Annotated in this window: 60 protein-coding genes (2 of these 60 cut by a window edge); 37 read left to right on the top strand and 23 right to left on the bottom strand. The window is 63.8% G+C overall.

The window, feature by feature from the left end:
• Positions 1–324, bottom strand: partial view of a transcription initiation factor IIB gene (locus tag LDB05_RS06705; RefSeq protein WP_006184711.1) — the beginning only. 639 nt of this gene lie to the left of the window's left edge; only the first 324 of its 963 coding nucleotides appear in the window; the start codon lies at positions 322–324; its stop codon lies off the left edge, out of view.
• A gap of 162 nt (positions 325–486) precedes the next feature.
• Here LDB05_RS06705 and rnhA point away from each other — a divergent pair, with 162 nt between their 5' ends.
• Positions 487–1080, top strand: coding sequence for a ribonuclease HI (gene rnhA, locus LDB05_RS06700; protein ID WP_226007151.1), 594 nt, complete (start codon positions 487–489; stop codon positions 1078–1080).
• Positions 1081–1155: 75 nt separating this feature from the next.
• A complete protein-coding gene (locus tag LDB05_RS06695; RefSeq protein WP_226007150.1) occupies positions 1156–1788 on the top strand; it encodes a DUF7108 family protein in 633 nt (210 codons plus the stop codon).
• Here LDB05_RS06695 and LDB05_RS06690 read toward each other — a convergent pair.
• Positions 1785–2144, bottom strand: a complete 360-nt coding sequence (locus tag LDB05_RS06690; protein WP_226007149.1) for a PadR family transcriptional regulator — start codon at positions 2142–2144, stop codon at positions 1785–1787. The genes LDB05_RS06695 and LDB05_RS06690 overlap by 4 nt on opposite strands.
• 205 nt (positions 2145–2349) lie before the next feature.
• On the opposite strand from LDB05_RS06690, the gene LDB05_RS06685 reads away from it, so the two are divergent.
• From LDB05_RS06685 to LDB05_RS06645, 10 genes are all read left to right on the top strand, one after another.
• On the top strand, positions 2350–2880 hold the full coding sequence (locus LDB05_RS06685) for an inorganic diphosphatase (RefSeq protein WP_226007148.1): 531 nt from the start codon (positions 2350–2352) through the stop codon (positions 2878–2880).
• A 138-nt stretch (positions 2881–3018) separates the two neighbouring features.
• Positions 3019–3153, top strand: coding sequence for a hypothetical protein (locus tag LDB05_RS23385; protein WP_284145789.1), 135 nt, complete (start codon positions 3019–3021; stop codon positions 3151–3153).
• A gap of 190 nt (positions 3154–3343) precedes the next feature.
• A complete protein-coding gene (locus LDB05_RS06680; protein ID WP_226007147.1) occupies positions 3344–4687 on the top strand; it encodes an alkaline phosphatase family protein in 1344 nt (447 codons plus the stop codon).
• A gap of 58 nt (positions 4688–4745) precedes the next feature.
• Positions 4746–5114: a hypothetical protein gene (locus LDB05_RS06675; RefSeq protein WP_226007146.1), complete on the top strand. Its 369-nt coding sequence runs from the start codon at positions 4746–4748 to the stop codon at positions 5112–5114.
• Between the two features lie 102 nt (positions 5115–5216).
• Positions 5217–5630, top strand: a complete 414-nt coding sequence (locus LDB05_RS06670) for a DUF371 domain-containing protein (RefSeq protein WP_226007145.1) — start codon at positions 5217–5219, stop codon at positions 5628–5630.
• Between the two features lie 100 nt (positions 5631–5730).
• On the top strand, positions 5731–6543 hold the full coding sequence (locus tag LDB05_RS06665; RefSeq protein ID WP_226007144.1) for an endonuclease III domain-containing protein: 813 nt from the start codon (positions 5731–5733) through the stop codon (positions 6541–6543).
• 215 nt (positions 6544–6758) lie between these two features.
• Positions 6759–7910: an ABC transporter substrate-binding protein gene (locus LDB05_RS06660; protein ID WP_226007143.1), complete on the top strand. Its 1152-nt coding sequence runs from the start codon at positions 6759–6761 to the stop codon at positions 7908–7910.
• 24 nt (positions 7911–7934) lie between these two features.
• Positions 7935–9074 carry an ABC transporter ATP-binding protein gene (locus LDB05_RS06655; protein ID WP_226007142.1) on the top strand — a complete coding sequence of 380 codons (1140 nt, stop codon included), beginning with the start codon at positions 7935–7937 and terminating at the stop codon, positions 9072–9074.
• Between the two features lie 2 nt (positions 9075–9076).
• Complete coding sequence (locus tag LDB05_RS06650; RefSeq protein WP_226007141.1) at positions 9077–10000, top strand: ABC transporter permease; 924 nt, start codon at positions 9077–9079, stop codon at positions 9998–10000.
• The gene (locus LDB05_RS06645) at positions 9993–10796 is read left to right on the top strand and encodes an ABC transporter permease (RefSeq protein WP_226007140.1); all 804 of its coding nucleotides are present in this window, start codon (positions 9993–9995) and stop codon (positions 10794–10796) included. Before LDB05_RS06650 ends, LDB05_RS06645 begins: the two co-directional genes overlap by 8 nt.
• A gap of 147 nt (positions 10797–10943) precedes the next feature.
• Here LDB05_RS06645 and LDB05_RS06640 read toward each other — a convergent pair whose 3' ends face one another.
• Positions 10944–11714 (bottom strand): pirin family protein, encoded by a 771-nt coding sequence (locus LDB05_RS06640; protein WP_226007139.1) that lies wholly within the window; start codon positions 11712–11714, stop codon positions 10944–10946.
• Positions 11715–11955: 241 nt separating this feature from the next.
• Here LDB05_RS06640 and LDB05_RS06635 point away from each other — a divergent pair, with 241 nt between their 5' ends.
• Positions 11956–12399 carry a sensor histidine kinase gene (locus LDB05_RS06635; RefSeq protein ID WP_226007138.1) on the top strand — a complete coding sequence of 148 codons (444 nt, stop codon included), beginning with the start codon at positions 11956–11958 and terminating at the stop codon, positions 12397–12399.
• A 206-nt stretch (positions 12400–12605) separates the two neighbouring features.
• On the opposite strand, the gene LDB05_RS06630 is transcribed toward LDB05_RS06635, so the two are convergent.
• Positions 12606–14540, bottom strand: coding sequence for a beta-CASP ribonuclease aCPSF1 (locus LDB05_RS06630; protein ID WP_226007137.1), 1935 nt, complete (start codon positions 14538–14540; stop codon positions 12606–12608).
• Between the two features lie 355 nt (positions 14541–14895).
• Between LDB05_RS06630 and LDB05_RS06625 the strand changes: the two genes are divergently transcribed.
• Positions 14896–15381 (top strand): DUF7984 family protein, encoded by a 486-nt coding sequence (locus tag LDB05_RS06625; RefSeq protein ID WP_226007136.1) that lies wholly within the window; start codon positions 14896–14898, stop codon positions 15379–15381.
• A gap of 38 nt (positions 15382–15419) precedes the next feature.
• Here LDB05_RS06625 and LDB05_RS06620 read toward each other — a convergent pair whose 3' ends face one another.
• On the bottom strand, positions 15420–15968 hold the full coding sequence (locus LDB05_RS06620; protein WP_226007135.1) for a hypothetical protein: 549 nt from the start codon (positions 15966–15968) through the stop codon (positions 15420–15422).
• Between the two features lie 132 nt (positions 15969–16100).
• Between LDB05_RS06620 and nucS the strand changes: the two genes are divergently transcribed.
• Entirely contained in the window at positions 16101–16844 is a 744-nt protein-coding gene (gene nucS / locus LDB05_RS06615; protein WP_226007134.1) for an endonuclease NucS, read from the top strand.
• A 94-nt stretch (positions 16845–16938) separates the two neighbouring features.
• Here nucS and LDB05_RS06610 read toward each other — a convergent pair whose 3' ends face one another.
• Positions 16939–17082 (bottom strand): hypothetical protein, encoded by a 144-nt coding sequence (locus LDB05_RS06610; protein ID WP_226007133.1) that lies wholly within the window; start codon positions 17080–17082, stop codon positions 16939–16941.
• 105 nt (positions 17083–17187) lie between these two features.
• Between LDB05_RS06610 and LDB05_RS06605 the strand changes: the two genes are divergently transcribed.
• Positions 17188–17715 carry a GNAT family N-acetyltransferase gene (locus LDB05_RS06605; RefSeq protein WP_226007132.1) on the top strand — a complete coding sequence of 176 codons (528 nt, stop codon included), beginning with the start codon at positions 17188–17190 and terminating at the stop codon, positions 17713–17715.
• Positions 17716–17721: 6 nt separating this feature from the next.
• Here LDB05_RS06605 and mutS read toward each other — a convergent pair whose 3' ends face one another.
• On the bottom strand, positions 17722–20448 hold the full coding sequence (gene mutS / locus LDB05_RS06600; protein ID WP_226007131.1) for a DNA mismatch repair protein MutS: 2727 nt from the start codon (positions 20446–20448) through the stop codon (positions 17722–17724).
• Positions 20449–20587: 139 nt separating this feature from the next.
• Between mutS and LDB05_RS06595 the strand changes: the two genes are divergently transcribed.
• A complete protein-coding gene (locus LDB05_RS06595; protein WP_226007130.1) occupies positions 20588–21949 on the top strand; it encodes a winged helix-turn-helix transcriptional regulator in 1362 nt (453 codons plus the stop codon).
• Positions 21950–21991: 42 nt separating this feature from the next.
• On the opposite strand, the gene LDB05_RS06590 is transcribed toward LDB05_RS06595, so the two are convergent.
• Complete coding sequence (locus LDB05_RS06590; RefSeq protein WP_226007129.1) at positions 21992–22342, bottom strand: CHY zinc finger protein; 351 nt, start codon at positions 22340–22342, stop codon at positions 21992–21994.
• A 395-nt stretch (positions 22343–22737) separates the two neighbouring features.
• On the opposite strand from LDB05_RS06590, the gene LDB05_RS06585 reads away from it, so the two are divergent.
• Positions 22738–23538, top strand: a complete 801-nt coding sequence (locus LDB05_RS06585; protein ID WP_226007128.1) for a hypothetical protein — start codon at positions 22738–22740, stop codon at positions 23536–23538.
• A 143-nt stretch (positions 23539–23681) separates the two neighbouring features.
• Here LDB05_RS06585 and gvpO read toward each other — a convergent pair whose 3' ends face one another.
• From gvpO to gvpA, 3 genes are read right to left on the bottom strand one after another with little or no spacing between them, the layout of a single operon-like run.
• Positions 23682–24215, bottom strand: coding sequence for a gas vesicle protein GvpO, halophile-type (gvpO, locus tag LDB05_RS06580; RefSeq protein WP_226007127.1), 534 nt, complete (start codon positions 24213–24215; stop codon positions 23682–23684).
• Positions 24216–24272: 57 nt separating this feature from the next.
• Positions 24273–25307, bottom strand: a complete 1035-nt coding sequence (gene gvpN, locus LDB05_RS06575) for a gas vesicle protein GvpN (protein WP_226007126.1) — start codon at positions 25305–25307, stop codon at positions 24273–24275.
• Between the two features lie 6 nt (positions 25308–25313).
• A complete protein-coding gene (gene gvpA, locus LDB05_RS06570) occupies positions 25314–25601 on the bottom strand; it encodes a gas vesicle protein GvpA (RefSeq protein WP_226007125.1) in 288 nt (95 codons plus the stop codon).
• Positions 25602–25900: 299 nt separating this feature from the next.
• Here gvpA and LDB05_RS06565 point away from each other — a divergent pair, with 299 nt between their 5' ends.
• From LDB05_RS06565 to gvpM, 8 genes are all read left to right on the top strand, one after another.
• A complete protein-coding gene (locus tag LDB05_RS06565) occupies positions 25901–26521 on the top strand; it encodes a GvpL/GvpF family gas vesicle protein (RefSeq protein ID WP_226007124.1) in 621 nt (206 codons plus the stop codon).
• A gap of 4 nt (positions 26522–26525) precedes the next feature.
• A complete protein-coding gene (gene gvpF, locus LDB05_RS06560) occupies positions 26526–26780 on the top strand; it encodes a gas vesicle protein GvpF (protein WP_226007123.1) in 255 nt (84 codons plus the stop codon).
• Position 26781: 1 nt separating this feature from the next.
• Positions 26782–27348, top strand: coding sequence for an Hsp20/alpha crystallin family protein (locus tag LDB05_RS06555; protein ID WP_226007122.1), 567 nt, complete (start codon positions 26782–26784; stop codon positions 27346–27348).
• Positions 27345–28403 (top strand): hypothetical protein, encoded by a 1059-nt coding sequence (locus LDB05_RS06550; protein ID WP_226007121.1) that lies wholly within the window; start codon positions 27345–27347, stop codon positions 28401–28403. Before LDB05_RS06555 ends, LDB05_RS06550 begins: the two co-directional genes overlap by 4 nt.
• A gap of 81 nt (positions 28404–28484) precedes the next feature.
• On the top strand, positions 28485–29051 hold the full coding sequence (gene gvpJ / locus LDB05_RS06545) for a gas vesicle protein GvpJ (RefSeq protein WP_425498592.1): 567 nt from the start codon (positions 28485–28487) through the stop codon (positions 29049–29051).
• Entirely contained in the window at positions 29048–29392 is a 345-nt protein-coding gene (locus LDB05_RS06540; protein WP_226007120.1) for a gas vesicle protein K, read from the top strand. Before gvpJ ends, LDB05_RS06540 begins: the two co-directional genes overlap by 4 nt.
• Positions 29389–30339, top strand: coding sequence for a gas vesicle protein GvpL (gvpL, locus tag LDB05_RS06535; protein WP_226007119.1), 951 nt, complete (start codon positions 29389–29391; stop codon positions 30337–30339). The genes LDB05_RS06540 and gvpL overlap by 4 nt, the downstream gene beginning before the upstream one ends.
• Positions 30336–30659: a gas vesicle protein GvpM gene (gvpM, locus tag LDB05_RS06530; protein ID WP_226007118.1), complete on the top strand. Its 324-nt coding sequence runs from the start codon at positions 30336–30338 to the stop codon at positions 30657–30659. Before gvpL ends, gvpM begins: the two co-directional genes overlap by 4 nt.
• Positions 30660–30765: 106 nt before the next feature.
• Here gvpM and LDB05_RS06525 read toward each other — a convergent pair whose 3' ends face one another.
• The 6 genes from LDB05_RS06525 to LDB05_RS06500 form a co-directional block, all read right to left on the bottom strand.
• The gene (locus LDB05_RS06525; protein WP_226007117.1) at positions 30766–30981 is read right to left on the bottom strand and encodes a hypothetical protein; all 216 of its coding nucleotides are present in this window, start codon (positions 30979–30981) and stop codon (positions 30766–30768) included.
• Between the two features lie 344 nt (positions 30982–31325).
• Positions 31326–32363, bottom strand: coding sequence for a Gfo/Idh/MocA family protein (locus LDB05_RS06520; protein WP_226007116.1), 1038 nt, complete (start codon positions 32361–32363; stop codon positions 31326–31328).
• 547 nt (positions 32364–32910) lie between these two features.
• Entirely contained in the window at positions 32911–33972 is a 1062-nt protein-coding gene (locus LDB05_RS06515) for a zinc-dependent alcohol dehydrogenase family protein (protein ID WP_226007115.1), read from the bottom strand.
• Between the two features lie 485 nt (positions 33973–34457).
• The gene (locus LDB05_RS06510; RefSeq protein ID WP_226007114.1) at positions 34458–35246 is read right to left on the bottom strand and encodes a HEAT repeat domain-containing protein; all 789 of its coding nucleotides are present in this window, start codon (positions 35244–35246) and stop codon (positions 34458–34460) included.
• Positions 35247–35276: 30 nt separating this feature from the next.
• Positions 35277–36416: a HEAT repeat domain-containing protein gene (locus tag LDB05_RS06505; protein ID WP_226007113.1), complete on the bottom strand. Its 1140-nt coding sequence runs from the start codon at positions 36414–36416 to the stop codon at positions 35277–35279.
• 113 nt (positions 36417–36529) lie between these two features.
• Positions 36530–40870 carry a hypothetical protein gene (locus tag LDB05_RS06500; RefSeq protein WP_226007112.1) on the bottom strand — a complete coding sequence of 1447 codons (4341 nt, stop codon included), beginning with the start codon at positions 40868–40870 and terminating at the stop codon, positions 36530–36532.
• Positions 40871–41180: 310 nt separating this feature from the next.
• On the opposite strand from LDB05_RS06500, the gene LDB05_RS06495 reads away from it, so the two are divergent.
• Entirely contained in the window at positions 41181–41450 is a 270-nt protein-coding gene (locus LDB05_RS06495) for a queuosine salvage family protein (RefSeq protein WP_226007111.1), read from the top strand.
• Here the strand turns inward: LDB05_RS06495 and LDB05_RS06490 are convergent, their stop codons facing one another.
• The gene (locus LDB05_RS06490; protein WP_226007110.1) at positions 41451–41795 is read right to left on the bottom strand and encodes a hypothetical protein; all 345 of its coding nucleotides are present in this window, start codon (positions 41793–41795) and stop codon (positions 41451–41453) included.
• A 385-nt stretch (positions 41796–42180) separates the two neighbouring features.
• Between LDB05_RS06490 and LDB05_RS06485 the strand changes: the two genes are divergently transcribed.
• On the top strand, positions 42181–44829 hold the full coding sequence (locus tag LDB05_RS06485; protein WP_226007109.1) for a DUF1156 domain-containing protein: 2649 nt from the start codon (positions 42181–42183) through the stop codon (positions 44827–44829).
• Between the two features lie 112 nt (positions 44830–44941).
• Here the strand turns inward: LDB05_RS06485 and LDB05_RS06480 are convergent, their stop codons facing one another.
• From LDB05_RS06480 to LDB05_RS06465, 4 genes are all read right to left on the bottom strand, one after another.
• On the bottom strand, positions 44942–47005 hold the full coding sequence (locus tag LDB05_RS06480) for a HEAT repeat domain-containing protein (RefSeq protein ID WP_226007108.1): 2064 nt from the start codon (positions 47003–47005) through the stop codon (positions 44942–44944).
• A 183-nt stretch (positions 47006–47188) separates the two neighbouring features.
• Positions 47189–47413, bottom strand: a complete 225-nt coding sequence (locus LDB05_RS06475) for a HalOD1 output domain-containing protein (protein ID WP_226007107.1) — start codon at positions 47411–47413, stop codon at positions 47189–47191.
• A gap of 7 nt (positions 47414–47420) precedes the next feature.
• Positions 47421–47999: a DsrE/DsrF/DrsH-like family protein gene (locus LDB05_RS06470; RefSeq protein ID WP_226007106.1), complete on the bottom strand. Its 579-nt coding sequence runs from the start codon at positions 47997–47999 to the stop codon at positions 47421–47423.
• Positions 48000–48001: 2 nt separating this feature from the next.
• On the bottom strand, positions 48002–48247 hold the full coding sequence (locus LDB05_RS06465) for a sulfurtransferase TusA family protein (RefSeq protein ID WP_226007105.1): 246 nt from the start codon (positions 48245–48247) through the stop codon (positions 48002–48004).
• Between the two features lie 238 nt (positions 48248–48485).
• Here LDB05_RS06465 and LDB05_RS06460 point away from each other — a divergent pair, with 238 nt between their 5' ends.
• The 4 genes from LDB05_RS06460 to LDB05_RS06445 all read left to right on the top strand — a co-directional run bounded on the left by LDB05_RS06460 (position 48486) and on the right by LDB05_RS06445 (position 51966).
• Complete coding sequence (locus tag LDB05_RS06460; protein WP_226007104.1) at positions 48486–49679, top strand: MBL fold metallo-hydrolase; 1194 nt, start codon at positions 48486–48488, stop codon at positions 49677–49679.
• A 4-nt stretch (positions 49680–49683) separates the two neighbouring features.
• Positions 49684–50241: a YeeE/YedE family protein gene (locus LDB05_RS06455; RefSeq protein WP_226007103.1), complete on the top strand. Its 558-nt coding sequence runs from the start codon at positions 49684–49686 to the stop codon at positions 50239–50241.
• An 89-nt stretch (positions 50242–50330) separates the two neighbouring features.
• Positions 50331–50765, top strand: coding sequence for a DUF6691 family protein (locus LDB05_RS06450; RefSeq protein ID WP_226007877.1), 435 nt, complete (start codon positions 50331–50333; stop codon positions 50763–50765).
• A gap of 19 nt (positions 50766–50784) precedes the next feature.
• Positions 50785–51966, top strand: a complete 1182-nt coding sequence (locus tag LDB05_RS06445; RefSeq protein ID WP_226007102.1) for an inorganic phosphate transporter — start codon at positions 50785–50787, stop codon at positions 51964–51966.
• A gap of 15 nt (positions 51967–51981) precedes the next feature.
• Here LDB05_RS06445 and LDB05_RS06440 read toward each other — a convergent pair whose 3' ends face one another.
• On the bottom strand, positions 51982–52815 hold the full coding sequence (locus LDB05_RS06440) for a universal stress protein (protein WP_226007101.1): 834 nt from the start codon (positions 52813–52815) through the stop codon (positions 51982–51984).
• 301 nt (positions 52816–53116) lie between these two features.
• Between LDB05_RS06440 and LDB05_RS06435 the strand changes: the two genes are divergently transcribed.
• The 5 genes from LDB05_RS06435 to LDB05_RS06415 all read left to right on the top strand — a co-directional run.
• Positions 53117–53266: a DUF7512 family protein gene (locus LDB05_RS06435; RefSeq protein ID WP_226007100.1), complete on the top strand. Its 150-nt coding sequence runs from the start codon at positions 53117–53119 to the stop codon at positions 53264–53266.
• A gap of 2 nt (positions 53267–53268) precedes the next feature.
• Positions 53269–54300, top strand: a complete 1032-nt coding sequence (locus tag LDB05_RS06430; RefSeq protein ID WP_226007099.1) for a sulfite exporter TauE/SafE family protein — start codon at positions 53269–53271, stop codon at positions 54298–54300.
• A 71-nt stretch (positions 54301–54371) separates the two neighbouring features.
• Positions 54372–54776: a helix-turn-helix domain-containing protein gene (locus tag LDB05_RS06425; protein WP_226007098.1), complete on the top strand. Its 405-nt coding sequence runs from the start codon at positions 54372–54374 to the stop codon at positions 54774–54776.
• A gap of 169 nt (positions 54777–54945) precedes the next feature.
• A complete protein-coding gene (locus tag LDB05_RS06420; protein WP_226007097.1) occupies positions 54946–55296 on the top strand; it encodes a thioredoxin family protein in 351 nt (116 codons plus the stop codon).
• 270 nt (positions 55297–55566) lie between these two features.
• Positions 55567–55946, top strand: the beginning of a protein-coding gene (locus LDB05_RS06415) for a sodium-dependent transporter (RefSeq protein ID WP_226007096.1). The gene runs 1048 nt beyond the window's last position; the window shows 380 of its 1428 coding nt (coding positions 1–380); the start codon lies at positions 55567–55569; its stop codon lies off the right edge, out of view.

Below are 55946 nucleotides of genomic sequence, written 5' to 3'. Positions count from 1 at the left end.
CGAAGAAATCGAGCGTCCGTAGGCGTCTTTGTCCTTCCAGTCGATCGTCGTCGTCAGTCCCTTGTCGTGCATCGTCTGCGTCGTCGGCGCGCCGACGCGGGACTTTTCCTGTCGTTCCTGGTGGTTGAACGCCCGCCACTCCGGGCCGGGATCGATCTGTTCTTCCTCCACGACGAGCCCACAGTCTTCACAGATGAGCTCACCCCGGTCGGAGTCCTTAACGAGATTATCCGATTCACACTCGGGGCAGGCACGTACCCCCTCCTGATCCTCGGTCTCGTCCGTCTCGCGCGTTCGCTCCCGCTGGCGGGTGGACCGTGTCATCGCACTTTTATAGTAGTATCACCATAGTATATAAATGTTTGGTGGACGTTTTGCGGCACTGAAGCGTAACACCCGAAAACAGTCGATAGGGGGTTTGAAAGTGGAAGTTTACGATTCAGAATCGGAAGGATTTTATCCGGGACTGGCCGATGACCGAGACGAATGCCGGTCATCGAGTGCGACGTCGAGGCGGCTCGCGAACGACTTGAGGAGGCGGGTGTCGCCGTCGACTCCGGAAACACCGATCACGAGCGCTGGCGGGCGAGTCGCGGCGGTGCGAGCGCGGTCGCCTACGACGACAAGGTCGTGATTCAGGGATCGGATCCGCGTGACATCGAGGCGCTGCTCCGGGAGGGCGGCGGCCGTGCCCACGTCTATTTCGACGGCGGCTCCCGGGGGAATCCCGGCCCGGCCGCGATCGGCTGGGTGGTCGTCACGGGCGACGGGATCGTCGCCGAAGGCGGCGAGACGATCGGCACGGCGACGAACAATCAGGCCGAGTACGAGGCGCTCATCACGGCGCTCGAGGCCGCCCGCGACTACGACTACGACGAAGTCCACGCCCGCGGCGACTCCGAACTCATCGTCAAGCAGGTCCGCGGCGAGTACGACACCAACAACCCCGAACTCCGCGAAAAGCGCGTGACCGTCCACGAACTCCTGCGGGCCTTCGACGAGTGGACGCTCGAGCACGTGCCGCGCGAAGCGAACGAGCGTGCGGACGAGCTGGTCAACGAGGCGCTGGATCAGGCCTAGTGTCGATCCGGGCGAGTACTGACCGCCGAGACCGGATCGGCAAGGGCAAAACCGTTCGAACACGTACGATCGTCCATGACCGATCAGAACGCGATCGACGCCGATGCCGAGGCCGACACTGGAGACGGTGCCGAGGCCGAGACCAACGACACGGAACTCCCCAGGGACGTCGTCGACGAAATCGAACGCCTCACTCGACTCGAGCGCTCCGCGGTCGACGACAACGAGATCGAGGCCTACGAGACCCGTCGCGACGAACTGCTCGACGAGCACGACTTCACGTCGCGCATCCGCGACGACGACGGCGACGACGTCCTCGTCTGCCATCCCGACGAGTGGCACGAGGAGGGCGTCATCAGGACCGAACGGATCGAGAACATCGACCGTGCGGTCGAAATTCCGCTCGAGGGGACCGAGGATCCGGACGACTGGGAAGCGGTCGACGAGCACAACCGAGCCCTCGTGGCGGACGTCAGGGAGGCCCACGGCGACGTTCACGGCGATAACGCGGCAGTGCTCGCTGACTTCGCGGGCAATCACTACGCGAAGCCGATGGAATCGCTGACGGGCGAAGAGTTAGCGGAGTTTCGGACGGACTACGTCGTTCGGAACGCCTGGCCGTCGGAAAAACAACAGGAGGTTATCGCGGAATCGATTCGTCTGGTCTTCGAGACGGCGGGAGAGCCGGTCCCGGAGAGTCAGTTCTAGTAGCTGTTTTCGACGATCTCGGTGATCTCGTCGGCGCGGTCGTCGCCCGTGACGACCTTCGAGAGGGTCCACTGGAGTCCGTCGAGGACGGCGTCGTAGCCGTCGTCGGTCAGCGAGTACTGGTTGGTTCGCTTGTCGAGTTCGCTCTTCTCGACCAGACCCAGGTCGACGAGTTCGTCGAGGTTGGGGTAGAGTCGGCCGTGGTTTACTTCGGTCCCGTAGTAGTCCTCGAGCTCGCGTTTGATCGCCAGTCCGTACATCGGCTCTTTGGCGAGGATGACGAGGATGTTGTTCTGAAACGCTGTGAGTTCGCGCGCAATACTTTCTTCGCCGGTGATTGATTGTGCCTCTGACATACCTGTGTAAATGTCACCAGACTATTTAAGACTTGTCAACTATTCCTTCGTATCAGCCGGTCAGACAGCCCGAAACCGGCCGCAGCGCCGCCGGACACTGGTGTTTGTGCCCGATTCGCGTCTGTCGATTATCTGGCAACCGTCACGTAGGTAGTGACACTCGATTACGAAAGTACTTTTTGATCGACCGTGGATTCTCCGGTACATGGTCAACCTCTGGGAAGACCTCGAAACTGGACCGAATCCGCCGGAAGAGATCTATGCCGTCGTAGAATGTCTCAAGGGCGAGCGAAACAAGTACGAGTACGACAAGGACGTCCCGGGCGTCGTGCTGGACCGTGTCCTCCACAGCAACGTCCACTATCCGAGCGACTACGGGTTCATTCCGCAGTCGTACTACGACGACGAGGACCCCTTCGACGTGCTCGTCCTCGTCGAGGATCAGACGTTCCCCGGCTGCGTCATCGAGGCCCGTCCCGTCGCCCTCATGAAGATGGACGACGACGGCGAGCAAGACGACAAGGTGATCGCCGTTCCCTCGGAGGACCCGCGCTACGATCACATCGAGGACCTCGAGGACATCCCACAGCAGGAACTCGACGAGATCGACGAGTTCTTCGCGACCTACAAGAACCTCGAGGAGGGGAAGGAAGTCGAGACACAGGGCTGGGAGGACAGGCAGGCCGCCTACGACGCGATCGAGCACGCCCAGGACCTCTACGACGAGCACTTCTAGCCGCGCACCGCGACCCCGGTGCGATCCGTTCTGTCGCTATCGCTCCGATCCGATTCCCGAGAGTTATCGATGTCGGGCCGGGACATGCGTTATGAGCATGGGTAATTTTATCCCCGAGAGCGCCGTAGTCGTCCCTGTATGGCAGCATCCGATCATTCCCCGAAACCGTCATCTTCGGCCGACGACGCGACCAAATCAGCCGTCGGTATGGCCCATCCCACGGTCGTCCCGACCAACTTCGATCCCGACGACTCGAGCGGTCGCGTCGATTAGCCGATCGACGGCTCCCGCCAGCTCGTCCCGATCGTCGCCCGCCCTCTCTACCGACGTCTGGCAATCACCGTAATTCGTCCCAGCGCTGGTCGTCCCGGTCGATTGTCAACACAAGGCATGGAGTGTCAGCAATTCGCAAAACACTGTCTCGAAACGAACCTTCTTGTGTGCGCTCGAACTACGTCCGTCCATGGGTCTGTTCGATCGATTACGGGGCGACGGTGATCCCCGGGTCGCGTTTATTGGGGTCGATGGCGTGCCGTATAGTCTCCTTTCGGAGAACGAGGAACTGTTTCCGAATTTCGCTGCGATCGCCGACGACGGGACCGCCGCGGAGATTTCGAGCATCGTCCCGCCGGAATCCAGCGCCTGCTGGCCGTCGCTGACGACCGGGATGAACCCCGGCGAGACCGGCGTCTACGGTTTTCAGGATCGCGAAGTCGGTTCCTACGATACCTACGTCCCGATGGGCCGAGAGGTCCAGGCCGAACGAGTCTGGGACCGCGTCCAGGAGAACGGCCGGAAAGCGACGGTGATGAACGTCCCCGTCACCTTCCCACCCCAGCGCAACGTCCAGCGTATGGTCTCGGGCTTCCTCTCGCCCGGACTCGACAAGGCGGCGTATCCCGACGACGTTCGCGACTACCTCGAGACGCTCGACTACCGGATCGACGTCAATCCGAAACTCGGCCACCAGGAGGACAAGTCCGAGTTCATCGAAGATGCACACGCGACGATCGACGCACGGTTCGAGGCCTTCCAGCACTACATCGAGGAGGACGACTGGGACCTGTTCTTCGGCGTTTTCATGACGACCGACCGGGTCAACCACTTCCTCTTCAGGGACTACGAGCGCGACGGCGAGAACAAGGAGGCGTTCATCGAGTTCTACACAAAAGTCGACGACTACATCGGCCGGCTTCGGGAATCGCTGCCCGACGACGTCACCATGATCGTCGCCTCCGACCACGGCTTCACCAGCCTCGACTACGAAGTTCACTTCAACGAGTGGCTCCGAGAGGAGGGCTGGCTCTCCTTCCGGACCGACGACCCCGAGGAGCTGAACGACATCGCCGACGACACGAAGGCCTACTCGTTCATCCCCGGCCGCTTCTACATCAACCTCGAGGGCCGCGAACCGCGCGGCTCGGTCCCCGAAGACGAGTACGACGCGGTCAGAGACGAGCTCAAGGCCGACCTCGAGGCCCTCGAGGGACCGAACGGCAACAAGGTGGTCGAGCGCGTCGTCGAGAAGGAGGAGGCGTTCCGCGGCGACCACGACGACATCGCGCCGGATCTGGTCGCGATTCCGACCAACGGCTTCGACCTCAAGTCCGGATTCAAGGGCGACTCGGAGATCTTCGACACGGGGCCGCGAAACGGAATGCACAGCTTCGACGACACGTCGCTGTACATCGACCACGCCGACGCGACGATCGACGACGCCGACCTGTTCGACATCACGCCGACGATCCTCGACCTGATGGACGTCGAGTACAGTCGCGGCGACTTCGACGGCACGAGCCTGGTCTGAGCGGCGAGCGATCTCGAGTCCCGGAAGCTATTCCTCTGCTGACATCATGCGACGAGATATGAACGACGCACTCGTCGTCGGCGGCTGCTTCGTCCTCGCACTGTTGCTCGCCGGCATCACCGGCTTCCTCACCGCGAGCCCCGCGATACTCGGGGTGACGGCCGCCGGAACGGCCATCTATCTGGCCGTCGGCGTCGGACTTCCGCAGTACCTCCTGTCGCGGCGGAGCGGGTCGTCCCTCCAGTTGGGACTGGCCGTCTTCGGAGTCGTCGGCGGGGTAAGTGCGGCGATCGCGGGCATTGCGACCGGCTCTCCCCACGACGAGACGACCATCGGGCTGGTCGGGATCCTGTTCGTCGTCGTCCTCGGGAACGTCATCGGTGCGGGGGTTCGCGAGTTCCGAACCGGCTATCGGTCCACGTCCTAGGGACTGTTCGCCTCTCGAGTCGGAACGTGACGAACCGCGGCGTCGCGCCGTTGCGCCGGTCCGATTCGATCCCGTTTTCCGCCCCGCAACGAATCGCCAGCCATGGACGAAGTCATTCGTGCTCGCGGCCACGAGAACGTCAGCGCCGAGCACGCGAGCACCTTCGAAGTGACGACAGACGATTACCTCACTCCTGCGGGCGACTGTATTCTCGCGATCGAGGCCGACCGCGCGCCGGCGGACTTCGACCCCGAATTCGTCGACGCGTGCCGGGACGCCGATGCGACGATCACGGTCACGATCGAGGCCGGCGGGTACACGGAGTCCGTGACAGGGCGGGGCGATCCCGACCTCGAGTTCACGAACGAGCGCAGCGCGGTCGGGCGGACGAGCGAGTACGTCGACGACCGCACTGTCGTGGTGGGTGCCGAATTCGCGGCCGAGGGATTCGACCGCGACCTCGTCGCCGCGCTGGCCGACGGGGCCGAGGCGACGGTGACGATCACCGTCGAGTAGGCGCTGCTGTGGGGGTATCGACCGGGGGAGTTCCTCGAGCCGGGCGGCTGCCGGCAGTAAGTCCGTCGCGGTTTTGCTCTCGGAGTCCTAACGGCAGGACATGAGTGACGATCCGGAACCTGCGGTCAATATCAGCGGTGGCACGGCGGGCGGCGGGGCAGCGGCCGAGTTCGATCCGGCCACCGCGGAAACCCGCGCGGAGGAGGTCATCGACCGATTGGGCGAGCTGTTCTGGCAGAAAGAGTACGGCGGCCGCGATGCGTTCACCTGCCTCGTGCGAACGATACTGAGCCAGAACACCAGCGACAAGGCGAGCCAGCCGGCTCACGACGCGCTGATCGATCGCTACGGCGGCGACGGTATCGACCTCGCCGAATCCCTCGCGAGCGCCGAGCGATCGACGCTCGCCGAGACGATCAGCGGCGCGGGCCTGTACAACCAGAAGTCCGAGACCATCATCGACACCGCCGCGTGGGTCCTCGAGGAGTTCGGCTCGGCCGTGGCGTTCGACGCATTCGTCAAAGACGAGGAGCCGTCGGTCGTCCGCGAGACGCTCCTCGAGGTCAGGGGCGTCGGTCCGAAGACCGCCGACTGCGTGTTGCTGTTCGCGGGCGGTCGCGGCGGCGTCTTCCCCGTCGACACGCACGTCCATCGGATCTACCGCCGCATGGGCATCGCGAGTCCTGACGCGGACCACGAGGACGTCCGGGCCGCCCTCGAGCGCGACGTCCCCGCGGCGAAGTGCGGGTTCGGTCACACGGCGACGATCCAGTTCGGTCGCGAGTACTGTACGGCGCGCAAGCCGGCCTGTCTCGAGGATCCCGACGCCTGCCCGATGGCCGACCTGTGTGATCAGGTCGGCGTCTACCCCGCGACGGACGAGGTCGTCGATCCTGCCGAGGCGCTCGAGTGACGGCCGACAGTCGAAGCGATCCGTGTCCGTCGGTGGCGTAGTCGTCGGGACCGCCGTGGCGATCGTCCGGGAAGGGCGCTGGTGCGGAGAGGACGAGGCTGCCGATCGGTCGACGTCGCTGAGTAAACCGGGCACACGACGTGTGGGACTCATTCGAGAGCGTTTCGAGCTTCACAACTGTTTTATGTTGGAATCGGGGTAGACCCGGGGTACCAATGCCTGCAAGCCCGGATCGGGTTGCAGAGACGAGCGAGTCCGAGTCGGAATCGATGTCGTCAACTGAACGAGTGCGGGAGTCCGTCTCGCGTCGAGGACTGTTGTCGGCGACGGCGGTCGGATCGGTGACTGCCCTCGCCGGTTGTACGGAACTGGTCTCCAGCGGTGGCGGCGGCGACCCGCTCCGCGTCAGCGTCTGGAGCGGGAACTACGCGGATCGGTTCGAAGAATCCGTCGTCCCCAGGTACGAAGAGGAGTTCGACGCGGAGATCCAAATTCAGCGGGGTTGGAACGATATTCTCAGCAACATCCAGACGGCACCGGACGACGACCCGCCGTACGACGTCACGATCACGGAGGGGAACTTCTACTACTACGGCCGACAGGACGACCTCTTCCACGAGATCAGGCGGGAGAACGTCCCGAACGCCGACGAGCTCATCGATCACTACGCGGAGTTCCGGAGCACGGAGTACGGGATGCCGGTCGACGGCGCACCCTGTACCATCATGCACCGCGAGGACCTCGACTTCGAGCCGGAGTCCTGGGCCGACCTCTCCTCGACGGCCGTCCAGGAAAGCAACGGCGTGGGGGTCGACACCGGCTTCTGGTGGTATCCGATGTACGCCGCGGCCGTCGGTATGGACGACCGGGAACTCGGGGAAGAGATGCACGATCCCGACCTCCACGACGACGTCTTCGAAACCGTTCGGAACTGGCCGATCGAAAGCTGGGCGAGCTCCGGCGAAGACATCTGGCAGGCCTTCCAGAACGACGTCATCGACGTCGCCCAGTGGTACTACGAGCAGGTGGAGTACGACATCGGCGACTACGACGGACTGACCCACACGATGCCCGAGGAGACGACCGGATACCTGAACCACTGGTGTGTCGTCAAGGGCACCGACAAGCGAGACCAGGCCGAGGAGTTCATCAACTTCCTCATGGACGCCGAGGTCCAGTCGGCGTGGTCCGAGGAGATGCCGACCCTGTTCTGTAACGAGAACACCGAGTACGCCGGCGATCTGGCCGACGACCTGCCCAGCAACAGCGAGGAAGCGGCTAACATCGCCTTCCCGGACTGGGAGTTCCTCGCGGACTACAGCGGGGAGCTCTCCGACGAGTTCACCGCGATGCAGTCGAACTCCTAACAGATCGGTATCGTATTTGTACTCATGTCAGAAATTACGCTTTCCGGACTCGAGAAACGGTACGGAGACACGCTCGCCGTCGAGGACGTCTCGGTGACGATCGACGACGGCGAACTGCTCTGTCTGCTCGGGCCCAGCGGGAGCGGCAAGTCGACGACGCTTCGGATGCTCGCCGGCCTCGAGACGCCGACTGACGGCACGATCCACATCGGCGACGAGGACGTGACCGACCGCCCCGCGTACGAACGCACCACTGCGACGGTGTTCCAGGACTGGGCACTGTTTCCCCACAAGTCGGTCCTCGAAAACGTCGCCTTCGGGCTCAAGATGGAGGGCGTGGGGAAAACGGAACGCCGTGAGCAAGCCCGCGGAATGCTCGAGCGCGTTCGAATGGAGTCCCACGCCGACGAAAACCCGATGAACCTCAGCGGTGGCCAGAAACAGCGGGTCGCACTCGCACGGGCGCTCGCGGTCAACCCCGACGTGCTGCTGCTCGACGAGCCGCTCTCGAACCTCGACAAGCGGCTCAGCGAGGACATGCAGATCGAACTCCGCGAGATTCACGAGGAGTTCGAGGAGACGTTCGTCCACGTGACCCACGATCAGGACGAGGCCTTCACCCTGGCCGATCGGATCGGCATCATGGCCGAGGGCAGCCTCGTACAGGTCGGGGAGCCCGACGAGGTCTACGAGAATCCGAAGAACCGGTTCATCGAAGGGTTCCTCGGCGATACGAACTTCGTCGAGGGCACGGTCGAACGGACGACGCCGGACTCGGTTCGCGTCGAAACCGAACTGGGTCGCGAAGTCGTGCTCTCGACGGCGAACCCCGAGACGCTCTCCGAGGGAACGTCGCTGACGCTGTCGCTTCGCCCCGAGATTCTCTCGACGGAATCGGCCGAATCGGGGTCCGAGGACGACGCGACCGGCCAGACCGCGCTCGCCGACGGCAGCACGACGAACTCCATCGTCGGGACGGTCGAGAACGTGCTCTACCGGGGGTCGACGGTTCGCTACTCCGTCGCAGTCGACGGGACGTCGGTGTTCGTCGAGCGTACCGTCGCCGACTCCGGCGAGTTCGACGCCGGCGACGAGGTTCGGATCAGCTGGGACGGCGCGGACGTCCTCGCGTTCCGGGACGACGGCTCGAGGGTCGACCTGTAACGATGACCGGAACCCACTCGTCGCTGCCGGCGCCGGTCGCTCGCGTCTGGGAGCCGCTGCTGGAGCGATCCCGCTCGAAGCGGGCGCTGTTGTTGATGGCGCCGCTCCTGCTGTTCGAGTTGCTGCTCTTCGTCGCGCCGTTCCTGATCTTGCTGCGGATCAGCGTCACGGAGGGATCGACGGACCTCCGATACGCTCCCGGGACGTGGTCGCTCGAGGGGTACGCCGAGGTGTTCACCACTGACGTCCTGCTGGGAGCCATCGCCTACTCGTTCAAGATGGGGCTGGCCGCCACGGCGATCGCCGTCGTGATCGCGACGGGGTACGCGTACGCGATCTGGCGAGCCGAGGGGCTGCTCAAATCCCTCCTGCTGTTCTCGGTGGTCTTGCCCCTGCTGACGACGCTCGTCATCAAGACGTACGCGTTCTGGCCGCTGCTCTCGCCCACGGGGACGGTCAACGACATCCTCGTCTCGTTGAACCTGATCTCCGAGCCGATCCAGTTCGTCCCCGGCACGACCGGTGTGATCGTGGGCCAGGTCTACATCGTGTTGCCCTACGCCGTACTGGCGATCTACAGCGTGCTGTCGACGATGGACTGGGGGCTCGTCGAAGCCGCGCGCGATCTCGGGGCGAGCCGTCCTCGCGCGGCTCTCGAAATCGTCGTTCCCCAGGCGATGCCCGGGATCATCGTCGCGACCGTGATCTCCTTCGCCTGGAGCGTCGGCGCGTACGCCGCCCCCGGCCTGCTCGGTGCGGGAGACGACCTGGCGTTCGCGCTCGAGGTCGAGAAGCGGTTGCTGTCGAACCTCCAGTGGGAGATCGCGACGGCGTACGCGCTCGTCATGCTACTCCTGATGCTCGTGAGCATTGCCCTTCTCACCGCCGTGCTCAACGTCTTCGGAGGTGAATTCGAATATGCATAGAGAGACGATCGAGGACGCGCTATTCAGGGCGTCCTACCTGTCGATCCTGGCGTTCATGCTGTTGCCGCTCGCGGTCGTCGTCGTGACGTCGTTCGCGGAGTCCGGCCAGCTCCTGTTCCCGCCGGAGAACTACTCGCTGGTTCACTACCGCGGGTTCTTCGAGGAGACGCGCTGGATATCGGCGTTCGACAACAGCATCCTCGTCGGCGTCGGAACGACGATCGTCGCGACCACGCTCGGCGTCACGGCCGCGTTCGGCCACGAACTCGACGACGGGCGGGCCGGACAGGTGCTCGCACCGCTCGTCCTCGTCCCGCTGCTGATCCCGCCGATCATCCTCGGGATCTCGATGCGCGTGTACTTCGTCAAGGCCGGGATGGACGCCTCGTATCTGAGCATCATCCTCGCACACACCCTGTGGGCGACGCCGCTCGTCTACTTCGTGATGCGGTCGGTGTTCAGCCGGTTCGACTGGCGACTGCTCGACGCCGCGCGCGACCTCGGCGCCGGGCCGATTCAGTCGTTCGTCTACGCCGTCCTCCCCAACGTCAAACACGGGATCTTCGTCGGCGCGCTCCTGGCCTTCATCGTCAGCCTCCAGGAGTTCGTCATGGCGCTGTTCCTCTCGAGTCACAACACGGAGACCATCCCGGTCGTCGCGTGGACGACGCTGCGACAGTCGCTGGACCCGATGGTGAGCGTCGTCTCGACGTTCCTCATCCTCATCTCGATCGGCGCGATCGCGGTCGCGGCGATCGCGACGAATCTGGACTGGCTCTCGAAACAGCTGTCCTGATCGGCCGACGGTCACCGATCGAAACTCGAGGTTCCACTGTTTTCGACTCACGAAAATAACTCGCTCGTGCGGACACTCGATGGAACGCTCGCCGTCTCCGCGTGGGTGTGAAAACAGCGACAGAAGGAGTCGCTCCCGAACCGCCGCTCAGCGGCCGATCGTCCCCTGACGGGTGATCGGCGCGTCGGGATCGATACGGAACGCGACGACGAGGGACTTTTCGGTCGCCGTCACGGGGACATCGCCCTCACCAGTCACGAGTGCGCTTTCGGTGTAGCCGATTGCTGCTCCCACATCACCGACCGTCACGGCACCGTCGAACACGTAAAGGTAGGTGTCCCAGCCGGGTCGTGACGGCAGCGTGACGGTCGCACCGGCCTCGAGACGACAGTCGTAGAAGTCGACATCGTTCCGGACGTATAGCGGTGCCTCGCCGTCCTCGGGGCCGAACAGGTGGCGCCACTCGTTTGGAACCCCGTCGGGAATCGGCTCGTGTTGGATGCCGGGCTCGAGGTCGAGACTGTGCGGGCGGACGAATATCTGCAGCATCCGCAGCGGCGGGTCGTCTTCGTACGTCTCCTCGGCGTGCCAGAAGCCGCTACCGGCGTTCATCACCATCAGATGGTCGGGGTCCGTGATCAGTTCGTTGCCGTGACGGTCGTCGTGGCGCATCACGCCCTCGGGTACCCACGAAATGATCTCCTCGTTGCGGTGTTGGTGCATTCGGATCAGCGTTCCCGGATCCATGAAGGACTCGACGACGGTCGCCAGCGGCCCGTAGCCGTGGTCGTCGTGTCCCGGGACCGCGTGCCCGGGGAAGTTGAGGTGGATCCTGAATTTGCCCTGATTCTGCGAAACGTCCGTTCGCGGAGCCGTGTGGATGCGAGTCCGCGTTTCCGCTGCCGTCGAATCGTCCATTACGTCGTGGTCGGTCGCCGGGCGTAAATGAGTTCTGCGCGTCGGCACGCCGGGGAGGGCCGTTCGGAGGGCGGTCGGCAGCGGCTCGCTGGCCGTCACGCCGGTAGTGCCAAAACGTTAACCACTCATGCAGAGTATATAGTGTTGACAGCATTACACACATTTTCTCTCATAGAACGACGACGTCCCTCGAGCGTGCTGCCGGTCCGACCATCGACCGTGTGAGAGGGTCGACGTCGCGGTGGAGACGGCGACGAGACGTCCCGACCTGGTCCCGCTCGAGAAGGCCCGAACCAGCTACCCGCAGGCCGAATTCGCGCTGGGCGACCAACCGTCGCCGGCACCGGTCGTTCGCGCGAACGAGATGCTCTCGTCCGTCTTTACCAACCTCCTCAACAACGCGGTCTTGCACAACGGATCGGACACGCCCCGCGTAGTGGTCTCCGTCGAAGACCGGGACGAGACGGTCCGCGTCCGCGTCTCTGACAACGGCCCCGGCGTCCCCGACGGACAGCGCGAGGAAATCTTCGGTCGCGGCGAGAAGGGCCTCGAGAGCGAGGGGACCGGCGTCGGACTCTACCTCGTCGCCACCCTCGTCGAAGGCTACGGCGGCGACGTCTGGGTCGAAACCGCCGACCAGGGCGGCGCGGCGTTCGTCGTCGAACTCCCGAAAGTCGAGAACTGAGAGCAACCCGGTACCAGTGTCAATTTGTACCTGCCGACTCTTTCGATATGGCCGACTCGAGCGCCCGCCTCTCTATCGAGGCGGGCGCTCGAGTCACGGGGGAGGGCAGGCCGACCGCGCGGCGCGCGGATCCGCGCGCCGCGCTGTGGCTGTCCTGGCGGAAATGAAAAGGGCGAGCGATCGCTGCCAAGCGATCGCGAGGGCTTTCAGAGGAAGCGGAAGGTCTCCAGGTTCTTCGGCGCGAAGGTGCGCATGTCGTACTCGTGGTACAGTGCCGAGGAGAGGTCCTGCGTGGAGCGCTCGTCGCCGTGGACGCAGAGGACCTTCTCGGGGCGCGGATTCATCGTTTTGACGAAGTTCTCGAGGCCGGCGCGGTCGGCGTGGCCGGAGAAGCCGTCGACCGTTTCGACGTCCATGTTCAGCGAGAGGGTGCCGCGGCCGCCGCCGTTGCCCATGGCACCGACTTCGCTGGTGGGAATCTCGTCCCAGCCGTTCTGGATCCGTCGGCCCAGCGTTCCCTGTGCCTGGTAGCCGACGAAGACGAGCGTCGAGTCCGGGTCGGGACCGATGTGGGAGAGCCAGGACATGATCGGACCGCCGGTGACCATCCCCGAGGTCGAGAGGATGATGCAGGGCTCGCCGTCGGCGACGTCCTGCCGTTCTTCCTCGCCGCCGTCGATGTGGTTGAACTGCTCGGCGAGGAACGGGTTCTCGTCCTCGTGGAAGATGCGGTCCCGCAGGTCGTCTCTGAGGTACTCGGGGTAGGTGGTGTGGATCGCCGTCGCCTCCCAGATCATGCCGTCGAGGTGGACCGGCATCGTGGGGATGTCGCCGCTGCGCATCGCCTCCTCGAGGACGAGCATGATCTCCTGGGATCGGCCGACCGCGAAGGCGGGGATAACGACCTTGCCGTCCTTCTCGTAGGTCTCCTTGATGACCTCCTTGAGGTTCCGCTCGGAGTCCGACTGGTCGGTCTGGTAGTCGTTGCGACCGCCGTAGGTCGACTCGAGGACGAGCGTCTCGACGCGCGGGAAGTCGTTGACCGCGCCGTTGAACAGGCGGGTGTCGTCGTAGTGAATGTCGCCGGAGAAGGCCACGTTGTAGAGGCCGTCGCCGATGTGGAAGTGCGAGACGGCCGAGCCGAGGATGTGGCCCGCGTTGTGGAAGGTGAGCTTGACGTCGGGCGCGATGTCGGTGACGTCGCCGTACTCGAGGGGGATGCAGTGTTTGATCGCTTCCCGGACCTGCTCGCTCTCGTAGGGCGGGCTCCGACCCTCCTTGGCCGCGACGTCGAGGTAATCGAGCGTCAGCAGGCCCATGAGGTCCCGCGTGGGTTCGGTACAGTAGATCGGGCCGTCGTAGCCGTACTTGAACAGGAGCGGGATCAGCGCGGAGTGGTCGAGGTGGGCGTGGGTGAGGACGACCGCGTCGATGGTCTGTGGGCCCGCGCCGAGCGCCTCGGGCGCGTGGAGGTACGGCACTTCGCCTTCCGCGCCGGGTTTGTCGCCGCAGTCGATGAGGATCCGCGTCTCGGGGGTCGAGAGGATGAACGACGCGCGGCCGACCTCGCGACAGCAGCCCAGCGTGGTGATGCGGACGTACTCGTCGTCGGACATCTCCTCGCGGTGGATCTGGCGGCCGACCTTCTCGAGGATGTCCCGACGTTCGTCGCGTTCCTGCTTGAGGAAGCTACGGACGTTCGAGACGGTCGAGGATTCGATCGGCGGCGTGCGGACGACTTCGGGCGTCCAGCCGACGTTCTTCGTGATTTCGCGGAGCGTCGACCCGTGGCGACCGATAACCATGCCTGGTTTTTCGGCCTCGATGACGACCTCGCCGGTGTCGGCGTGGAAGTCGAGGTCGGTGACCCCCGCATCGCCGGGGATGACGTCCATGATCTCTTCGCGGGCCTGTTCGGGCCGTGAGAGAACGCTGGGGTCTGGGCGAACGGTGATCCGCTTGCGAAGCTTGCTCGCGAGTTGCCGAATGAGGTCGCCCTGCTGGGCGAACTTCTTCGGGTCGCGCGTGTAGACCACCAGTTCGGGGCCTTCGTATTTCACCGAGGAGACCGAGATATCGCTCGGTAACTCGCTCGTGATCTGTGCTTCGAGATCGTCGAGTTGCTGCTCTACAGTGCTCATAGGTCGCCAATGTGGCTTGCGTGAACTCGTCGTCCGGGATCGGACACGACGTCAGGGCAGGAGTCGGAGGGTGGAGACGGTCGGCCGGTATCGACGCGACGGCCGTCAAGCGGCCGCTGTCGGTCCGGAGTGAGTAGCGCGTCTCGTCGTCCGCGCGGGACAACGCTCGGACTCCGGTTCGTCTTCCGAATCATTGTATCCGACTCCGTGCCGTGACGAACATGCTCCCGGATCGGTTATCCTGGTCCGTGCGGGACAATTCCAGGGAGAACCCGCTTACTCGACGCTATTCTTTGCGTGGTATAAAAGCCTTCGCAAAAATAAGGGCCACAGGGACAGTAGTCACGGCCAACAGATGCGTCTGACACCGACTCGAGTCGCCGAGGAACGCGATTGGGTAGCGAACCGAGCCGACACCGTCGTCCCGCTGATCAACGACGTTCGCGACGATCTCGGCGATGTCTTCGACACCGATGTGGATTCGGTTTCCGACGAACAGTACAGAGAGGAGGTCGACGCCGTCTTCGCGGACGGCGATCTGGCGGTCAACGTCGCCGCGATGGTCGCGATACTCAGGGAACTCGACGTGGATGGGGATTATCCGGGGTTCGTGGTCGACGAGATCTTCGGCCGCGAGCTGGCCGCGACGATCGCCGGCAGCCAGCCGTTACGGACCCTCGGCGAAGCGACCTTCCACTACGCGGACGTTCGCGTCCACGGCGACGCCGACGAAAACGCGGGTGTCGACGACTGCGAGGCGGCCCTCGCCGCCGGCTTCCAGGAGCGACTCCCCGGCTGGAACTGGACCGAGCGCGAGAGTCCCTTCTCCGTCGATCGGTAAGGGCCCGGCAGTGGGACCGAGACGACGTCGCTCTCGAGCTAGCCGTCGGTCTCGTTCGTTTCGTTCGTTGTTTCGTTGTCCGCCGCTTGCTGTTGTTGCTCGAGGAGTGCGCGCTGTTGCTCGCGCCGTTGGGCTTGCTGTTGCTGCTGTTGGACGCGTTGCTCGTATTGATCGCCGGGATAAACCCCACCGACGGAGCCGTTCTGGAGTTCCGACAGGATCGCGTCGGCGGAGCCAGCGACGAGGAAGAGTCCGTACGCCGTTTCGGACTCCTCGATCGTGAACTCGCTGTCCGATACCGATCCCTCGAACGAGGTCGCCGCCGATTCGACCAGCTCGAGTCGCCGTTCTTGATACTCCAGCTGTCCCTCCTGCTGGCTGAGATCACCGCTCTCGATATCGGCCTCGATTTCCTCTCTGAGACTCGTTACCTCCTCTTCGTCCGCCGTGATCTGTACCGTCACCGGGTCCTCCGATCCGTCGGCGGACTGGTCCGTCGATCCGAACTGGGAACAACCGGCGAGCGACGCGGCGGCAGCGGTGCCGGTGAGCGCGAGGAAGCTCCGGCGGGTCGGAATATTCGACATTGTCTCTGAATCGAAGAAACGGACGAAAATATACCTTCTGCGTTGTCGCCACGCCGCGCGGCAGCGAGCGAACCGCAGCAGATTCACCCGACAGCGCGCACCTTTTGTCCATCCCCATCGTACCCCCAACCAGTGACGGATTCAGAAGGCAGCCAGCGAACGGAAACCCTCCAGGGACCGACGCCGGCGGCCGCCTGCGACCTGATCGCACGCGGACTCGACCGCGACGCGATCGTGACCGCCTACGGTCGTTGCACGGTCGACTACGACGGACGGGCCTCGAGCCGGCTCGAGGCGGGCCATCGGCACGTGATGCTCAAGCCCGACGGTGCGGCGCTGGTCCACTCCGACGAGGGCCAACAGCCGGTCAACTGGCAACCCCCGGGCTGTGACCACGAGGTCCTCCATGAGGACGGCACGGTCGTGCTCAAAAGCGTCCGTTCGACTCCGAACGAACGGCTCCGCGTTCGATTCGAGGACGTCCTGCAGGTCTCCGCGTTCTCGGGGTCCGACGAGAACGACCTCGCGCTCGTCGGAACCGAGGAGGACCTCCGCCAGCGGATCCTCGAGGAGCCCGACCTACTCGAACCGGGGTTCACGCCGCTGGCGACCGAACGGGAAACTCCCGCGGGAGCCGTCGACATCTACGGCGAGGACGCGGCCGACCGCGCGGTCGTCGTCGAACTGAAGCGGCGTCGAGTCGGCCCCGACGCGGTGAGCCAACTCCGCCGGTACGTCGACGCCCTCGAGCGCGACCTCCACGCCGACGCCGCGGTTCGCGGCGTCCTCGTTGCCCCTTCGGTAACCGATCGCGCGAACGGACTGCTGACGGAACACGGCCTCGAGTTCGTCTCGCTCGAGCCGCCGGCCGACTGACCGGCGTTTCTACCCAGTCGGCCAGCAATCGTCCTCCCGATCGCGGACGTTCGACGGGTCCAGCGACCAGTGTCGCCGAGCGAAGAAGGATCCGCTACCGTCGTACGGTGAAGATCGCGATTCCGACGAGCAGGAGGGCAACGCCCCACCACCACGACTTCCCCGGAAGATACGCCAGCAATAGCGTGACGATTCCCGAGGAAATGAGCGACCAGCCGATCGTCGTTCGATATGTCATACAACTATACCGCGGCCGAGACGGTTGTGCGTTGTGCCGGGTCTTGCAGCCCGAATATCAATCCGACCGGCACTACTTTTCGACGTGGGGAAAATATAATTGAACATGAGGGGCGGGCTATCGCTCCGTCGCTACCGGCAGGGAGACGGTTCACGCGTGCGAGAACTCCACGAGACTGCGATGCGAGACGTCGATGCCTATACCGAAGGCGTCGCGGACGACGACCTCGAGGCCGTCAGCGAGACCTACCTCGAGGGAGGCGGCGAGTTCCTCGTCGGAGAGATCGACGAGAGAATCGTCGCGATGGGCGCGTTTCGACCGATCGACGAGACGGACTCCCTCGACCGGGACGTTTCGGAGCGGTCGGGTTCGACGGTCGAATTGACTCGAGTGCGCGTCGACCCCGACCACCAGCGGTACGGCTACGGGCGACGGCTCTGTGCCGAACTCGAGGACCGCGCTCGGTCGCAGGGAGTCACGCACATCGTCCTCGATACTACGGCGAAACAGACGGCGGCGCGTCGACTCTACGAGTCGATGGGGTACGAGGAGACGCACCGCGGGCGGATCGAGGACTTCGGCGATCCGTTCACGCTGATCGTTTACGAAAAATCGCTCGTCGGCGACGAGTGACGGCCGTTACTCCTCGAGCAGCTGCTTCAGCCGATCGAGTTCCGTCAGCGCTTCGACTGGCGTGAGGTGGGCGAGATCGAGCGCGCGGAGTTCCGCGGCGACGTCGGCGGGAATGTCGCCGCCATCTGCTGTCGCAGTCCCAGTTGTCTCCGTGCCGTGAGTCGGAGTGGGACTCGAGTCGGTGTCGTGGCCCTGATCGTTCTCTCCGACGGACTCGAGTCCATCGTCGCCTGCGTCTACGACCAGTTCCCGCGAGCGCTCGACGACGGACTCGGGGACGCCGGCCGCGGTCGCGACCTCGACGCCGTAGGATCCCGTCGCCGCGCCGGGCGCGATCTCGTGGTGGAAGACGACCTCGTCGTCGTCCTGTTCGACCTGGAAGTGCAGGGTGAACGCGGCCGCGAGGTCGTCCGCGAGTTCGGTCAGCGGGTGGTGGTGGGTCGCGAACAGCGTCGTCGCGCCGACCTCGTCGTGGAGGTGTTCGGTGATCGCCTGCGCGATGGCCATCCCGTCGGCGGTCGACGTGCCTCGTCCCACCTCATCGAGCAGGACCAGCGAGTGCTCGTCGGCCTCCCGCAGAATGGTCGCGAGTTCGTCCATCTCGACCATGAACGTCGAGCGACCGCCCGCGATGTCGTCGCTGGCACCCACCCGGGTGAAAATCCGATCGACAGGGGTAATCCGGGCGGCGCTGGCGGGAACGAAACTCCCGACCTGTGCCAGCAAGACGATCTGGGCGACCTGTCGCATGTACGTCGACTTCCCCGACATGTTCGGCCCCGTGATCACCGCCAGCCGCCGATCGCTCGCGAAGCGGGCGTCGTTCGGGACGAAGGACTCCTGGGTGCGCTCGACGACGGGGTGGCGACCGCCCTCGATCTCGAGGGTCCGACTGCCGCCGCGCTCCCGTATCTCGGGTCGGCAGTAGTCGTACTGGGCGGCGGCCGTCGCCAGCGAGACGAGGGCGTCGAGGGTCGCGAGCGCCTCGGCGAGGCCTTGTACGCGTTCGACCTCCGCTGCGATGTCGCGACGCACGTCGCAGAAGAGTTCGTACTCGCGTTCGTCCGCGCGCTCTTCCGCGCCGACGATCTCGTCCTCGCGTTCCTTGAGCTCCGGCGTGACGAATCGCTCCGAATTCTTCAGGGTTTGGCGGCGCTGGTAGTCGTCGGGCACCGAGTCGAGGTTCGGGTTCGTCACCTCGATGTAGTAGCCGTGGACCGAGTTGTAATCGACCTTCAGCGAATCGATCCCGGTGCGCTCGGCTTCGCTCTCCTCGAGATCGTCGATCCACTGCTTGCCCTCTCGCGCGGTCCGGCGAAGCTCGTCTAAGTCCTCGTCGTACCCTTCCGCGATGATGTCCCCCTCGGTGATCTCGATGGGGGGATCGGAATCGATCGCGTCCTCGAGCAACTCGCGAACGTCCGTCAGCGGATCCAGATCGTCGTGGAGCCGCTGGAGTCGGTCGCAGTCGGCGTCGGCGAGTTCGTCTCGAACGTCGGGGACCACCGCGAGGGTGTCGCGGAGCGAGCGGAGATCTCGTGCGTTCGCCCGTTCTCGAGAAATGCGCCCGATCAGCCGCTCGAGATCGTAGACGTTCCGCAGGAGCTCGTGCAATCGTTCACGGGTCTGGACCGCACTCGTGAGCTCCTCGACGGCGTCCAGTCGCGCCTCGATCCGGTCGGGCTCGAGCAGCGGCCGCCGGAGCCAGTCGCGGAGTTTCCGGCCGCCCAGGGCGCTCGCCGTCTCGTCGAGGACGCCGACGAGCGTCGCCTCGTCCCGGCCGTGGACGGCCCGGGGTTCGAACAGCTCGAGGCTCCGCAGAGCGACGGCGTCAAGCAGGAGGTATTCGCGGGGATCGTACCGCGTGAGGTGGGTGAGATACTCGAGGCGGGAGTCGTCGCCCGAACTCGAAGCGGTGTCTTCGTCGGCATCCCTCGCGTCGCCGCGCTCGCCTTCGTGTGTGCCGCCGCGGACGTACTCCGCGTAGGAGAGCAACGCACCGCAGGCCCGAACTTCGGCGTCGCTCGCGAGCAGCGCGTCGGGGTTGCGGAAGTACGTCGAAAGCTTCTCTCCGGCCCGCTCGCGGTCGAACGCCCCTTCATCGTACGGTGTGACCATGCACTCTTCCGGGAGCACGTCGGCTGGCGCATCCGGCCCGACGACGGCCTCCGCGGGAGCAAACCGGCTCACCTCGTCCGCGATGGCCTCCCTCGAGGTCGAACTCGTCGCGAGGAAGTCCCCCGTCGAGACGTCGAGCAGGGCCAGGGCCAGTTCGTCGTCCGCGCCGGCCGTGCGCTCGCGAGCGAGGGCGGCCACGAAGTTGTTGTCGTCGCTCGCGAGCAGTTCGTCCTCGGTGAGCGTCCCCGGCGTTATCACGCGCGTGACGGCGCGTTCGACGACTCCGGTGGTCTCTCCGGGCTCTTCGACCTGATCCGCCACCGCGACCCGATACCCCGCCTCGAGCAGGTCCTCGATGTACGATTCGGCGTTGTCGATCGGGATCCCGGCCATCGGATACTCGCCGGTCGAGTCCTCGCGGCTGGTCAGGGCGATCTCGAGCAGGCGCGCGGTGCGTTCGGCCGCGCCGCAGAACGTCTCGTAGAAGTCCCCCACCTGAAAGAGGACGATCGCGTCGTCGTAGCGCGCACAGAGGTCGTGGTACTGCGCCATCATCGGCGTCAGCTCGTCGCGTTTCTCGGCCATCTGCTCGGGCGGGCCAAGCGCCGGGTCCATACCCGAATTCGGCCGCCCGATGCGGAAATACCTTGCTGGATCGGCCGCGATGGTCCCTCGGGTACCCGTCCGTCGAGCGACGTGACAGTCAGGAAACGGACAAAGCGTATTACGCTCGACCGCACATAATCGGCGTAGCATGCAATCGGAATCGTCGATCGCGACGCGCCTGCTCGCGTGTCTCGTCGTCGCGATGGTAGTCGGCGGCGCGGGTGCAGGTACCGCGGCCGGTGCCTCGAGTGCCGGGTCGGTACTGTCGAGTTCGACCGCGCTCTCGACGACCGATGTGGTCGACGGCTCGCTCGGTGAGACGACGGAGACGCTCGAGAACACCACCGAGACGACGACCGATACCGTCGAAGACACGACCAATACTACGACGGACTCCGTCGAGAATACCTCGGGGACGACGACCGATTCGGGCGAGGACACGACCGATAGTACGACCGACACCCTCGAGAACGAGACTGACATTTCTGACGGGTCCGGTGAGACAGGCGATGGGGTCGACGGCACCGTCGATACGACGACCGATACCGTCGACGGCACCGTCGATACGACGACCGATACCGTCGACGGCACCGTTGACAAAACGGGGGAAGCCGTCGACGAGACGACTGGCGGAACGAATGACGCCCTCGAGCGGACCGTCGACGAAGCGACGATCGATACTACTCTCGAGGCCGAGGCCGGTCTCGGAACGCGTGAATCGAGTCCGAACAGCTCGAGCGACGGAACGGCCACGGACGCGAACGGGAGCGCGGGCAGCGGTGGCGACGCCGACGGAGCGTCCGACGGCACCGAAACGGCGACGGACGCGATATTGGTCGGGATGCTGGGGGCGATCACCGCCTCCGGCGCGGCGGCCAGCGGTGCCGGTGCGACTGGGACGGCCGGCGGCGGGAGCGCCGCGACGGCCGGGTGGCTGCACGCCCTCCGCGAGACGCGACTACTCCGACGGGCCGGGACGGACCTCTGGAAGGTCCTGCCGCTGTTCAGGTACAGCCAGTACGACGATTCCGATCCGCTCGAGCACGACCGCCGCCGGTCGATCTACGAGACGATCGAGGCCGAGCCGGGCTCGTACCTCTCCCAACTCAGCGACGAGACCGGTGTCCCCCTCTCGACGGTCCGCCATCACGTCCGCATCCTCGAGGAAGAGGACCTGATAACCACGAGCAAGCACACCGGGAAGCGCCGCTACTTCCTCGACGGGGCCGACGCCGAACTGCAGGCCGCGCTCGCGGAACCGGCCAAACGCGACGTGCTCGAGGCGCTCGCGGAGCTCGGCCGGGCGCACAACGGTCGGCTCGCGGACGAACTCGAGCGCGATCCCAGCACGGTCTCACATCACCTCGCGGGGCTCGAGGACGACGACCTGGTCGTGCGAGAACGGGACGGCCGCTCGATCGTCAACGAACTCCCGGCGCGGGTTCAAGCGGCGCTCGGTGGCGATTCCCCGCCGACCGGCGACGCGGAACCGGCCCCCGCTGACGATTGACTGTTCTCGGTCGACGCTGTGCGACGGTTTCTCGGTCGGCCCTCACTCCCCGTTCGAATCCGCCGTCTCGAAGTACAACTCCGCGTGGTTCGCACAGCCGGGATTGAACGGGGCGTCACAGGCCGGGCAGCTGTAATCGGCCTCGAGGTAGCCGGGAACGGTGAGTTCGCTCCCACAGACGCCACAGAGGACGGACGGCTCGTCGAACCGCGCTCGAGGCCACGGGACGGCCTCGTGATCCGTGCGTTCCTCGTGACAGCGAAAACAGGGGAAAAACTCCTCGCAGCAGGCGAATCGGAACGCGACGACGTCGCGCTCGGTGGCGTAGTGAGCACACCGTGTTTCCGGACCGACGTCGACGCCGTGGACGGGGTAGCCACCGATATATTGCACAAGTGGATCGACGGCTGGCGGGTGCTTTGGTTTTGGGATTGGACAGTATTGATCGTGGGCTCGGACCGACTGCTAGAGTGTGTAAATCCCACGGATCATAGATACCTGACCTTCAAATTCAATCCAGAAGAAATTCCACAATATTGAACGACTATTCGGACAAACGTGACGATCGGTAGTTCTACCAATCAACACACAAAGCATTTAATCATATGCTCCACCACAGTAATATGAATCGCAGGTCCTTCATTTCGTGTATTTCTACAGGGGGTATCTGTGCAGTGGCCGGCTGCACTAGTAGCGGCTGTAGTGGCACTCGTGTCGAGTTTCACTCGGTCAATGCAGCGGCGATTGCATCGCGGGCAGCATCGGATCTCGACAGGACGCCGACGATGATGGCTGACCTGGCCATCCGATCGACCACGGGGGACGACCCAGTAGTCGAAACGCTCCACCGCGGGCCGCTCAGTTGGCTCACGTACCTCGAGCGGAATGGCCGGTTCTACAAGATTGCCGAAGAGGTAGTCGACAAAGGACTGGTTTCCGGCCCGAAGTACGAACTCTCTCGTGATAGCGAGACGGAATCGATCTCGCCCGATGATGCGATATCGTTCGCCGATTTACCACGTCACGATCGATGGCGAGTCAACGAAGCGGCCGACCTCGCCATCGAGCACCTCGACGGGATGCGGTTTTCGATACCGTTCGTCGCCGGCTATCTCGACTCCGACGCCCAAGACGAATCGGTCCTCGCTGCAGGCGTAGAGGCGTCCGCTATCCGGGCTGACAGCGGTGTCGCGGAACTTGATCATGTCGGTGCGGGAGAAGGTACTGCAAAACGGTTTCGCTACACCGCTGAAACCGTCTTCGAGGACGCCGACGCGTTCGCCGACTACGTTCTCGAACGACGCGGATCGACGTCGTTCGAACCGAGCGACGATGTTCGGATGCTCCTCGATGAAGCGAAGGAGACCGACGGCCACGTGATGGTCTGCGATGACGATACCAGCGAGGAAGAAGACGAAGAAGCAGCCGAGCGACGGCGGGAGGCGGCAAGTGAACTCGAAACGATGCTCGCCTCGCTTGAGGCGGAGTCCGAGCGTAACGATGACGTTACGTCCGAACAGGTGGAGTACGTTCTATACGAGGGTAGCTGGCACCGAATTGACGTCACCAGTTCCTATCGAGGTGTCTGAGCCACGGGAAGACTCTGTCAGGCTCGACGCACTGAGCGATCGGCCGGTACGAACCCGCGACGAGATAGGACGACCACAGCAGTGAACGACACGACGGCGTTTCCGCTCGAGCGCCCTCGGAGACGGACTATAGCGCTCGATCGTTACTCGAACTGGGCGGTGTCACCGCGCCGGTAGCGGTCGACGCGGCGGTAGCCGTGGACGGTGGCGTCGGTGTCGAGTTCGATCTCGTAGCGGCCGATGATGTCCTGGGTGTCGGGGACGGCTCGGCGTTCGACGACCTCGACGACGGATCGCCAGCCGTCGTCGGTCGGCGAGATTTCGCTGACGCCGTCGAACTCGTGGCCGATGAGCTGGCTGGCCGTCGACTGGACCGTCTGACGGACCGCGAGGACGCCCGCGATTTCCTCTCGATCGGTATCGATGTCGACGTCGACCTCGTCGGGATCGGTCATCTCCTCGGCGGTCATGCTGACGGTTCCCCGGGATTGGGGCTCCTCGACGTCGCCGGACTCGGCCTGTTCGTCCTCTTGCGTTGTCTGGCTGTCGCTCACTGTTGGATCACTCTCGTCGTGTTGGTAGCAGAACCCGTCGTCCCGAGACGGTCGCGAGCAGCGCTCGCCGTCCGCGGTGAGTGCCTTGCACTGCTCCCGTGATTGCGTGTCGGCTTCGGCCATTTGTCTGGGTTCGGGTCGGTGAGTCGTGTGGGTCGATTCGATCGCCTCGCTGGCGGGTCAGATCGTCTCCGCAATCCGTGATCGCAGGTCGTCGACGTCGCCGTCGTCCTCGCCGGTGACCTTCGGTGCGAGTACGTCCGTGAAGACGTTCGTCAGCGTCTCGTCGTCGAACGCACCGCCCTCACCGTTCTCGTCGTGCCCGTCGAAGACGGCGGCTCCCTTCGCGGCCGTGATCGCCGCGCGGGTCCCGACCACGATATCGAGTTCGTCTCGGAGCGCTCGCGTCGTCTGGACGATGGACGCGATGTCATCTTCGGAGAGGTCGACGTGTGCACCGACGATTTCGCGTTCGGTTTCCTCGTCGTAGTAGTCCACGCGGACGCCGATGAACCGATCGAGCAGCGCGTCCTGTTGCTCGTGGACGCCGGCGTACTCGGCGTCGTTCGACGTGAGGATCGCCCGGAACTCGGGATGGACGTCGATCGTCCGGTCGTCGCCGCGCTTGCCGGGCCGCTCCAGGACGCCCTCCTCGAAGACCGAGAGCAGGACGTTGTGAGCGGCGGGATCGCTGCGCGAGAACTCGTTGTAGACGAGCGTCGCGCCCTCTCGAACCGCTACGGACAGCGGGTTATCCACCCAGCGCTCGCGGACGATCTGGGTTTTCTTGTCGACGCCGCTGACGTACCGGTCGTGTTCCTCATACCGTTCGCCGCCCGCGTGGGAGCCGACGAGCGCCGCGGTGTCGACCGCCTCGTCGCCGTTGAGCCAGACGACCGGTCGGCCGCGTTCGGCCGCGGCCGACAGCGCGAGCGCCGTCTTCCCACAGCCCGTCGGCCCGATCAGGTGGACCGGCTGGTCCGCCTCGAGCCAGCCGTTGATCCGGTCGCGTAGCGACCGGACCGCGTCGGTCTCGACGAACGGGTCTGGAACGACGTCCTCGGGCTCGGAGAGGGGGCTGTCGCCGTTTCGTTCACCGGCGCTCGATGCCTTGCGCGCGAGCGCTTTCTTCGCTTTGCGACCCTCCTTCTGCTCGCGACTGGCCCTGATCTTCGTGCCGCGGACCTTTCGCTTGCGCGACGTGTCGTCGGCCATGTGAGGTTACTCCGTCGCCGATTTCGGCGACGATTCCGGACGGGGCTCGACCTCGAGCTCCTCGAGCTCCTCGAGATCGCCCTCCGCCGTGGCCTGCTCAATTTTCGCGATCTCCTCCGCGTAGTGCAGGAAGGTGTCGACCGAGGCGACCACGACGCGGGCTTCGATCGTCAGCAGCTCGATCCCAACGACCGAGATTCGCGCCCAGACGTCGATGACGACGCCCTTGTCGAGGACGCGGTCCAATACTTCCGCGAGGCTCGAGGAGTCGGGTCTTCGTTGTGGTTGTGCCATGTACCCGGAGTTGACCGGCCGTTCGTAACACGCCTTGGACTGCTACTGCAAGCCGATCGGGTCGTTGCGGCCGTCGGAACCGGCCTCAGCGACCGTAGCGCGTTACAGGTTGTGGCCCAGCCCTACGGGCTGCGACTGCAAGCACTACGGTAACCCGCCGCCGGGACGAATTACCCCTGACGATACTCGAGTGCTCGGTACCGCGGTACTCTCGGTCGCGAGGAGCACTGCTATCGCAGCTACATGTCACCCAGTCGCCCCATCAACGAACGTCATGCCCGACCAGCGAGTGATTCACGATGAGTAACCGGTACGTCTACGGCGTCGTCGAGTCCCAGACCGTCGAGTTCGAGACGGAGGCGGTCGCCGGTGCCGACCGCGTCTACACGATTTCGCATCGCCGACTCGGTGCCGTCGTCTCCGACATCGACACCACCGATCCCGAAGAAACCGACGAGGACGCCCAGATTCACGACGACGTGCTTCGCGAGATCATGGACTACGACGGCGGGACGACCGTCGTCCCCATGCAGTTCGGCATGGCCTTCGAGAGCGACCGGGCACTGAAGAACGTCCTTCGCGGGGCGCGGCCGGCGTTCAGGCGCGCGATGAACGATATCGAGGGAAAGCTCGAACTCGGTCTCAAACTCGTTCGCGAGAGCGACGCCGATGTCGACCGCGAAGCGATCGAGGCCGACGTCGCGGATCGCCTCGAACCACTCGCGGCACAGTCCGTCGAAAACGACCTGTTCAGCGATCGGCTCGTACTCAACCGGTCGTATCTCGTCGACAAAGACGAGCGCGACGCGTTCGACGAAGCGATCGCCCACCTCGAAGACGACCACGAGGAGCTCATGGTCCAGTATACGGGGCCGTTCGCACCCTACAGCTTCGTCGACGTGAAAATCGGAGCCCAGTGAGACCATGTTCATCATCGACGACCTCCTGTTCCGGCCGTTCGTCGGCATCATCGACGCCCTCCACACCATCGCGCTCGACGAACTCTACGACGTGGAGGCCCTCGAGGACGAGCGCAAGGAGAACCAGCTGCTGTACGAACTCGGCGAGCGCTCCGAGGAGGAGTATCGGCGCCGGAAAGAAGAACTCGAAGCGGAGCTCGAGACCGCACGGGAGGTACACGAACAGCTCTCGAGCGGGCGCGTGGAGGTGAAACGATAACATGAGCGGACCACATTCCGACGACGACCGCGACGAATCGGCCGACGATCGTCCTCCCGAGGACGATCACTGGCTCTCGAGCCTGCTGTCCGCGCTGCAATCGCTCGACAGGGGTTCGACGTCGACCTCGGGTCGAAAACGGAGCGATCGAACCGTCTTCGATTACGACATTTCGATCCGATCGGGTGACGATCTCTCGGCGGGGGACTCGCCGTTCGACAGCACTCACATCGACGACCGGCCCAGAGATCGATCGCTGGATCGGAACAGCGATCGGCCGCGGAAGCGCCGCATCCGCCCCTCGAGCGACCACACCGTCTCGACCCGGACCTACGACGATGAATTCGTCGTCTCCGCGGACGTCGCCGGCGCCGATCCGGACGACGTCACGGTCGGGTTCGACGATTCGATGCTCGTCATCGTCGTCGAAGGGCGCGAACTCGACCGCATCGAGGTCCCGTGGCGCGAGACGGAGTCCAGAGCGATGATCAAGAACGGCGTGCTGACCGTTCAGATCAGGCCCGAACCGTCGGACGAGACCACTGACGAGACGGAGGTGGACTCATGAGTGACGCCGAGTCGGCGGACACGTTCGACGCGCTGCTCGAGGAAGCCGAAGCGAGCCTCGAGCGACTCGAGGGGACTCTCGAGGACGCCGACGGGATCGACGAACTCGAGGGCGACACCGTCGAGAGGGTAATCGGCGACGTCGACACCCTCGTCCGTGTGGCCGAAGAGACCGTCGAGCTGCTCAACGAGCTGGATCTCAGCGAACTGCCCGACGCGGTCGACGGGGAGGAACTCCTGAACGCGATCGAAGTCGGCGAGATCCCCGACGCGATGGCGAACGACGACGAGGACCTCTCCGACGTCGTCGACTTCACGGCAGTGTTCGACGCGATCGACCTGCTGAACGCCTGGAACGCCACGGATCTGAGCGATATCTGGCGGGAGAAGGGCGAACTGGACGACGCCCTCGACGATCTCGAGGACGGCGACGGCGCCGGGATGGTCGAAGACGCGGCGTCGGACGTCGTGAACGGCGACGAGGAGGGTGACGGACTGCTCGGGGGCGACGAGGACGACGTGCTCGGTACGGGGATGGACGCAGGCTCCGCGGCGAAGCAGGCGCTGGGCGATATCGACGTCGCGAAGGACCCCGAGGCGTATCAGGTCGCCATTCAGCAACAGGCGATGCGGGGGATCGACGCCTTCCGGACGGCGCTGCTCGAGACCCACGAGAAATTCGAGCAACTCTACGAGTACAACCGCGAGAAGATGCGTACCACGGATACGAGTACGAACTCACGGAACCCGACGGCGGCGTCGACGATCCCGACCGACCGACGCGATCTGGGCGGCGGTGCCCGCTACTCGACGGTCCCTCGGGACGTCAAACTCTCGACGGCGCCCAGCCGAAAGCGGATCTACGGCCGGCGATTCGAACTCGAGCGGGAACGACAGCGGCGAAACAACGAGACCGCGACAGCGGAGGACCGACAGCGGCGAAACAACGAGACCGCGACAGCGGAGGACCGACAGCGGCGAAACAACGAGACCGCGACAGCGGAGGACCGACAGCGGCGAAACAACGAGACCGCGACAGCGGAGGAACACCAATGACTGACCCACCACTGCAGCGACCGACCGGCTGTGCGGCCCGACCGACCGATCTGTGGCCGTCCCTCGTCGGAGGTGATCGCGATGGTCGATGACTTCCAGCCGAGCCGCCAGAAGACCGACCTCGCCGAGGTCGTCGAGATGCTCCTGGACAAGGGGATCGTCATCAACGCCGACATCGCCGTCTCGATCGGCGACACGCAACTGCTCGGCGTCCAGGTCCGCGCCGCGATCGCCTCCTTCGAGACCGCGGCGAAGTACGGCCTCGAGTTCCCCGAGGGGACGGACATGCGGCGAGTCGCGGAAGCGGTCGGCGACCCCGAAATCGCGGAGATGGACCGACCGAACCCAGTGATCGATCCGACCAGAGGTGTCAACGTCACGGCGGACGAGGAAGACGCGAGCGACGAGGCGACCGCCGAGGAAAGCGCCGAGTCGGGGGAGAGCAAGCTTGCCGTCGGCGAGGAGGAACGCGTGAGCGAACACCTCGGAGCTAGGCCGAACCCCCAGCGGCCGACCAGCGGCGGGACCGACCTGCTCAGCGATGACTCGGACGACGACGCGAACGAGGCCGAGACGGAATCGCCCGACGAGGAATCGAACGCCGAGCCGGACGACGCCGACGCGGAAGCGGAGGGTGACGAGTCGTGACCGCGATCGACGTCGGCGACGGCGAGGACGCACGGGACGGGCTGATGACGCTGATCGTTACCGTCGTCGAGATCCTGATCGAAGCGCTCGAGCGGGAGGCCGTCCGGCGCATGGAGTCGGGAAATCTCACTGACGAAGAGGTCGAGCGCCTCGGGGAGCAACTCGCGACGATCGAGGCCGAGATCGAACGGCTCAAAACGGACGAGGGGATCGAAAACGGCGTCGACGACCTTCGAGGCGACCTCGACGGGCTGGTCAACGACGCGATCGAAGGGCTTCACGGCGAGCCGACGGCCGCCCGCAAACCCGGGTATTCCGTGTTCGGGGGTGACGAGGAATGAGCGACGGCGACTCCGATACTCCCACCGAACGTCTCGAGGAAATCGAGGAGCAAGCGACCGCTGAACCGGCGGACGCACCGCCGATCGACGAGGGGCGCTACCTCTACTGTATCGTCCGCGCCGACGAGGACGCGACACTCGAGACGACCGGCGTCGACGGCGAAGCGGTTTCGGTCGTCGTCGAGGACGGTATCGGTGCAGTCGTCCACGCCTGTGACGGGATCTACGACTCGGCGGACCTCGCACAGATCAGGCGCTGGCTCGTCCGCCACCAGACGGTCGTCGACGAGGCGGGACAGTCCTTCGGCACGCCGATCCCGTTCCAGTTCGATACGATCCTCCGCGGAGACGACGACCGGGTCAGGGAGTGGCTCCGCGAGGAGTCGGACACCCTCGAGCGCGCCCTCTCCGGACTCGCGGGCCACTGGGAGTACCGCGTCGAGATCGTCGAAGTCGATCCGATCAGCGACGCGGCGCTGATCGAACGCGACGAGCGCCTGCGCGAGCTCGACGAGCAGATCGGTGACTCCGGGGACGGGACCGCGTTCCTGCTCGAAAAGAAGTTCGACCAGCGACTGGCGGAACTCCGGGCCGCGCGACGGGAGTCGCTGACCGCGTCTCTCGAGGAGCGGTTGGCCACCGAGGCGCGGGAAGTCCACGCCCTGGAACGATCACCGAGCGCAACATTCTCAGACGACGTGGCCGGAAGCGGGTCGGGAAGTGACGGGTCCGACTCAGACGCCGGCGAGACCCTCTCCCGGCTCACCCTGCTGGCTCACGAGGACGACGAGGGAGCGATCGGGTCGATACTCGACGACGTGGCCGCGAACGAGGGACTCGAGGTCAGGTTCACCGGCCCGTGGCCACCGTACACGTTCGCGCCGGAACTGGGCGGTGAGAGCGACGGAAACGCAGCCGCCGCGAACGATGCGAATCCGCACCCATGAGACCGAGAAAGGACGACGAGTCGTTCGTCGACGTGCTCGACGTGCTGCTCAGGGACGGCGCGATCCTCCGGGCGGACGTGATCGTCTCGGTCGCAGACATCCCGCTGGTGGGAATCAAACTCACGGCGGCGATCGCGGGCATGGAGACGATGAACGAGTACGGCCTCTTCGAAGAATGGGACACCAATCGGCGACTCGCGGGGATCAGCCGGCGTCAGAACGACGACCGCGAGCGGAACGAGGAGTTCGACGAACTGACCGAACTCGGCGTCGGCAGTACTCACGACGGTGTCGAAGAGCGAGACGAACCGGAGGAATGACGGGGAAATCGAGGGGACCAGAGAGAGACCGCGCAGCGCGAATCACACCTGTCTTCGATCCGGAAGAGCGAACGGGCCGGTCGTGCCCCCGAACGGAGGCCGGCTGTCAGGCGTACTTCGGGCGTTCCGTCGTCTGTTCGACGTCGCCCGTGATGGTCTCCTCGTCGCTATCGTCGTCGTAGACGTATTGGCCGGTCGACCCACAGAGGGTACACTCGTAGGTCTCGGAGATTTCGTTGATCATCTCGCCGTCCTCGAAGTAGACGCGGCTCTGCGTGATCTGCAGGAACTGGGCGGTCTCGCAGTTAGTGCAGGTGATCATACCCGTTCGATACCCGCCACCGGTTGTAGTTATCCGGCTTGTAACCGAAAGGGACGAGTGACTATCGGGCTCTTACCGTGGTCTTGGTCAATGAGAGTGACTGTTTGGGCCCCGCCGACTATCCACGATCGATCACACCGGACAGACCGCGAGTAATCACTGTATAATCAGGAGGAAGCACCGACCTGTCCTCCCGTCGTCGGCCCGTTGATTTCCCCGACGAAAAACCGTATTTCCTCTCGAATCGAGCCAGTATATAACAGTTTATCGAAATATTTTACGAGCGGACGCCGTCCCGATAGCAACTCGGAGAGTCGCGCGGTCGTTCGGTATCGTATCCCAGCTCACTCCCGTTCCGCGAAGTCGGCGTTGAGGCCGTCAATAGCGACCCGCTCGCCCGACAGCGCCGCTTCGTACGCCGCCTCGGTCAGTGCCGTCACTCGGAGTGCGTCTCGAGCCGTCGCCGGTGGCTCGGTTCCCCCCTCGACGCTCTCGAGGAAGGCATCGGCGCGGGACTGCTCGCCGCGGGGATCGACGTAGGGAACGTACTCTCCGGCATCGGCATGGATCTCGCGGACGTCCCGCGGTCCCCACTGCGTTCCCTCGAGGTAGACCGCGCCGTCGTCGTCCCAGAGGTGGAGGTGCTCGCGGACCGACGGGCCGTCGCCGTGGAAAGAGAACGTTCCGGTCGCGCCGTTCGCGAACGCCACGTCGAGGTGGGCGCGGCTATCGACGCGGTTCTCGTCGTCGTGGAAGTCCATGCTCGCAGCGACGGACACCGGCTCGAGGCCGGTCGTCCAGAGCACGCCGTCGAGGACGTGACTCCCGGTATCGTACAGGAATCCCCCGCCCGACAGCTCCGGGTCGAGTCGCCAGGTCCCCCGCGAGTCGTCGATCCAGTCTTGCGTGATCGAGGCGGTTACCCACCTCGGATCGTGGTCGGTAAACCGCTCGCGAGCCGTCCGAAAGGCCGTCTGCAAGTGTCGCTGGTAGCCGACCATGACGGTCAGATCGCTCCGTTCGGCTCGCGCCGTGAGGTCGCGAGCCCGATCGAGGTCCGTCGTCAACGGCTTGTCACAGTAGACGTGGCAGCCTCGCTCGAGGGCGGCGACGACCTGCTCGTAGTGCAGGGTATGGGGCGTTCCGACGAGGACGGCGTCGATACCCCCGTCCTCGAGCATCGACGGATACTCGGCGTAGCGCCGGTCGTCGGGGACGTCGAATTCGTCCCCGATAGACTCGAGCCGATCCGCGTCGAGATCGCATATCGCCCCGACGGTCGCGTCCGAGTGGCGGTGGAACTGACCGCCGACAGTGGTTCCGATGTATCCCAGGCCGACGATACCGATCCGAATCGGGCGTGGCGGAGCGCCATCTGGCATACGCCTTCGAACGACGTCCAGCGCCATCCTTCTGGAGGCGTCGCAGGCAAGCACCGCGCCGCCAAGAACCCGAATCGCTTCAGTTCGCGGCTTTCTATTCTGGTTCCGGATCGAGAAGACGGGACCGTCCGTCACGGCTGGAATCCCGCTAGTACGGTCGCGAATATAGACACCGATTATCGGCTCCAAAGTGCCAGCAATCGCTTCGTAACATCGGGCTACGAGCGGAGTATACGCCACCTGCGGGCGGTTCGCGGACGCTACCGGTGTCCAAGCGCCCGCATAACAATGGCCGACACACGCATCGTCCGACGTGCGGGGAGAAAACCCCGCCGGGTACGCGCTCGGCCCATCCGACGCGCTGACCAGCCGATTGCGTGCGTTCATGCCCGGATCGCTCGACGTGGACTCGCCCCCGCTTCGAGTACGCTCATGTCTCTCACGCCCGGGGCGGTTCCCGCCCCGCCCGGGGTTCGTAACCCAGTTCGTATAGCGGCCGGTGACTCCCGTCGCCGAACCGATCGTCGATCGGTCCGACCGTCACTGCTTAGAACTCCGTGATGACCGGAATGCCGACCGTCTCGTAGTCGTCCATCGAGGCCAGCGTCTCCGGTGCCTCCTCGAGCGAGAGCGTCTCGCCGATGATCTTGCTCGGCTCGAGGGTGCCCTGTGCGATCAGGTTGAACAGTTCCTCGTAGCGGACCAGCGGCATCCCGAAGGAGCCGTGGAAGTCGATCTCCTGCATCGTCATGACGTCGACGGGGAGTTCGATCTGGCCCTGTTCCTCGCCGGTCGTGAGACCGACCTGGACGTGGCTCCCGCGGGTTCCGAGGCTGTTGACCGAGTTCTGGCAGGTTTCCGCGATGCCCAGCGCGTCGATCGAGACGTCGGCACCGTCGCCGGTGATCGACTGCACTTCCTGCGGCGCGCTGTCGACCTCGGTGCTGTTGATCGTCTCGACCGCGCCGAGTTCCTCGGCTCGCTCGAGTTTGCTGTCGAGCACGTCGATCGCGATCGGGTGCGCGCCCAGTGCCTGCGCGATATGGATCGCCGAGAGGCCGACGCCGCCACAGCCGTGAACGGCAACCCAGTCGCCGGGTCGGAGGTTGGCCCGGTCGGCCAGCGCGTGATAGGCCGTCATGAACCGGCAGCCGAGGCCGGCCATTTCCGCGAAGTCGACCTCGTCGGGGAGTTTGACGCAGTTGAAATCGGCCTCGCGAACGGGGAACGCCTCCGCGAACGCGCCCGGTGCGTACTCCGATAGCCCGAGAGGCAGCACCGTCTCGCAGTTGTTTGCGCGGCCTTCGCGACAGTGAGAACAGCTTCCGTCACCGAGGTGGAACGGCACCGCTACGCGGTCTCCTTCCTCGAGCGTCTCGACGTCGCTGCCGACCGCCGACACGACGCCGGCGGGCTCGTGGCCGAGAACCTGTCCCTCGGGGACGCCGGCACCGATCCAGCTCCAGTCGCCCTGCCAGGCGTGCCAGTCGCTTCGGCAGATCCCACACGCCTCGGTTTCGACGATGACCTGGTCCGGCTTCGGCTCCGGATAGTCGACGTCTTTGACCGCAAGCGGTTCACCATGTTCCTCGAGTACGGCTGCTCGCATGGATTATAGGTTGAGTCAGCGACTATAAAAGAGTAGGCGGTATGTGATCATTCATAATAAATCCGTAGCGGGTTTCGTATCGTTGTCTCGGATTCCAGTACCCGCGATACACCGGTGTTCACCCCGAACGCTTCGGACCTCGTGATCCAGTCGCGAAAACGAACCGTCGGTGTATCCTGCGACGGAACTATCGCGGTGGGAGAACGTTCCACCAGTCAGACGTACCTCAGCGCGGGGATTCGCCACCCGGGGTAGACCCCAGCAACTATCTCCGCTCAGCGGTGCAGTTCCGTGGAAAGCCGCGCCGTCGGCCAACACCGGATCGCAAGCGGTGCGAAGCGTCTCCTCACTCACACGGTTCGCTACGAGCGAGCTTCCGGAGCGGTGGTTGTCGTCGGTCGACGAACGCGACGAACTGACTCCCCTCGCATCGCGACTCCGAACGCAGTGACGACGTGACTTTTTGAGACCGGGACACCGCGGATTCACTCACGCAGCAAGTCGGCGGCGGCATCGATGTGGCCCCGGAGTTCCGAACTGGGAAGCGGGACTACGTCGGGGTGGGACGCCTTGATGGACTGCAACCCCTCGGCGATCGACGCTCGTACGTACAGATATTCGTCGTCGCGCTCGAGACGCGAACAAAGCGCGTCGGTAGCAAGGGGAGCGAACTCACGGTGGGCAGCGCCGACCGCTCCGAGCGCGTTGGCTGCCGACGAACGTACCTCCGGATCGACATCGCGGAGGCCGGCCTGGAGATCGTCGAGGACGAGCGACGCCGTCTCCGGATCCTCGACGCCGGTCTTCCCGAGCGCTTCGAGCGCCGCCGATCGGACGTCGCGATCGTCGTCGTTCACGAGCGGCCGGATATCGTCCCCGACCTGCGCCGCCACGTTCGAATCGGCTGTTGCGATCGTTCCCAGCGCTTCGGCGGCTGCCGCTCGCCCGTGCTGTCGGTCGTCGGCGGTAAGCGTCCGCAGATCGTCGACGACGAGTGACGCCACGTCGAGATCGGCGGCCCCGATCTTTCCGAGCGCGACGGCGGCCGATTCCCGATTCAGGTAGTCGCCGTCGGCGAGCAACTCGTGAAGGTCCGCGACGGCGGGCTCCACGATGTCGGGACGGGCAGCACCGATCTCACCGAGCGCCTCGGCGGCGTTCGAAGCGAGACCGGCCTCGGCGAGGGAGTCCCGAATGTCGTCCACGACGGGCTCGAGGGCGTCCGGCTGGCTCGTACCGATTCGCCCGTACGCCTCGATGATCGACCCCCGCATACCGAACTCAAAACCGTCGAGAAGCCGGTTTCATTTCTCGGCGCGATCGAACCATTCGTGTACCGCCTCGACGACACGTGGGGCGACCGTGGCATCCGCAGCTGCGAGCTTGCCAAGTGCGCGCACGGCCGAGAGTTGGACGTGCTCGTCTTCGTCTGCGAGCAACGCCAGTAGATCCTCGACGTTCGATCGGACTTCAGTAGGGCGCTCGGTGGCGACGGAGCCGAGGATGTCGACGGCGGCTTCGCGAACGAGTCGGGACTCGTCGTCGAGATGATCCCTGACACGGGGCAGTTCCGGAACGACTGCGTCGGGATCGTCGATCGCGAGATTTCTGAGTGAATTGAGCGCTGCGCCGCGCACGAGATCGGTATGATGCTCTCCGGAGTCTTCCTCGGCAAGCAAAAGCAAGTCGTCGATCACGAGCGAGCGTTCGTCGGGATATGCGACCGGGATCGTGGCGAGCGAGCTTGCAGCCCTGATCCGAACCTGGAACGCCTCGGCAGCGAGCGTGTCCCGCAAGTTCTCGACGACCGGACGGACGATATCGGGCCGGACCAACGCGATCGGCGTGAGCGGTCCAGGGAGCGCGCTCGCATCCACACTCTCGTCCCTGGTGATCGCGAGCAGGTCGTCGCCGGCTGACGCGATCGCTTCCGGGTACGTATCCGAGAGCCTCCCCAGCATACCGATGGCCTCGCTCTGTAGCCCGGCGTCGTCGTGGTCGAGGTACTCGATGATCTCGTCCACGTGCGGGCGAACCAGTTCGGGCGTTACATCGGCGAGTTTGCCGAGGACGGACCAGGCGGCTTCCCGCCGGTACTCGTCGTCGGCGTCCAGGTGTTCTCTGAGAAAGTCGACAGTGATATCGAGCGCGTCAGGATCGACCAGTGAGAGCCACGTGAGGATGTCGGCGGCGATCTCCCACACTCGTTTGGTTTCGTGAACGAAGTAGGGGTGAAGCCCCTCGGCGACTCGCCGTACGCCGTCCGGACTTTCTTTGGCGATTTCGCCCAGTGCCTCGTCGGCGTCCGTGCGCGCATTGTAGTCGGTGAGCAACTCACACCACGCGTCGATGTCGGCGTCGGTTGCCGTGGCGGGATCGACGGTTTCTCGAAGGTAGTCGACTCGTTGTGCTGGATCGTCGGGTGCGTTCGTGTGATCGGTCATGATGTGTCGTGAATTCGATCCCGTATTCGGTTACGTATCGCTCGATTCAGGCAGCCATCGAAGACGCGTGTCGGCGATACACCACGCTGCATGCGTTTCTCATCTGCATTCGTTCACCGATCCTCCGATTCCGGCGAGTTACTGCCGAGCCCGCGGTCAGTATTCGAGGTCGACTCGCCATCGGAAACGGGTTTGCCGTCACCGCCATTGTCGAACAGGTCGTTTGCGAGGGACTCGTGGCCCGTTTTTCGGAGGCCGTGGTCGATGCGGATCACGAAATCGCCGGGATTCCTGACGGTGGCCGACGAGAGCGTGTCGGCGGCCTGCGAAACCGTTCGTTCCAGGGCGTCATCGTCCGGGAGCAGGTCCGCGTCGTCTGCGGCCTCGATCGACTCGCTCACGGCATCGATACACGCTTCGATCCGGGTCCGGGGGCCGTGGCTCTTCGCTCCCTCCACGACCACGTCGGCGTACGTCTCTTCCAGGAACGCCGCCGGCTCGTTCACGCACGGTCCCCTCGTGAATTCACGGAGTTCCGCATCGAGGCGTCTGCGCCACTCGTCGGCCTCGTCCTGAGCTGCTTCGAAGATGGCCCGAACGTACACGTCGGCGACGAACTCGGCCGGCTGCTCCGGCGCTTCTCTCGTCGCGGTCGCTTCGATCTCGGTACTCACGAGATCGAACCACGCTGTCGTCTCCGTGACGTCGGAATGCGTGCGACCGACCCTCACGAGCGCGTCGGCATAGATCCGCTCGAAGACCGCTGCTCGCTCGAGGCCGATCCACTCGAGGGAGAAGCCGTCGTCGAGGACGGCCAGCACCTCGGTCACCCCGAACCGGACCTCCTCGGGTGGAGCGTCGGCGGCGAGAGCGAGTGCCCCGCCGAAGACCGAGGCCACGTACACGACAGGATGTGGTGGATTATCCGGCGCTTTCGCCGTCATCGTGATCTCGGACAGGACCGCTTCGAGCAGGCGTTCGTGCGTCCGTTCACCGACGTCCGTCCGCATCAACACCGCCGCGAGAATCTCGGCATCAGTCGACGCGAACGCGTCGAACCACGCCGGATTCCGCGGCCCGTCGATGGACTCGCGACTGGTCCGCAACGACTCCACGAGCACCGTGACCCACTCCTGGGTCCGACTCGACTCACCATCCGCAGCCCACGTGGCGGCTGCACCGCCGTAGACGTCCGCGAGGAATCCCACCGGGTCATCCACCACTTCGTTCGACGTCGCTCGCGATTCGATCACTGCCGTCAGCCCAGCGTACCAGGTACGTTCCCCGCGAGGTGTCGCGCCGTCGTCCGAATCGTACCAGTGCTCGGACTCCGGATCGAAGCCACGGACGTGCGTAGACAGTGCCCCACGGTAGACGTCGGTGAGATACTGCGTCGCCTCGTCCGCCTGCTCCCCCGCCTCGTCGGAAAGCGCCGTCGTTTCGTCGGTGGCAGCGTCGGCTGTGTGCCCTCTGGTGACGGACGGGTCGTACAGTTCCATCCAGTCCTCGAAGCCGAGTGAGTCCGCGAACGCGATCGTGTCCTGGCCGTAGGGACGGCTACTGGCTGCGGTCGGGTACTCGAGTTCGATCTGGCCGAAGTTGGCGAATGCCTCCGCGTGAAGTGCCGCTCGGGCGTCTCGCTCGTTCTCGAACCCGTCCCAGGCGGCGATAGCGTCGACGAGCCGGTGACACTCCGCGAAGAACCGTTCTGCTCGGTCCAGCTCGCCTGACTGGACGACGATCCGAACGGCCTGGCCGTACACGTCGAGGGCGTACGCCTCGGATTCGTCGCCGAGGTACGGCGATGTCGCGGTTTGGCAAACGCTCCGGCCAGCGGCCTCGAGGAAGGAACTGAACGCTTCGTCCGGACAACCGTGCTCGAACACCCACAGACCGAGCCCCGCGATGTAGAGCTCCGAGAGCAGTAACCGCCGATTGTCCGCTCCGGTGACGTCCTGAACTGCGTCCCTGGCCCGCGACTCGATATCCTCGATCCAGGCCGCCCGCTCCTCGGGCGACCCGTCGACGCTCGCGACGGCCCCGAGCATCGACGCGAAACTCTTCCCGAGGACGGCCGCCGTGTGGTACTCGTGCGGTGCCAGCGCGTACTGGCGGACGCGGGAGACGATGGTGGAGATGCCGCCGTTGGCCGCCCTCGGATCGTCGGCGCGGCGTGCGATTCGACCGACTGCGCCCCCGTAGACGTAGTAGAGCGGGAATCCCCAGCCGTCGTCGATGACCATCGCGTGGAGGGCTTCGTCGACACACCCGATCGCGCCGTGGCTCACGGTCGACCCGTCCGGCGGCTGTGCGAGCCTCGCCAGCGCGCCCGCGAAGGCGGTGGCAAACGGTTCCAGATCGCCACCGACGGATTCTCGACCGGCGAACGGAGCGGCGGTTTCGTTCGTGACTTCGAGAACGCCGCGCGCGACCGCGTGGACCCACTCGTCAGTCCTCGGGTTCGCTCGTGCGACGGCTGCGATCGCGGTCTCGTATACGTCGCCCCGGTACAGGAGGGACTCGTCCGAGTCGGCGGTTCGATTTCGCCCGACGTCGGCAACGAGGTCGTCGATGAACGAGAGCCACCGCTCGGCCGCGGCCGGCCCGTGCGTCGTCGAAATGACGTCGACGGTTTCGGCGACGACGGTTCCGACGAACTCGCCGTCCAGGGCGTGATCCGGAACACCCGCGATCGCTGCCAGCGTGCTCTGATCCGTGACCGGCTCGACGTCGACGGTCCGACGAGACGGCGACTGGACCTCGTTCCAGCCGATCGCATCGAGCAGGTCGCGAGCGACGGTCGCCGGGTTTCGGTCGATATCGACGGTCGGATCGGCCAGCGAAAATTCGACGCGGTCGGTCCAGGCCGTCAATTCCTCACAGCCCGCCCGCTCGGCGACGTCCTCGAGCCGCTCGCGGTTGGTGTCGTCACAGATGAGCACCGCACCCGCACAACTCCCGTCGTCGATCCACTCTGGGAGCGCTCGAACGCCGTCGTCGCCGTTGATGGCCGCAGGTTCGGCACCGTACGTCGCGACGACGACCGCGTTCCGCGTCGCCTCGATCCCCGTCCGGATGTGGTCGGGACGCGTGAGATCGGGAAGTGTGACGGTCGTTCCCCAGTCTGCGAGTTCCGAGGCGAGGGACGCGGCCAGCTGTCGCTTCCCGCTCGCTCTGGGACCGGAGACGACGACCAGTCCCCCGTCGAGCGCCTCGAGGAGTTCGTCGCCGTCGACGAGCGATCTCCAGTCCGGATTCGTCTCGTCGTCGGTGCCCTCGAGCTCCCGAATCGGATCCGGAAGGTCACGCTCGACTGCGGCATCGTGCAACGCTTGCGGGCCGTCCCAGTGCCAGGATCCGACGAGTGGCGACGAGCCGTACTCCTTGGGTCCGTTCGACATCGTTTCGAGCGCCGGGGCCACCGACTGGAGTGCGTCCATCGCCTCACCTATCACGTCACGTGCCGCGTCGAGGACTGATTCCTCGTCGGCGTCGTCTGCGAGCCGGTCGCGGATCAGTGCTCGCGCCGGTTCGGCGGCGAACACGCGGAGGTGATCGATCGTTCCGGGCGGGAGATCCAGGGCGATTTCCAGTACCTCCGCAGTTGTGGGGGGTGTCCGATACCGAACGAGGGACTCGGGCCAGTCTGCGTCGTCTGCTACTCCGACGGCGACGAGCGCGACCGCGGCGAGGACCGCTGGCGATCGTTCGTTAGGGGTTCGACTCGGGAGGCCACCGCTCGGGACCAATCGCGAGATGACGTCCGCAAATGTCTCGCTGAACGGCCCGACCGAGACGTCACGGTCTCCGAACGCTCGCCTGACGTCGCCGGGCAGCAGCACTTCCGAGCTATCATTTTTTGAGAGGGAGAGAAACGCTGCCGGCGTGACTGTCGCGTCGTACCATCCCAGGCTCGCTTGAAGCTCCGGAGTGTCGAAATAGTATGGCGGGTACCTGGCCCACTCCAGCACAGCCCTTCGCTCGTCGTCTTGTAGTCCTCCTGAACTCCGTTTATTGAGACGCTGTCGAACCCTGTCGATTGCGGCTGTGGCACCAGTCGGCGGCGTTCGGACCAACAAAATGGTGTCGACCGTCTCGATGAATCTCTCGGAGACCCCGTGGTCACTCCGACAGAGCCAGTCGAAACTCCGTGGACGGGTGACGATCACTGCACCTCCCGATCTGGTAAACAGCGATTTATCGCCGTACTCGTACGTATAGGCTGCCAGCGTTCTGTCGTCGAGGTCGAACACCGCGGATACGAAGTCCTCGACGATCACGAGTTCCTGATCGTCGACGGCGGTGATCTCGGGCAACTGTTCGACGGACTGACCCAGCGATTGCAGGTGCCGTGGCGTTCCGATACCGGGTGCACCGAGAACGAGGGTCACCCCACCCGACTCGACGGCGTCTGCCAGTTCGTCTGGTCTGATTTCCCGAATATGAACTGTCATGTACTCACTCCAACCAACTCCGTCGACGAACGAATCCGAGAGAGCGACAACGGCGGTTGACTAAGTTCGAATATATCTGCTCTTAATATAATGGTTTCTACCGCGAGTGGCACCCGTTAGGGTCGGACGGACGCTCCCGGTCGGTACTGTCGGTGCGCATCGGGGGTCAGCGAAGATGACCGCCGTGCAGGTCCATCGGGATTCGCCGGTACAGTCTCCCTCGGTGTTGTCGTGATGCCCGGCAATTCGACACCCCATTCCACCGTCGTTATTCAAAGCTAATTTCGTGGCTCGATGTGTTCGGACACCAATGAACGTACTCGACACGGAGCCGTACTCCTACGTGTTGCTCGACGACGATGGCGAGTGGATCCTCACCTTTCTGCTGGGCGGGCCAGTCGTCCGTGACGTGTCCGTCGCGTTGACCGACGACGAAGTGGCTGCGATCCAGCGCGGAGACAGGTCAGCGGCGGCTCTCGTCGAGACGTTCCGCACAGATGCGTCGACCTACGACGGGCGGCGAGTACGACCGCCGGTCTGGCCCGGTCGTGACTCCGACGACTCGGATTCGAATGCCTGATCAGTGTTCCTCGGTGACGAGTGTGTCACGTTCGGTCGCCGCCTCAAGGAATGCCGCCTCTGGAAGGTCCGCGAGCGAACCGTGTGTAGACAGCGCTTCGACGAGCCACTCGGCGTCACAGTCGCGGAGAAACCCCTCCCACTCCGAGACATCGAAGTCGTCGAACCCGTAGGACGCGCCACCGAGTCCGTGCCCCTTCCCTCGCCACAACCGTATCTCTCGGGCGTCGAAGGAAATTCTGAGTTCCTTCGGCCAATCAGTCCCGTGTGGGATATCTGGACCAGGGTCGCCGCTCGTGAGAACGTAGTAGGTATCCGTCGAGTCCGATACGGGTTCGTCACTCATCCGTTGTCCTTCGGAGTGTCCCACTCCTACCGAATCGACACTTGGCCACAACCGACGATGCACGCTTTTTGTCGTCGTTCGAAAGGCGCGAAGCGCCCTTCGTGATGTCGAAACGGCGGAGCCGTTTCGAACCACGTTTGAACAACGCCGGAAGCGTGGTGAGCATCGTACTACCCAGTACGGCTGTAACGATAGTAAATCTGTTGGCGGAAATTGATTAAAATGACTAGGGGTGCTGTATCCCCGCCCTACTCGCTCCCTCCGCTCGCTGGTTGAGGACGGGGCTTAGCACCCACTCATCCAGCTAAATGACATTCACTCTACTGCGGCTCATCGTACGAGTCGCGTGCTTTATGCCAGAGAGCAAACACTCTACTGGTAGCAGATGTCTCGGAATTCACGGAGCGACCAGTCTGGCGACCGGACAAAACTTCCCATCGAGCGAGGGTTTCCGATAGAGCACGTGAACGAGATCGCAGAAAAGGAGAGTCGGGCAAAGCAGCACTACCGTCCCGTATACACGATGCACAAGTGGTGGGCACGGCGGCCGGGCTGTCTCTTCCGGGCGATCTCGCTGTACTCGCTGCTCCACGACGATACCGACGAGTCGGAGGTTTCGGTGTACGAGCCCGGCGATAACCAGACCCTCGGGGAAAATGGTCTCGACGAGTCGGACCTCCTGCGGGCCGTCTCGGAGGTGGATATGGAGGATCCAGAGTCACTTTGGGACTTCTATCCCAAGGACGTTCGCATCGAGGACAAGAAGGTGCTAGATCCGTTTACGGGCGGCGGGACCTCACTCGTCGAGGCATCGCGCTTCGGCGCGGAGACGGTTGGCTACGACCTGAATCCGGTTGCGTGGTTCGTCACGAAAAAGGAGCTGGAGGCTGGCCAGACCGACCCCGAAAAGCTCCAAGAGGCATTCGAGCAGGTGAAAGCAGACGTCGCCGACGAGATCACGCAGCACTACCGCACCCCCTGTTCCAACGGCGACCACGAAGCAGACGTGATGTACAATTTCTGGGTAAAGGAGCTCGATTGCGTCTCCTGCGGACATACAGTTCCGCTGTTTAACGACTACCGAGTGGCGAAGGGCCGATACGAGAACGACGATAAATACAACGTGTTATGTCCGGACTGTGGAGAGGTTACCCTCGTCGACGACTGGCAGAGCAAGAGTAATTGCAACGAGTGTTCTCACGAGTGGGTTCCCAAAGACGGACACGTGACACGCGGTGGCTACTACAACTGCCCCGAGTGCGGGCAAAAAGAGTCGATTACTGACGGGATCGCCGAAGAGGATGGGTACGGGCTGCGTCTTTATGCGGTAGAGTACTACTGTGAAGAATGTGACCAAGAAGGACTAGCACAGAGCGCATATAAAGGGTATAAAGGGGCGGAAGCTGTTGACAAGCAACTATTCGAGGCAGCAAAAAACGAGTGGAACACCCGGACAGATTTACATGAGTACGTACCCGGTGAAGAGATTCCGTCGGGACACATGACCTCCGAACGGAACCCGGTGTTCGACCACGGGTACGAAGAATGGACGGATATGTTCAACGAACGACAGCTATTATGCCTGGCAAAGTTGCTACAGAGGATCGATCAGGTTTCTGATCCGAATATCCGGGAGTACCTCCTACTCACGTTCACTGAAACTCTGAACTATAATACTATGCTGACCTCCTACAATCCGGGAAAGAACCTTATCGCAAATATATTCAATTCGAATTCGTTCGATCCTCCGCAGCGCCCTGTTGAGAATAACATCTGGGGAACGGAACACGGGACTGGCTCATTCACGTCAATGTGGGAGATGACTGTGAAAGGAGTAGAATATTCGAGTGCTCCGACAGAGCGCTATCTCGTATCTGGTAACAAGAAGAAAACGGACGGATTTGCCCAACCTATCGGCCAAAAATCGGCGGTCTATCTGGATGACATGCGAAAAATCGAGGCAGTAGACGAGTACGACATGGTCTTCACGGATCCTCCGTACTACGACAACATCATCTACTCGGAAGTCTCGGACTACTTTTACGTCTGGCAGAAGATCCTCCTCAAAAACGTACATCCCGGCTTCGACAAGGAGAAGACCCCGCGCGCGGATTCGATCGTCACGAACCCCTATCTGGACAAGACCGCCGAGGACTTCGAACACGAGATGGGGCAGGCGCTGGAGGTCATCAACGAGGCGCTGAAGGAGGACGGATCCCTGGCGTTCACATACCACCACAGCGACGAGGAGTCGTGGGGTGAACTCCTCGAATCCCTCTGCGAAACCGGCTTCGAGATCACCGCCACATATCCAATCAACTCGGACCTGAACAAATTTATCGGCGGCGAAGCTATCTCCTTCGATATCGTCATCGTCGCCCGTCCGACCGAGGAGCGAACGCCCATCTCCTGGAACGCGCTGCGCCGCCGGATCGTCCGCACCGCCAAAGATACCAGAGAAACCCTCGAAGAGAACCGTGAACTCAAAGGCGGCGACATCGGGGTTATCGAGATGGGGAAGTGCTTCCAAGAGTACTCGAAACACCACGGAGAAGTCCGTCGTGGGCAGGATATCATGACGGCCAAGGAGGTCGTCCAGAATATCTACGGCATCATCCAGGACAACACCCGCGGCGAGCAGGCGATCTACCTCGACCTGCTGGAGGAGTACAACCCCGGCTACGACGACCTGAACAAACATCTGCACCACTCCGACGCCTCCGAAGACCAATTCAAGGACATGCAACTCGTCGAGATGGATGGTGGCGCGTTCTCGCTGCTGGACTGGCGTGACGAAGGCCGACAGGCCTACGTTCAGGACAAAATTCAGGAGGGTGACGCGACGCCGCTAGACAAGGCCCACTTCCTGCGCTATCGCTTTGAGGAGGGGAAGGCGACGTCCGAGTATCTCGAACGCTGGGGCGACGACGACCTCACCGACGTCTGTGAGGGCCTGGCGACGGCCACGGGCGACGAGACGTATCTGCGAATGATCGGCGTCGATACCACACTCGACGAGTCTCTGGACCAATAGAACTTCGGAGCACCTCCATCACTCGAGTTTCCGCAATTTCGCGTCGAATCTCAGTCAGATCCAATCCAAGCGGTAACAGCACACCTCAAACGCGTTGGTCCGTCAGAAACACTCAACTCCGACGACGACCAAGCGCCCACGCTGCCTGCTCCCGAACCCGTTTATCAGGATCGTCTTTGAGTAGCCGCAACTGGTCATCTGGAACTGGTACATCGGCGTTCCCAATCAAGGTGCACACATTCGCCCGCACGGTCGAACGTGAATCGCTGAGAGCTTCGACCAATTGCTCATGTTCGTCACGAACTGCTTCGGGATTAGCTTCCCCGGCACGAAGTAGCGCAATCGAGGCGTGGACTCTCGTTTCTTCGTCTTCAGCAGTAAGAGACTCTGCCAGCTCCGGAGCAAGTTGGATGACGGATTCGGGATTCGACTGTGCGATGTCACCGAGGAGGCCAGCGGCGTTTGCACGAACCAACGCATCGTCGCTGGTGAGCGATTCACCGAGTTCGGCGGCGATATCGCTAGCCGCGTCGGGGTAGGCGTGTGCAATTGTTCCGATCGTCGAGAGTGCGTTCGTACGTAGATTTTCGTCGGACTCCTCGATACACTCGGTCAGGATCTCGACTGCCGGGAGGAGTTCCTCGGGATATGCGTCTGCGACGTTCGAGAACGCATACAGCAACCACTGGCGAGTTTCCAAGGTCGCTGAATCGAGTGCCGATGCCATCGCTGGCACCGCGTCCAGCACCCGTTTAGGAGCTACCTCAGCTACAATTCCGAAGCACTTCGCGATCTCCTCTGATTGCTCCTTATCGGTAAGGAGATCTAATCGAGCGAGGAGCATGGTCTCCAGTTCATCGCCGACCGCTTCGCGGACATCTTTTCGTTCCCCGAAGACCATGGCGACGAATGTCAGTGCTGGGACGGCCTCAACTTGGTCATTCTGTACAGCTTCGAGAACTGCCTCAACATCTCCGAGCGGGATTTGCTCTGGGTTCTCATCGGCAATCGACACTAATTCCGAAATTGCAGGTTCCCAGATCGCGTCGGGTAGCTGTTCGAGTGAAATCGGGTGAAGTTCACGGAGAGCTGGGAGACGAATCGTGATCGGGCTTTCTCCTACAATCGGTTGAAAACGAAACACCGGCGGCCCATTGAGGGGTTTTTCCGATGGCCGTGTAATTTCATCGTGGTAGCCGACCACCCGCTGTTCTTCGGTATCGTCCCGATACGCGATTTCGAAGAGGTACCCTTCGTCGAGGATGTTTTCGACTGTGGTTTCGGATTCAAAGCCTCCCGTCGTCGCTTCGTTGGAGAACCACTTCCCGGATTCGTGGGGCGGCTCCGTGATATCTGAAAGTGAATGTAAACCGGGAGCAACGACGTCTTCCCACGATATATGGCGGAATTCGTATTCGAAACCCTTTGTTCTGGCCTGAACACCGTTAATCCCAAGCGGATGGTTTTTCTCGGGTTCCCTTGCCTCCAGGATTTCGTCACGAGACGCACCGCCACGTTCGAGGATGCACCGTCGTGCTGCCGCAATAGCGAGCACACAATCCTGACGCGGTGCTTTCATGGGGAAATCGACGTCCTCCAGAGCAAGCAGATTGGCATCGACTTCAAGCCGGCTACTTCGCAAGTCCCAGTCGAGTTGGTCACTCAGTCCGTCCTGGTCGAATCCATCGTCGTGCTGCGAGAGTGTCACCTGGCCGCTATTTCTATCCCGGAACTCGGTGTTTCCTAATCGAATGCCTCGCGGGATTGCTTCGATAGGGATCTCTTCCCGCCAGGCGGTAATCATCGCTTCTTGTATCGTGATGGATTCCCCGTCGTCAGAAACTAGTTCTTTGTCCGGATCAAGATCGGCTTTTGCCGGATCATAGAGGAGCGCGTCAGCACCGACGACATCATAGACTCCACGCTCCTTCGCGAGGGCATTCCAGCGCCCCTCGATTGACCCCTCGTCTTGTTGGTTCAGCAGCGCGATCAGATCTTGAATTACGTCCGAGGTGAACTCCCCCTCGATCAATCCCGCTTCTTCCAGCGCCTTGATATCAGGACTGGCAACCAGTTTCCGAACGCGGTTCGTTATCTGCAGGGCCCGGTCTTGTTCCACTCCGTACTCCCGCTGCATCTTCTTCACCATCGTCCCTGCCCAATCACTTGCCCCCATAGATAGGGCAAGCACCCCGAGAACTATCATAGTGATTCGTATTTCGGCACAGATGACATCTCTGGTTACACGATTCGTTCACCGTCAGGATTTGAGCAAACACGATCGAGCCATCAGTCATCAAGTTGATTTATCCTGCCCGCTAACGAGACTCCACCCTGCGAAGAGAAGTGACTGCCCGGCTCAGCGAACCTGCACGCGGCCACTCTCGTCGACGACAACGTCGTGACCGCGGTACGTGAACCGAATTTCGAGTTCCGACGTCGTCGTCCCTTCGAGCAGCGCCTCGAGCGCATCCGGATCGACGACCTCCGCTAGCGGCGGATCGAGCGCCAGCGGCTCGACGTCCTCTCCCTCGGCGACGGCGTCGATGATTCGGGGGATCGGTCGCTTCGCGAGTTTATTCATCGGTGGATCAGACGAGGAGTTGGATGTCGGCCTCGGCCAGGTCCTGGATGGCCGTCGCGGCGCCGACCCCGGTGGTAACGCCATCGTAGAAGTCGTTCTCGTCGTAGTCCATCAGACCGATCGTCATCTGGCAGGCCTGGAACTCGACGCCCATGTCGAGCGAGGTGTCGATGAGCTCCTCGATCGTCGCGGTGTCGTTGTCGTCGATCTTCTTTTCCATCATCGAGGTGGTCACGCGATCCATGCCGGGCAGCGCGGCGACCGCGTTCGGTAGGGGCATGTTGGGGTTGCCGACCGAACTCAGCTTGAGGTTCTTCGAGCGCTCCTCGTGGAGGATGTCGAGCCCCCAGAAGGTGTGGAACACCGTCACCTCGTAGCCGAAGGCGGCGGCGGTGCTCGCCAGGATCAGCGGCGGGTACGCCATGTCGAGCGTCCCCTTTGTCGCGATGATCGACATCTTCTTCGAGTCGTCGTCGGTGTCGCTCGTTGCCTCCGACAGCTGTTCCTCCAGTTCGTCGACGCGCGCAGCGAGCTCCGCGCGGGAAGGGGCATCGCCGGCCGACGCGTCTGGTGTGTCCGTGCTCATCGTTACTCCGTCTTCCGCACGTAGTGCTTGTACACGTCGTCGCCCTCCGACTGGTCGACGAGTTCGACGCCGCCGGTGCCCGAGGCCCAGCCGTCGATGTCGCTCATGCTGCCGGGGTCGGTCGCCAGCACTTCGAGAACCTCTCCTTCGGCCAGGTCGTCGATGGCGCCCTTCGTCTTGACGACCGGCATAGGGCACGATGCGCCTTTCACGTCGAGCGTCTCCGCGATGTCGTATTCCGAACTCATGTGTTTGATCTGCTCCGGTGGTCTGTCTTGGAGCTAATGCACAATACCAACTCCGAGGTTAAAAGAATATTGGTTCTTGTGGATACGTCGAACATCTCTACTACGGTGGATGGCCTCTAAGTGTTATGAACGCGTGTATTATGGCGATTATGGCGTGGGACTGGCCAACTGTATTGTGGGGTTGGTGAATTTCTATGAAAACCCTTTTGTACATCAACCCTGTAGATGGGGGTGTACGATGAACGCAGACGACTTTCCCACTCCGGACGTCGAGGTCGAAACGATCGCTCCGGAGACGCTGAAGGACCGCATCGACGCTGGCGAGGAGATCACGCTCCTCGACGCGCGAATGAGCTCGGACTACGAGGAGTGGCGCATCGACGGCGAGACCGTCGAGTCGATCAACGTCCCCTACTTCGAGTTCCTCGACGACGAGATAGACGAAGACGTCCTCGAGCGGATCCCCGACGAGCGCGAGGTCACCGTTCTGTGCGCAAAGGGCGGTGCCAGCGAGTACGTCGCGGGCACGCTCGCCGAACGTGGCTACGACGTCAACCACCTCGAGAACGGGATGAACGGCTGGGCCAGCATCTACGAAACCGTCGAGGTCGAGCGCTACGACGGTCCCGGGACGCTCCGACAGTACCAGCGTCCCTCCTCGGGCTGTCTGGGCTACCTGCTGTACGACGACGGCGAGGCCGTCATCGTCGACCCGCTGCGCGCCTTCACCGACCGGTACCTCGACGATGCCGACGATCTCGGTGTCGAGTTGAAGTACGCGATCGATACGCACATCCACGCGGACCACATCTCAGGCGTGCGCGATCTCGACGCCGAGGGCGTCGAGGGCGTCATCCCCGCGGCAGCGGTCGACCGCGGCGTCACCTACGCCGACGAGTTGACCCGGGCGGAGGACGGCGACACCTTCGACGTCGGCGACGCCACGATCGAGGCTGTCTCCACGCCCGGCCACACGACTGGGATGACCTCGTACCTGCTCGGCGACAGCCTGCTCGCGACCGGCGACGGGCTGTTCGTCGAATCGGTCGCCCGACCCGACCTCGAGGAGGGCGATGACGGCGCACCCGACGCCGCACGCATGCTCTACGAGTCCCTCCAGGAGCGAATCCTGACACTCGACGACGACGTGCTGGTCGGGGGCGCACACTTCAGCGACGCTGCCGAGCCCGCCGAGGACGGTACCTACACCGCGCCGATCGGCCAGCTCCTCGAAGACATGGACGCGCTCACGATGGAGGAAGACGAGTTCGTCGAGCTGATCCTCTCGGACATGCCGCCCCGGCCGGCCAACTACGAGGAGATCATCGCGACGAACCTCGGCCAGGAGTCGGTCGACGACGACGAGGCGTTCACGCTCGAGCTCGGTCCGAACAACTGCGCCGCCAGCCAGGACTCCCTGGCCGGTGATTGAATAGATGGTCGTTGATCCAGCACCGCTCCAGCTGGCCGCCGAGCTGTTCCCCAACGGGATCAGCCGCTACGCCGTCGGCGGGCTGCTCGTCGGCCTCGGGGCGGTCGTGATCTACGTCGGGACGGGCATCGCCGCCGGCGCGAGCACGTTCCTCGAGTCGACGCTATCGTACGTCTCGGACCAATCGCGTTTCCAGCGGTACGTCGCCTCGCGCGACTGGCGCGTCGTGTTCACGCTCGGGATCGTCCTCGGCGGGCTGGCCTTTGCCGCGACCGTCCAGTCGGGGCTCGTTACGACATCGCTGTACGAGGCCGGAACGACCGGCGAGCTCTACGAGGTCGGCGGTCTGACGCTCTGGTCGACGACCGTCCAGCCCTGGCGGCTGTTCGTGGGCGGCGTCCTGGTCGGGATCGGCACCCGGATCGGCAAAGGGTGTACGTCCGGCCACGGCGTCTGTGGCGTCGGCTCGGCGTCGAAGACGTCGCTCGTCGGCGTCGCGACGTTCCTGACCGTCGCCATCGTGACCGCCCAGATCGTCGCTGCACTGGGGGTGAGCCCGTGATGCGCGAGACGCGAGCGGAGCGAGGGTCTCGGAACGGCGAGCGGGGAGGGGACCGACCCGCGAGCAGCCAGAATCGACATCCCCTGTTCATGCCGCTGATCCTGCTCGGGGGTTTCATCTTCGGGTTCGGACTCGGGTTCAGCCAGATGGCGCGGCCGGAGGTCGTGCTGGACTTCCTGCAGTTCGAGGACTTCGGACTGCTGTTCGTGATGTTCGGCGCGGCGATCGTCTCCGGGATCGCCTTCGCGGTGATGCCGCGGATCAGCGACGCGGCGCCGTTGACGGGCGACCGGTACGAGCGCCGGCTGAAGTCGTTCGACCGAAACGTCCTGGTCGGCGGCGGGATTTTCGGCGTCGGCTGGGGCCTCTCGGGCATCTGCCCGGGTGCGGCCTACGCCAGCCTCGGCGTCGGTAACGTGACGATCCTCTGGGCGCTCGCCGGTATGTTCGTCGGCGCGTACCTCCAGGGGTACTGGCGCAGCCAGACGGCCGACGCCGGTGCCGCAGCAGCCGGCGCGGACTAATCTAGTTTCACTTCTACTGATGTATCTAGCCACCGTCGTTCTCTTCGTCGTCGCAGCGCTCGCCAGCCTGTTTATGGCGTGGGCCATCGGTGCCGGCTCCAGCGGCGCGACTCCCTTCGCACCGGCAGTTGGCGCGAACGCCATCTCGACGATGCGGGCGGCGTTCGTCGTCGGCATCTTCGGCTTCGCCGGCGCCATCACACAGGGATCGAACGTCTCGGAAGCCATCGGAAGCGGGCTCGTCGGCGACATCAGTCTCCCGGCGACGGGCGTCATCGTTGTCCTGCTGATCGGAGCCGGGCTGATGGCAATCGGTATCTGGACCGGCTACCCGATCGCGACGGCCTTCACCGTGACAGGTTCCGTCATCGGCGTCGGTCTCGCGCTCGGCGGGACGCCCGTCTGGCCGAAGTACGCCCAGATCGGGACGGTCTGGGTGCTGACACCGTTCATCGGCGGTGGGATCGCCTACGGGATCGCGAGCGTCCTCCCCCGAGAAGACGTCCCGGAGCGGTACAGCATCTCGGTGTTGGCGGGCCTCGTCGGCGCGGTGCTGACCAACGTCGAGTTCGCTGGCCTCGGCCCGAACGGGACGGCCAGCTCGCTGTCCGGCCTCGCGCGACGGACGTTCGGCGTCGACGGGCTCGCGATCCCGGTCGTCCTGACGCTGCTCGTCGCCGCCGGGATCGCCGTCGCGGTGTCGCTGGACATCCGGCGCGACAAGTACGGCGGACTGCGGCGCGTACTACTCTCGCTCGGTGCGCTCGTCGCGTTCTCGGCCGGGGGGAGCCAGGTCGGGCTAGCCGTCGGGCCGCTGCTCCCACTCCTCGATGACGTCGGGACGATCTCGCCGCTCGTCGTGCTCGCCGGCGGCGGGCTCGGCATCCTCGTCGGGTCGTGGACCGGCGCCCCGCGAATGATCAAGTCGCTCGCGCGGGACTACTCGTCGCTGGGGCCGCGCCGGTCGATCTCGGCGCTCGTTCCCTCGTTTCTCATCGCCCAGCTCGCCGTCCTGCTGGGCGTGCCCGTGTCGTTCAACGAAATCGTCGTCAGCGCGATTATCGGCAGCGGCGCGGCCGTCGGGGGCGGCAGCGCCGTCAGCTCGCGGAAGATGCTCGTGACCGTCGGCGCCTGGGCGGGGTCGCTCGTGCTCGCACTTGGCCTCGGTTACTCGTCGGTCGTCGCGTTGCCGATCGGCTGACGGGGCCCCTCGAAGTTAGGCCGTCCGCGGCGGCGGGACCAGGTAGACGTTCCCCGCTGCCCGGGCGACGATCTCCTCGGAGACGCTCCCGAGCATCAGCCGACGGAGCCGGCTCCGGCCGCGCGAGCCGATCAGCGTCGTCGCGGGATCGACTTCGTCCTCGACGTCGAGGATCTCGTCGGCGGCGTCGCCGTACCTGAGTTCGATGCGCGTGTCGATCACCCAGTCCTCCAGTCGCTCTGCGAGCTCGGCGAGTTGCGCCTCGGGATCCTCGCTGGGATCCTTCGGTGACTCGACGTGGACGAGCGTCACTTCCTCGGTCGCGTGGCGAAGAGCAATGAACGCGTCGAACGCCCGTTCGGCGTTCTCCGAGAAGTCGGTCGCGTAGAGAATCCGCTGGAAGAGGTGCTCTCGAACCACCTCGGGCTCGTCGGTCGCGCGCTCGACGCGGTTGACCAGCAGCGGGACGACGGTCGTGCGCGCGAGGTTCCGCGCGGTCGACCCGATCACGCGGTTCTCGAGCGGGCTCTGTCCTCGCGATCCCACGATCGTCAACTCGGCCTGAACGGATTCGGCGATACCGTTGATGCGTCGGTGCGGCGTTCCGCGGACGACGTGTGCCTCGACGTCGAACCCGGCGTCTTCCATCACGTCCCGGTATCGCTCGAGGGCACGGCGGCGACGTCCCTCGAAGTCCATTCCGGGCATCCCCGAGTGGACGTTCGACGGCACGACCGTCACGAGGTGGATCTCGTCGACGCCGACGCGCCGGAGGCAGTCCAGACACGTCTCGTTCTCGATCGTCGCCTCGCTGGCCGCGGACAGGTCGGTCGCGTAGATCGCCCTCATGGTTCTCACGACGTAGCCGTTCGTAATATTGGTTAGTGTGTGAAATTTCACAGATGGGGAGTCGAGAGCGGTACGCCCGAACGCCGCGCGCGGCGTGCGCTCCTCTCTCGTTTCGCCGCGTACGGTGAAGATCCATATCGACATAAGTTATGCGTGTATCTCCGTGGGATACGCCGTGTATCCATAGCAGTAATATTGTGCAATACGTCCAAAACCGTTATTAGCTCCACTCTGCTAGGGGAGAGCGAGTACGAAAAAGTATGATCCAGACATTACAGCACAATTGTGTCGGTGTGAGAGAATGCTAGCTGTCAGTGATCTCCCCGCCGCCGTGGAGGCTGGAGTGCTGATCGGCGCCGTTCTGCTCGAAGCCATCGTCCTCTACGTGGGATACGGCCTCGCGGAACAGGCGTTCGGGAGTGCAGTGATCGAACGGCTCAAAGGGGTCTAACGATGGAGATACTGGGAATCAGTCTGGCAGTGTTGGTGCTGTTCGTCGGGTTCGGCCTGCTGATCGGGATCCTATTCGGGTTCTTCGGGATGGGCGGATCGTTCCTCGTCACGCCCGCTCTTCTCGTGATGGGCTATCCCTCGCGCGTCGCCGTCGGGAGCGGCCTGGCGTTCGTGTTCGGGACGTCCGTGATCGCGACGCTGAAGCACCGGGATCTCGGACAGGTCGACTACAAGCTCGGCGTGTTGATGATCGCCGGCACGACTGCCGGCATCGAAGTCGGTAAGGAACTCGTCCTCCACCTCGAAGAGCTGGGACTGGCTGGCAGCATCATCAGCGTCACCTACGTGTTCCTGCTGGGCGGCATCGGCGTCTTCGTAACCTCCGAGGCGCTGAAAGGCGGGGACGGCGGGGGCGTCGACCACGACGCCGCCGACGCCGAAGTTGACGATGCGGACATCCCCGATATCGCCAAGAAGATCCAGTCCTACCGCGTGCCGCCGATGATGAGCCTTCGCGGCGGTATCTCGGTGTCGCTGTGGATGATCCTCGGCGTTGCGTTCGTGACGGGGCTGCTGTCGGGCTTCCTCGGCGTAGGCGGCGGGTTCATCCGGATGCCCGCGCTGTTCTACCTGATTGGTGTGCCGGTGCCGATCGCCGTCGGAACGGACCTCTTCGAGATCGTCTTCTCGGGCGGGATCGGGAGCTTCCTCTACGCGATGGACGGCGGCGTCGACCTGTCGATCGTCCTCCCGCTGCTCGCCGGGAGCGCGCTCGGCGCGCGGATCGGTTCCGCCGCGACGAGCATCGTCGACGAGGAGGAGATCAAAGTGTACTTCGGGCTGATGCTGCTGGGCGGTTCGATCGCCGTCGCCGTCCGCGAACTCGGGAACGTCTACGGCATCCCGATCTTCGACACCATCAGTCTAGTGTTGATCCTCGGCTCGGCGCTGATAGTCAGCGGAGCGGTCGTCTACAGCAGCGTCGCCGCGCTGCGCGAGGAGCCCACGTCGGCATCGCCGGCCAGCGACTGAGTTACCCGCAGGATTGTGTAACCTCTACACAAGCCTTTTAACAGCGTAGTGCGTACCTGAACGTGATACCAATGCCAGATTCGATGTCCGAACAACTCAGGCAGGATATGGAGTGCGAGGGACTCCTCGAGTGTTTCCACGGGCTCAAACAACTCGACAGGGACTGCTTCCAGGCGCTCGTCGAAACCGAAGAGCCGCTCACCGTCGACGAGATCGCCGAGGCCGTCGACCGCGAACGGTCGACCGCCTACCGGGCAGTGCAGCGGCTGCTCCAGACCGGCTTCATCCAGAAGGAGCAGGTCAACTACGAGCAGGGCGGCTACTACCACGTCTACGAGCCGACCGACCCCTCGAAGATCGCCGACGACATGCAGCGAATGCTCAACGACTGGTACGCGAAGATGGGCCAGCTCATCGGCGAGTTCGAGACGAAGTACGAGCAGCACGACGCCGCGTCGGCATCTGCTGAAAGTTAATTCGACAGTTTCGTCGGTATCCTGGTTCGCCGTTCTCTCCTCGTCTTCCTGTCCGTCGATCTGTCCTTTCGATCCGCATCGCCCGCCAGGAGATGCGTGAGAAGCAGAGGGGTAGTATTGTGTATATTTCCCAAAACTCTTAACTACTGTCGGCCCGTACTAGACGGTGATGACAGTCGATACCGCTCCCGACGCAAGTACAGCCACGCCCGACGAGCCAGTCCACGTGGACGGACGAGACGAACTTGACGACACCGTCGCCGACTACGACGTCGTGCTCGCAGACTTCTACGCGGACTGGTGCGGTCCGTGCCAGATGCTCGAGCCGGTCGTCGAGACGCTCGCCGAGGAAACCGACGCGGCCGTCGCAAAGATCGACGTCGACGCTAACCAGCAACTCGCCGCCGCATACGGCGTCCGCGGCGTCCCGACGCTCGTGTTGTTCGCCGACGGCGAGCAAGTGACCGGCGTCCAGTCCGAGGACCAGCTGCGGTCGCTGATCGAGAGGCACACCGAGTAACGTTTTCTGACATCATCGATCAGAGGGAAGAAAAGAGAGATGAGTGCCTCTCAACGACAGTGCGCAAGCGAGGACGTGGCGTTTGAGGCTAGCCGTTGACCGGCATCGTTGTCTCGGTCTCCTCGTCTTTGGTTTCGAATTCCTAGATATGCTACCCCACTTTCGAGATCCAATTGTCCACGCGTCGTGTTCAGATTACATATCACTGCGACTGAACTGAGTCACTGATAAACAATTCTTATGCGCGCCGAGTCGGTTCCCTGAGACAGAATGGTACGTGAGAGTTGGTCGAGTCGCGCGGGATTTATCCTGGCCGCGGTCGGAAGCGCGGTCGGACTGGGGAACATCTGGCGATTTCCCTGGATGACCGCGGAGAACGGCGGGAGCGCCTTTCTGCTGTTGTATCTGCTCATCGTTCTCCTCGTCGGGGTGCCGGGATTGCTGGCCGCATTCGTGATCGGTCGACGGTCGAATCGGAACCCAGTGGGGGCGTTCAAATCGCTCGGCGGATCGGGTTTCTGGACGGCGTTGGGCGTGCTCTGTGTCGTCACCTCGATCATACTGATGTCGTTCTACAGCGTCGTCGGCGGATGGATCCTTCGGTACTTCCTCGAGAGCGCGACGGGTGCCTATTTCGCGGATCCCGAAAC

Source organism: Natrinema salinisoli (assembly GCF_020405205.1).
GTDB lineage: Archaea > Halobacteriota > Halobacteria > Halobacteriales > Natrialbaceae > Natrinema > Natrinema salinisoli.
Note: the sequence above shows the minus strand (reverse complement) of the source record. Positions and strands in the feature narration are given on the sequence as shown.

Coding starts and splice junctions, on each gene's coding strand:
- LDB05_RS23385 (WP_284145789.1), top strand. CDS start 3,019: ATGGCAGCATCCGATCATTCCCCGAAACCGTCATCTTCGGCCGACGAC.
- gvpF (WP_226007123.1), top strand. CDS start 26,526: ATGTTCATCATCGACGACCTCCTGTTCCGGCCGTTCGTCGGCATCATC.
- LDB05_RS06510 (WP_226007114.1), bottom strand. CDS start 35,246: ATGCGGGGGTCGATCATCGAGGCGTACGGGCGAATCGGTACGAGCCAG.
- LDB05_RS06690 (WP_226007149.1), bottom strand. CDS start 2,144: ATGTCAGAGGCACAATCAATCACCGGCGAAGAAAGTATTGCGCGCGAA.
- LDB05_RS06490 (WP_226007110.1), bottom strand. CDS start 41,795: ATGAGTGACGAACCCGTATCGGACTCGACGGATACCTACTACGTTCTC.
- LDB05_RS06555 (WP_226007122.1), top strand. CDS start 26,782: ATGAGCGGACCACATTCCGACGACGACCGCGACGAATCGGCCGACGAT.
- LDB05_RS06515 (WP_226007115.1), bottom strand. CDS start 33,972: ATGCGAGCAGCCGTACTCGAGGAACATGGTGAACCGCTTGCGGTCAAA.
- LDB05_RS06480 (WP_226007108.1), bottom strand. CDS start 47,005: ATGGGGGCAAGTGATTGGGCAGGGACGATGGTGAAGAAGATGCAGCGG.
- LDB05_RS06505 (WP_226007113.1), bottom strand. CDS start 36,416: ATGACCGATCACACGAACGCACCCGACGATCCAGCACAACGAGTCGAC.
- LDB05_RS06675 (WP_226007146.1), top strand. CDS start 4,746: ATGAACGACGCACTCGTCGTCGGCGGCTGCTTCGTCCTCGCACTGTTG.
- gvpJ (WP_425498592.1), top strand. CDS start 28,485: ATGGTCGATGACTTCCAGCCGAGCCGCCAGAAGACCGACCTCGCCGAG.
- LDB05_RS06665 (WP_226007144.1), top strand. CDS start 5,731: ATGAGTGACGATCCGGAACCTGCGGTCAATATCAGCGGTGGCACGGCG.
- LDB05_RS06440 (WP_226007101.1), bottom strand. CDS start 52,815: ATGAGGGCGATCTACGCGACCGACCTGTCCGCGGCCAGCGAGGCGACG.
- LDB05_RS06680 (WP_226007147.1), top strand. CDS start 3,344: ATGGGTCTGTTCGATCGATTACGGGGCGACGGTGATCCCCGGGTCGCG.
- LDB05_RS06645 (WP_226007140.1), top strand. CDS start 9,993: ATGCATAGAGAGACGATCGAGGACGCGCTATTCAGGGCGTCCTACCTG.
- LDB05_RS06485 (WP_226007109.1), top strand. CDS start 42,181: ATGTCTCGGAATTCACGGAGCGACCAGTCTGGCGACCGGACAAAACTT.
- LDB05_RS06660 (WP_226007143.1), top strand. CDS start 6,759: ATGCCTGCAAGCCCGGATCGGGTTGCAGAGACGAGCGAGTCCGAGTCG.
- LDB05_RS06550 (WP_226007121.1), top strand. CDS start 27,345: ATGAGTGACGCCGAGTCGGCGGACACGTTCGACGCGCTGCTCGAGGAA.
- LDB05_RS06670 (WP_226007145.1), top strand. CDS start 5,217: ATGGACGAAGTCATTCGTGCTCGCGGCCACGAGAACGTCAGCGCCGAG.
- LDB05_RS06465 (WP_226007105.1), bottom strand. CDS start 48,247: ATGAGTTCGGAATACGACATCGCGGAGACGCTCGACGTGAAAGGCGCA.
- LDB05_RS06500 (WP_226007112.1), bottom strand. CDS start 40,870: ATGACAGTTCATATTCGGGAAATCAGACCAGACGAACTGGCAGACGCC.
- LDB05_RS06425 (WP_226007098.1), top strand. CDS start 54,372: ATGCCAGATTCGATGTCCGAACAACTCAGGCAGGATATGGAGTGCGAG.
- LDB05_RS06470 (WP_226007106.1), bottom strand. CDS start 47,999: ATGAGCACGGACACACCAGACGCGTCGGCCGGCGATGCCCCTTCCCGC.
- LDB05_RS06625 (WP_226007136.1), top strand. CDS start 14,896: ATGCGTCTGACACCGACTCGAGTCGCCGAGGAACGCGATTGGGTAGCG.
- LDB05_RS06420 (WP_226007097.1), top strand. CDS start 54,946: ATGACAGTCGATACCGCTCCCGACGCAAGTACAGCCACGCCCGACGAG.
- LDB05_RS06435 (WP_226007100.1), top strand. CDS start 53,117: ATGCTAGCTGTCAGTGATCTCCCCGCCGCCGTGGAGGCTGGAGTGCTG.
- LDB05_RS06445 (WP_226007102.1), top strand. CDS start 50,785: ATGTATCTAGCCACCGTCGTTCTCTTCGTCGTCGCAGCGCTCGCCAGC.
- LDB05_RS06620 (WP_226007135.1), bottom strand. CDS start 15,968: ATGTCGAATATTCCGACCCGCCGGAGCTTCCTCGCGCTCACCGGCACC.
- gvpN (WP_226007126.1), bottom strand. CDS start 25,307: ATGGCCGACGACACGTCGCGCAAGCGAAAGGTCCGCGGCACGAAGATC.
- LDB05_RS06495 (WP_226007111.1), top strand. CDS start 41,181: ATGAACGTACTCGACACGGAGCCGTACTCCTACGTGTTGCTCGACGAC.
- LDB05_RS06585 (WP_226007128.1), top strand. CDS start 22,738: ATGGCTGACCTGGCCATCCGATCGACCACGGGGGACGACCCAGTAGTC.
- rnhA (WP_226007151.1), top strand. CDS start 487: ATGCCGGTCATCGAGTGCGACGTCGAGGCGGCTCGCGAACGACTTGAG.
- LDB05_RS06650 (WP_226007141.1), top strand. CDS start 9,077: ATGACCGGAACCCACTCGTCGCTGCCGGCGCCGGTCGCTCGCGTCTGG.
- LDB05_RS06685 (WP_226007148.1), top strand. CDS start 2,350: ATGGTCAACCTCTGGGAAGACCTCGAAACTGGACCGAATCCGCCGGAA.
- LDB05_RS06640 (WP_226007139.1), bottom strand. CDS start 11,714: ATGGACGATTCGACGGCAGCGGAAACGCGGACTCGCATCCACACGGCT.
- LDB05_RS06450 (WP_226007877.1), top strand. CDS start 50,331: ATGCCGCTGATCCTGCTCGGGGGTTTCATCTTCGGGTTCGGACTCGGG.
- gvpL (WP_226007119.1), top strand. CDS start 29,389: ATGAGCGACGGCGACTCCGATACTCCCACCGAACGTCTCGAGGAAATC.
- LDB05_RS06610 (WP_226007133.1), bottom strand. CDS start 17,082: ATGACATATCGAACGACGATCGGCTGGTCGCTCATTTCCTCGGGAATC.
- gvpM (WP_226007118.1), top strand. CDS start 30,336: ATGAGACCGAGAAAGGACGACGAGTCGTTCGTCGACGTGCTCGACGTG.
- LDB05_RS06430 (WP_226007099.1), top strand. CDS start 53,269: ATGGAGATACTGGGAATCAGTCTGGCAGTGTTGGTGCTGTTCGTCGGG.
- LDB05_RS06565 (WP_226007124.1), top strand. CDS start 25,901: ATGAGTAACCGGTACGTCTACGGCGTCGTCGAGTCCCAGACCGTCGAG.
- LDB05_RS06595 (WP_226007130.1), top strand. CDS start 20,588: ATGCAATCGGAATCGTCGATCGCGACGCGCCTGCTCGCGTGTCTCGTC.
- LDB05_RS06605 (WP_226007132.1), top strand. CDS start 17,188: ATGAGGGGCGGGCTATCGCTCCGTCGCTACCGGCAGGGAGACGGTTCA.
- LDB05_RS06475 (WP_226007107.1), bottom strand. CDS start 47,413: ATGAATAAACTCGCGAAGCGACCGATCCCCCGAATCATCGACGCCGTC.
- LDB05_RS06525 (WP_226007117.1), bottom strand. CDS start 30,981: ATGATCACCTGCACTAACTGCGAGACCGCCCAGTTCCTGCAGATCACG.
- LDB05_RS06520 (WP_226007116.1), bottom strand. CDS start 32,363: ATGCCAGATGGCGCTCCGCCACGCCCGATTCGGATCGGTATCGTCGGC.
- LDB05_RS06655 (WP_226007142.1), top strand. CDS start 7,935: ATGTCAGAAATTACGCTTTCCGGACTCGAGAAACGGTACGGAGACACG.
- LDB05_RS06455 (WP_226007103.1), top strand. CDS start 49,684: ATGGTCGTTGATCCAGCACCGCTCCAGCTGGCCGCCGAGCTGTTCCCC.
- LDB05_RS06630 (WP_226007137.1), bottom strand. CDS start 14,540: ATGAGCACTGTAGAGCAGCAACTCGACGATCTCGAAGCACAGATCACG.
- LDB05_RS06695 (WP_226007150.1), top strand. CDS start 1,156: ATGACCGATCAGAACGCGATCGACGCCGATGCCGAGGCCGACACTGGA.
- gvpA (WP_226007125.1), bottom strand. CDS start 25,601: ATGGCACAACCACAACGAAGACCCGACTCCTCGAGCCTCGCGGAAGTA.
- LDB05_RS06460 (WP_226007104.1), top strand. CDS start 48,486: ATGAACGCAGACGACTTTCCCACTCCGGACGTCGAGGTCGAAACGATC.
- gvpO (WP_226007127.1), bottom strand. CDS start 24,215: ATGGCCGAAGCCGACACGCAATCACGGGAGCAGTGCAAGGCACTCACC.
- mutS (WP_226007131.1), bottom strand. CDS start 20,448: ATGGACCCGGCGCTTGGCCCGCCCGAGCAGATGGCCGAGAAACGCGAC.